This is a genomic window from Olivibacter ginsenosidimutans (assembly GCF_039542865.1).
In the GTDB taxonomy this organism is placed as follows: domain Bacteria; phylum Bacteroidota; class Bacteroidia; order Sphingobacteriales; family Sphingobacteriaceae; genus Olivibacter; species Olivibacter ginsenosidimutans.
The window spans coordinates 1-57,671 of the sequence record NZ_BAABIQ010000003.1 but is presented as its reverse complement, the minus strand read 5'-3'; the positions used below and the strand labels follow the sequence as shown (position 1 = coordinate 57,671).

The window sequence follows — 57,671 nt, the reverse complement described above, 5'->3', positions numbered from 1 at the left end:
ATTTCGAGGCCCTTGTTAAACAAATCGATCTTCACGTTCCAAAAATACCTATTGTATCTACCGTCACTGGTTTATGGCTAAGCGATGAAGAAGCGACTTCTCCTAGCTATTGGTCGAACCATATGCGGGCGACCGTCCAATTTTCCAAGGCAGTCGTTTTTTTAGAGGATGCATTGAATCCTGTTTGGTTGGAAGTAGGACCGGGAAATATTGCCAGTACCCTTATACAGCAACATGGCGCAGCATGCACCTTTCCGGCGATATCCAGCTTACCGATGCCCACGTCAGCGAATCAGCACACGAGTATACAGCAAGCCATCGGAAAGTTGTGGCAGGTAGGTTTACCTATAGATTGGAGCGCTTATTTTGGCGATTCAGCATACCAGCTCTTACTTGATTTACCAACCTATGCTTATGATAAGAAAAGGCATTGGTTAGGCAAGGATAACCGACCTACAGCTTTCAAAAACGATATTCATCCCATCATGACGAGGAAAGAACATATTATTGGTACCATACGTACCCTATTAGAGGATGCTTCTGGCATTGATTTAAGTCAGGCAAAAAACAACGATAGCTTTTTGGAAATAGGCCTAGACTCCTTATTGCTTACTCAAATTGCTAGCAATTTAAAGCGGGAATTCAACGTACCGATTACTTTCCGACAGTTAAATGAGCATTTATACAGCCTTGAACTTCTAGGAGAGTATCTGGATGGACAGTTACCGCCAGATCGCTTTCAGCCACAACAGGTGCAACAGCCACAGCAAATACAGCAGGCGCAGCAGCCTCAACAGGTAGTATCAACGGTTACCCCGGTACCTCCGCTCACTATACCGCAACAGCCTATCGATTTTAATACGACGGCAGTAAACCAAACGGCGCTAGGTTTGATTGCCCAACAGCTGAATTTATTGTCACAACAAATCCAGTTGCTTCAAGGGCAAGGAGCAGTAAGCGTAGCACCTACTACAAAGGCGAATACAGCGAATACAATTGCTAATCATGCTGCACCTGCAGCAAAAGCAGAAACACCTTCAACTGAACTTACAGCGGAAGAGCTGATCAATTTGAAGAAACCATTCGGAGCAACGGCAAAGATTGAAAAACAAGCTACAGCACTTCGGGAAGAACAACTGCATTTTCTGCAAGACTTTATTCATCGTTATAACGAAAAAACGAAACAGAGTAAGGCTTACTGTCAACAGCACCGTTCGTATATGGCTGATCCGCGCATTGTTTCCGGGTTTAAACCGTATACCAAAGAGATGACTTACTCCTTAGTGGTCAATCGTTCTTCCGGTAGCTATCTATGGGACATTGATGGCAACCAATATGTTGATGCCTTAAATGGCTTTGGATCTAATTTCTTAGGTTATCAAGCCCCTGTATTGAAAGAAGCGTTACTGAATCAAATTGAAAAAGGCTACGAAATAGGCCCCCAACATGAGCTGGCGGGAGAAGTATGTAAGCTCCTTTGCACGTTTACCCAAGCGGATCGTGCTGCACTATGCAATACGGGTTCTGAAGCCGTACTTGGCGCGATCCGGATCGCGCGCACGGTTACCGGTAAAAAGTTTATCGTATCCTTTAACGGTTCTTATCACGGCATCAATGATGAAGTATTGGTAAGGGGAACCAAAAAGCTCAAATCTTTCCCTGCTGCCGCCGGTATTATGCCTGAATTTGTTCAGGATATCCTTGTATTGGACTATGGGACAGAGGAGGCGCTGCGCATCATTGAAGAGCGTGCAGACGATCTGGCAGCGGTATTGGTAGAACCTGTGCAAAGTAGGCGGCCAGAATTCCAGCCGGTAGATTTTTTAAAGAAACTGCGTCAATTAACCACGGAAAAAAATGTCCTGTTAATTTTCGACGAGGTTATTACCGGTTTTAGGATGCATCCCGGTGGCGCTCAGGCTTTATTTAATATAAAAGCTGATATCGCAACCTACGGTAAAGTTATTGGTGGCGGCTTATCCATTGGTGCCATTACAGGAAAAACTTTTTGTATGGATGCCCTTGATGGCGGTTTTTGGCAATATGGAGACGCATCGGTTCCAGAGATAGGTGTAACCTACTTTGCTGGTACTTTCGTGCGTCACCCATTGGTATTGGCTACTGCCCATGCTTCCCTAAATTATATGAAATCACAAGGTCCGGCGCTTCAGGAAGGCTTAAACAAACGTACACACCATTTAGCGGAAGCATTAAATGCTTACTGCACGCAATATCAAGTCCCTATTTACATTGCTCACTTCGGCTCGCTCTGGAAAATTAAATTCCATGAAGAATACCCATACTATGAATTGTTATTTGCCTGGTTACGTTTTAAAGGCATCCACATATGGGATGGTTTTCCTTGCTTTTTAAGTGCAGCCCATAGCGATAAAGACGTTGAAAAAATCATTCAGGCTTTTGGAGAAAGTTTAGCCGAATTAACCGCAGCAGGGTTTATTCCCACAGGTGCGGTCTCTTCAGCGGTAAACGGAACCACAGCAAGTACACTGCCATTTGATAAACCACCTGTACCAGGGGCTAAATTAGGAAAAGACGAATCGGGTAATCCAGCTTGGTTTATAGCGCATGAAGGCAATGGTCAATACGCTATGGTAAAGCCCAAATAAGCAAAGCAGTAATGGAGGAAAACTACATTTTAGAACCCATCACGTATAATCCCTTTTCAACAGGAGAAATCTATCGTGTTGTACCGACAACCGATCCTCAAAAAGAAATCTGGATTTCCTGTTCGTTAGGAGAAAAAGACGCTAATCTAGCTTATAACGAATCCATATCATTACGTCTTAACGGCTCTTTACAGGTAGATGCTTTTACAAAAGCGCTCTACAGGTTAGTTGACCGGCATGAGTCGCTCAGAACGACATTTAGCGCCAATGGGGATTGGCTCTTTATCCATACGACTTTTCCGTTTCAGGTCCATCGGGTGGATTTATCACCTAAAGCAGGTCATCAGGAGGCTACGCTCAACGCATTTCTACAGCAGGAAGTGGCTACTCCTTTTGATCTATTTACAGGTCCGCTTTTTCGTTTCACCTTACATCAACTATCCAATAATGAATATATATTTACTCTGACGGCTCATCATATTATCTGTGATGGTTGGTCTTTGGGCATTCTGCTTGAGGATATTAGTAAACTTTATGATGCCCAGCTGCATCCGGACACCAAAAATCTTCCCGAGCCTTCCAGCTTCGCGACATATGCTGTTCAGCAATATCATTATACTAAAAGTGAGGCTTATGCTGAAACGCTGGCGTATTGGGTAAACAAAATTAAAAAAGATCCTGCCGCAGTTATACTTCCGCTCGATTTTGAACGCCCTTCTATACGCACGTATAGCAGCAAACGTCTAGACTATACCCTAGACCGATCACTCGTTCAGGCATTAAAGAAGTTAGCCACCACAAGCGGCTGCAGTTTCGTTACCACGCTATTTGCGTCTTTTGAATTATTTTTGTATCAATTAACCGGTCAACGCACGCTCATGATTGGTCTGCCCACTGCCGGACAAGCAACAGACGGTAACTTCTTTTTAACCGGACATTGTGTTAACCTGTTGCCCATACAATGCCATATTGATCCACAACAATCGTTTACGAGCTATTTAAAACGCAGAAAGAGCCAATTACTGGATGATCTAGATCATCAGCAGCTCTCTTTCGGTAAGTTAGTGCAAAATCTCCATCTCCCTCGAGATCCTGCTCGCATTCCGTTGGTTCCCATAACATTTAATGTGGATCTCGGAATGGATGCTAATGTTCGTTTTGAGGGTATTAAACATCATTTGCTATACAATCCTCGGATTTGTGAAACCTTTGAAGTATTCTTAAATATTGCCGACTACGGAGATGAACTCGAATTACAATGGTCTTATAATACCGATCTTTTCAAAGCCAGCTCGATACAACAGTGGGCAGCAGCGTATAAGGAATTACTGATTCAATTGACGCAACATCCTGAAATTCCCATCTCGACACTTCTTCAATCGCCGATCAACGATTTACCGGTGGACTTAACAGGCAAAACACTGGACGTTCCTAAACACCGAAGTGTTGCCGCAGCCCTATCCGAAAGCTGTATGCAATTTCGGGATCAACCCGCTATCTCATTTTATGGAGACACCATCACGTATGCTGCATTAGAAGAAAGAGCCAATCAGCTCGCCAATTATCTCGTTCAGCAAGGCGTTAAAACCGGCGTTAAAATTGCCTTATTACTCCCCCGTACACCACAGCTCATTATAAGCTTGTACGCCATCATGAAAACCGGTGCGACCTACGTGGCACTTGATGTGGAACTACCGCAAGAACGAATGCGCTTTATGCTGGAAGATAGCGACAGCAGCTACTTACTTACCCTTGATGCATACGGAAAAGCTTTCGCAACGACGGTTTCCATTATCTCCTTAACGGCTATTGAGCCAATTATAGCAGCACAAGCGACCAGTTTTGCTCAACCCACCTTCGATGCACAGGACATCTTATATGTGTTATATACCTCGGGTTCTACCGGAAAGCCGAAAGGTGTGCAAATCACCCAATCAAATTTATTGAATCTATTGTATGGGGTACAGTCGATTTTGCCCATCACGCAAAAAGATCGGGTGTTGGCCATCACCACAATCTCATTCGATATTTCCATCATTGAACTTTTCTTACCACTATTATGTGGCAGCACGATTGTGTTAGCTGATGGAGAAACAGTAAAAGATCAAGGAAGGCTGCTACAACTTATCCAGAAAGAGCAGGTTAGCTTGGTGCAAGCCACCCCTTCACGATGGCAATTACTGCTTCAAAGTACTTCCGAGCAACATTGGTCCTTTACAGCGATTGCCACTGGTGAACCGCTTCCCAAACAGCTTGCTGAAGCACTGGTGACCCAATGCGATGCCCTTTGGAATGGATACGGCCCGACAGAAACGACGGTGTGGTCTACATTGAAAAAAATAACAGCAGATGAGCAGACCATTAGCATTGGTACTCCCCTTCCCAATACCGTTATTTATGTATTAAATGAACAGCAGCAACCGGTAAACAAAGGTGTTAAGGGAGAAATCTATATTGCTGGGGATGGTGTGTCTGCCGGCTATTTTAATAGACCGGAAATAACCTCGGCGTCATTTTTACCTATTCCTTTTGCGAGCCCTTTCCAAACGATGTACCGTACCGGAGATTTGGGACGCATTAATGAGCGCAATGAACTCGAATGTTTTGGCCGTATTGATCATCAGGTCAAACTGCGCGGTTACCGCATTGAACTGGACGAAATAGCCTATCACCTGACCAAAATCGAGGCGATCGAAGAGGCGATTGTGGTATTGAGAGAAGACCGTCCAGGTGATCAACGATTAGTAGCTTATTTAAAAACACCCTCGCTACTTTCTACAGATACCGTTAGTGCACAGGCAGCAAAAGAGCATGTCCGTCTATGGCGTGATCAACTTATGGCCTACTTGCCGGCGTATATGCTACCCAATGATTGGATCTGTATGCGCGAATTTCCATTAACTTCCAATCAGAAGATCGATAAACAACGTTTGCCTGCACCGCATGTATTTCAATTGGCAACAGCATCAAGGGTTTCGCTTTCCCCTGAGCAAAAGTTGATCAAAGAAGTATGGAAAGAAGCACTAGGCCTCCAGCATATCGGTCTGGATGATAACTTTTTTGAACTGGGGGGGCACTCCTTAATCGCTGTACAGGTTATGCTTCGATTAGAGAAGGAAACTGGTAAACGTTTTCCTTTGGCGTCACTCTTTGAATACCCCACCATCAATGCCTTAGCAAACTTATTCCAAAGCGACGTGGAAATATTGCAACTACACTCCTTAGTGGCGATCAAACCCACTGGAACAAAACCACCGATTTATCTGGTCCATGGGGGAGGATTGAATGTCTTGATTTATCAGCCCCTGGGTAACCACGTTAGCCAAGATCAACCCTTATACGCACTTCAAGCTATCGGCCTAAGCGGTAAGAAGGAAATCCCAAGTACCATAGCGGAAATCGCCCGCATTTATTTGGCAGAAGTTCTGCGGCACAACCCGAATGGCCCATACGCCTTAGCTGGATACTCTTTGGGCGGTATTATTGCGTATGAAATGGCTAAACAGCTGTTAGCCATGGGGAGACAAGTATTGCTATTGGGAATTATGGATACGAATGCCGACGGCCGTGATTGGCAACTTCCAATGGTTAAACGCCTACTGAAAAAAACGGTGCGGCAGTTTAAGAAGATAAAACATTTTGTTCAATCGTATAAACATTATCCAAGTGATACCATCAATTATCAACTGCAGGCATTAAAACGATTGAAATTCTTCCAAACGGTGGAAGAACCAATCGACGAAGACCTATTCAGTAATGAGCCTCAAGTGGCTCAAGCCTATGATGATGCGTACAACAAGTATGTCTTTCAGCCATTGGCCATTAAAATACACCTTTTCAGAGTTAGCAAGCGTATTTATTATGTAGACGACCCCGTGTACCTGGGGTGGAAAGCTTATGCATTGAAAGGCGTAGAGATTTGCCCAATTCCTGGTGACCATAAGACCTTCTTATATCCACCAAATAATCAGGTTTTCGCACACACTTTAGAAAATAAATTGCAAGAAATCATCGAAGAGCAACCGCTGCAAGAAACCACCCATGCCCAATGATCACCAATCAGTTGCTTGTGCCTCCCGTTTGGCCTCCCATTAATTTGCAACAAATAAGGGATAAAATGGCTGTGGGTACATTGATCTTGCGCTTGTCGATCCAAGACAACCGGCAATATTTATCCACAGCAAAACAGTTACTTCCTGAAACGGAGCAGCTTCGCGCCAATCGTTTTATACAACAGGACGATCAGTTACGATTTGTTTTGGGGAGGCGTTTGCTACGCGAAATCTTAGGCCTGCATATCCAGTGTAGCGCAGTGGCAGTACCGCTGGTTTATAATGCTTACGGAAAACCAGCATTACCTACTCATAACCCTGTAAAAGTACACTTCAATATTTCCCATTCAGGAGATTATGTACTGATCGCTTTAAGCGACACCCCTGTTGGCATAGATACGGAACACATGAAGGCAGGGTTTGCCTATCAGGATTTTGCGTCAACTGTTTTTTCGACGGCAGAAACAAACGCGATAAAGCAATCACCCATTCCTTATGAGACATTTTATTTATTCTGGACAAGAAAAGAAGCATTTCTTAAAAACAAGGGTTGTGGTTTAGCTTTATCACCGCAAGAAATTCCCGCATTAGATGGTCAACATCTTTTGCCCGTCAAAACGCCAACAGCTTATGCGATTCACAGCTTTTCCTATGCCCGTGATTACATTGGGAGTATTTGCTTGAAACAAACAGCCATGACCAACATCCACTTTTATACCGTTGGGTTAGGATAAGGTTACCTTACGTTTTGATTTCTCCCATGCCGCACTCTGTTTACCGCGCAAAAACCGAAAAATACCGGCAATAACGGCATAGTTCATTAAACAAAAATAATACGGAATAAAGAATGCCTTTATGCTTACCTGACGTTTTTCCAGATATAGTCCCATCAGGGCCAATAAGTAAAATACGATCTGGGCTCCTAGCAAGAATGGGTATAGGGCACCTTCCCCCGATGTCACCAGGGCGATATTTAAAAAAAAGATCAACACCAATAAAAAAGGTACAATGGTCCATCGCAATACCCGATGGCTAATGTATTGAAACGTTAACAATGGATAATAGAAAGGATTAGCTGCCTTAGGAAGGCGTAAGATGGATTGCAAGCCACCTGCAGCAATACGGATTTTCCGTTTTAACTCCTCTTTCGAGTTCTCTGAAGCCGTTTCCATAGCATACGCTTTCGGTTCATATGCGATAATAAATCCGTTTTCCGCAATCCGCATGGCGATCATGTGATCATCAATAATGGTATCCGCCTCTACAGGTGGGTAATAGTCTGTCCGTATACTGAAGAGTTCGCCTGCAGCCCCCACATTAGAATAAAACGCATAATCCAATTGTTTCAATTTAGATTCATATTTCCAATAGAACCCTTCTCCTGCCGCACTGGCATCTGCGTGTTCATCCAACATAATTCGCTTTTCTCCGGCAACAGCACCCACTTTCGGATTTTGATAATGTTTTACCAATTGTTTCAGGGCTTCCCTATTCAGAAAGGTATTGCCATCGGTAAAGACCGTAATTTCGCCTGTTACATGAGGCATAGCCCGTTTAATGGCGGCCATCTTCCCAGCTCGTCTTGCTTCATGAAGCAAGAGAATCCGTGGATATTTTGCAATCAATTCTGGTGTCCGATCCGTTGAGCCATCCGTGATAAAGAGGATCTGAAAGCACGTTTCCGGATAATCCAGCGCTAGGGTATTCTTAATTTTTGCTTCAATGATTTCCTCTTCGTTATACGCGGCAACCAATAGCGTCAGTTTGGGATATTGCTGCTGTTCTTCCGTAAATCTATAGGGTTTCACAAATAAACTTTTGATAGCAACTAAGGCATAAAGCACCACACCATAGCCAACGAACGTATAAACCACTACGGCAATGGAAAACCAAAAAAGAAAAATCATGTTATTTATTTTTAACTCAAAACGTTGTCCTTAATTCAGCTATAGGCAATAGGCCGTATGCTTTAAGCGATTTGCATAGCCTGCAAGTTTTATTATTAATTACGCAAAAGCTTATTGCTTAAAGCCATAACCTTACACCCTATACCTCATACCGTACACCTTTATACCTTATAACTTACAACTTATACCCTAAACTACCATCATCCTTACGATGCGTAAAATTCCACCATATGCCCCTATAATGCCATTTTAGCAAATTTAGTTTTCCTTGAGACAAATAGCGAATTGCCTGCTTGGTAGAAGCTACCAACACAAAAAAACATCCAAAACAGAAGGTAGTGGGCCAGCTGGTGTTTTTACGAATGAACAGCATTCTATTTCGCGCCATAAAATAAGTTTTCAACGCACTTTCTTTTCCGACACTCATCGATTCTTTATGGTATATTCTTGCGGCACCACAGAACCAGCTTTTAAAGCCGGCCCGTTTAAATTTTTCACACCAATCCAGCTCTTCATAGTATAAAAAATAGCGTTCATCCATTAAACCTACCTTTTCCAGATCACGCTTTCTACACATCATTGCCGCGCCATGGCAATAGCCTGTTTCTTCACTTACCGCATCATATTGGCCTGTATCCAACTCCATCGTGCCCCGGCCTCTATTCCTACCCGTAATATAATTCATCTTGGAATATCCAGCGTACTGTATACACCGCTTATCTTCAAAATAAAGCAATAAAGGAGAAACCAGTCCGACTTCAGGACGGACATCCAATTCGTGCTTCAGCCGAACCAGTAAATCGTCCGTAATCTCGGTATCATTGTTTAATAACAATAAATACTCGCCCTTGGCTTGTTTGATCCCCAGGTTATTTCCTCCAGCAAAACCAAGATTTTTTTGAGATCGGATATAAACCACTTCAGGCATAACCGCACGATAGTAGGCCTCATGATCTTCCTCATTACCATTATCCACAAGGATAACTTCAATAGGAAAGTTCGGTGCATAATCTCGCACAGACTTTAGAAAATCGAACGTCAGCTGCAATTGCTTATAGTTTACCGTAATGATGGATACTGTTATCATCTATACCCTAATTTTTTGCGGAAAGATTAATTTTACTGTTGTCCCTTCTTCTAATCTTGAACAAAGGAACAATTTCCCTTTAATTTTATTGACAATTTCCGAAGTAAGGTACAGGCCAAGTCCCGACCCTTCCACCTGAGCATAGGCACGGTAAAACATTTCAAATATTTTTTCCTGGTTAGCATTATCGATTCCTATGCCATTATCTTCGATAAGCACATGCGTTTCATCCGATTTATTCTCCAGGGAAATGCGTACAAATTGGTTTTCTTTTAAGGGATCCTGATACTTTATGGCATTAGAGATCAAATTAGAAAAGATAATACGGAGCCTTGATTTATCGGTATACATTACCGTTTCTTGGGGCACATCGCAGAAAACCTGAACCTGTTTATACCAAGCATTGTAGCGTAAACTTTCTAATACTTCCTGTAGGAGTGTCCAAACCTCGACCCGTTCGGTCTTCACCTCTTGTTTGGCATTCTGGGTATACATACCGATTTCGACAATAAACTCATCCAGAATTTTCACATTTTTCTCCATATGCTTCAGGTATCCTCTGAGTTCGTCTATGGAATCAGCGTCCTCAGCAAGGTATAACAGGCCAAGAATGGAATTCAAGGGTGAGCGAAGGTCATGTGAGGTACTGTATACAAAAGAATCCAATTCGCGATTCGTTTCCTGCAATTTGCCAAATTGGTCACTGATTTGCAACTCGTTCATCTTTCTTTCATGAATATCCATGGTCGTACCGATAACGACATCATGAACATGTTGTTCATCTTGTACGGTCATCATCCCTCTATCCAAAAACCACCGATAAGTCCCATCTTTTGTCTTCCGCCGTACTTCCAATTCAAAAGGTTCACTAATATGCGCATATCGTTTGATCGTTGACTTCATCAAGGCTTGGTCATCAGGATGTAGTAAGGCAAGAAAATCTGCACTCGAAGCAATTTGTAAGTCTTTCAAATGATATCCCAATAAGGACAACCATTCTTCACTCACATAAATGCTATCAGCCATTACGCTCCATTCATATATTCCTATCCTACTACCCTTGTTGGCCAGAACTAGCCTTGTTTCGCTCTTTTTTAGTGCCTTTGAAAGCTGATGTAGTTCGTTTTGGTTATCTAGTAGTTTAGATTCTACCTTCGCATTGACTCCCACAACAAATTGCAAAACGGTAATGCTAATCACTAAGGACGCAAAAAAATCAACAAAAAAGGTAATGGGATATTTCAACGCTGTTTCCGTACCATAACTTAAAAGGGGATAATCGATATAATGGGCCAGTACCACCAATGAAGCGGAGAAAGCGCATAACAGGACACGCAATATCAGCAGTTTTCCGTCTATCAGAACCAGTGTGCACAAGACGGCAGGGATGTAAAGCATCAATACCCCATCCATGATCGCTTTATCCGTGGCAAAGACAAAGATAAGCAAGTTCCCTCCGATTAAGCCGATGCACGCTCCTAATGTTTGTTTATTGGCTAAACAACACGCATAGCTCAGCCCACCTACCACTATCAACAGCAAATAATAGCCGTAACTGTTTCTTAATTCACCAAAAATGATGTCGATAAGGGTAAATCCAATAGCTAAACCAATGATGACTAATGCCAAGCGTTTAGTTAGTTCTATCCTTTTAAATCCGCTAAAAGTCACTTTATTTCAGAAGTAGTTAATTCAATTGGCTAATATAGGTCACTATCCAGCCGCTTCTACAAAGATAGGCGTTTCGGTAACTAAAAGTTTTATTCTTCCATTTTGGATTGCTCTTGTTTCTGTTTCCATTACATCAGCTTTAGGCCTTAAGTAATGGATCTTAACCTGTTTTGCTTCTTTTACGTTGAGTGTATAGTTTTCCTTTCTATCTTGCTGATCAGGCACCACTAATACATACATCTTTTTATGATCATTTTGATAAACATCTACAATCGGATCATCCTCCACTGTATGAACATACTGATAGTTCCCCATCAGCTTCCGGAGCTGTACAAAGTAATCTGCCGCAACTCTCCGTTTACCGGGAGCTAAAAGCCCAGATTTTCCGAAAGCCATACCCGATGGTATATTGGAAGCATCATTATCGTATAGCTGATAAAAAAACACCTTATCTACACCATGTCTTCCATAAAGTAAAGCTGTCCGTATGAGCCAATCTGCCTGTACCATTTCGGCCGACTTGGAACCAATAGGAATTGCCCGCTGCAAACTTTTACTATCGAGGTCATATCCAACCTCGGTAGACCACACGGGCATTCCACCCAATTCATTAGATAAATGTACAAAAGAATCGGCCACTTCTCCTAAATTACTGAGTTCGGGTGCTATTCCATGGCTAGCGCTTTTAAATAATTTCGAAAACCAGCTTAAATTATCATTAGAATATAAATGGTAGTTTAGTATATCAAAACATAAATCGACATGACCATCTTTCTTATATCCTCTATGCTCTTTACACCAAGCGATCATATCTTTTATAAAGGCAACATTTGCCCGAGCAAGTCCGCCCATAACGACTTTCATGGTGGGATCAGCACTTTTAACACCAACATCTTTACCCAATGTTCCTTTATGTCCATCGTAAAAAGCAGAAAGATTAGCGGCGTATTGCCGACCATTTTGTTGCACACCATTCCCCTTCCACCATTTGTCCGGTTCATTACCACATTCTACATAATGTACTAAGTCCAGCCCGATTTTTACTTCATTTATTCTATCGGTATTCCACCGGGCCGTATCATTGACATGCACGAGCGAGCGATCCACCTTGCCATTGCTACCATATCGGGCAGCAAATTGAAAGGCAGCTTTTGCCTGCGCCAGATAGGATGCGGGGTTTTCCCTATCTGCACCATAAGGTGCAGGAATATTATCATGACTTCGCTCCTTTTCCGGATAGGTATTATATAGCCAATCAGGGGTCGTTTGAATACAAGTAACTACAAAAATCCCCTCTTCTTTGCAACGCCTATAAATGGTATCGTAATTCCACCCTCCCCGACGAGTTGGATTAAAGGTGTAAGATCCAGGATGATCTTCCAACTTTTCCCAATCGAGGTAATGCCTAACACCTGAAAAAGATTTAATTAACCGCATTTTCGGTTCATAAATATTCAGTCCCGGCTCACTCGGACGATTTGGATCCTGAAGGAAGTCCCATTCAAAAGCATTTATACCTAATAAATCGTTTAGAATAATGGGGTATGTTGGTTTTTCCTTTTTTATTAATGTATTTACCGTGGTATCAGATTGATTATCAAGTGCCGTCTGGCGAACCAATTCATCGACTTTTGATTGATGATGTTCCTGATGTTGATGCTCTCCTCGTTCACTATTACACGATAAAAATACAGACAAAAACCAAATGGACACCCGTAGTAACATGCGATAGTTTAGATTGATTGACCCCATAAGTATTTTATAAACAATATTTACAGACAAATAAGCAATTATGAATGTACACAATAAAAAAATAAAGCCACTATACTTAATCGTCTCCGTTCACAACAAAAACTTTCATCAAAGTTAACATTTTAAGTCTTATATCAATCATTCATAATCTTTAAAAGACGTGTACCCCAACAAAATGAAACGGAAGCCTTCTAAAAATTCCACACCTTAGCAGGCGATTTCTATGAAAATTTTGGTATACTGACCTGACATATAAATGGATTTAATCTTTGATCATCTCATGATGTGCATTTTTCCAAAGGCATGGTATACTCTTTCTTTACCTAAACCGAGTTATGATAATGTTTAAAAAAGCTATCTTTGTCAACGTTCGAAAGCCCATAATCATCAATAATGAAAGACAACTCCCCGAACCATTTCTTAAAGAAAATAGCCAGTTTGCTTGTTCGGATAAAATATGGCAAGCTGCCAGTAGCCTATCGGTATTTTTATAGAAACACCTATTTATGCAAATGGGTACAATGGCGATATATATTCAAGGATTATTTTTTTAAGAAAAAATATAAGCAGATAGCATTTCAAGGTGAGTTTGCACCAGAACTCGAATTCGTACTGCCCTACGCTTATTGGCATTATAAAAATGGTACCTTAAAAGAGACAGCAGGGGCATTATATACGAAAGAGTTTTACTTTTTTTCACCACACCATGAAGAAAAATTTGAGGTGAGAACAGACGAGGGTAATTATAATTTTGATACCCCACGGATACTATACAGCCAAGATTACCATATGAAAAAGTGGCTTCGTGTCCCTTTAAAAGAACATTATCAAAACGAGGTATATGTTTTTGATAAGCCCATCCTGATTTTGGCCAATCGATATAATATGGAATGGAATCGGCCACCGATTAGTTATTATAGCCTAGATCTTTTAGACTATATTATTCAACACCTCAAAGCAACTTATACCATCATATACAATAGGCCCGCGCCCAAAAATATTACGATGGATACAAGCGATATATATGATCTCCATGAGTTTGAATGGTTAAAACAGGAGCATCCGGAAGTATTGTTGTTGGAAGATCTCTATCAAGAAAATAAGATTGGTGCGCGCAATTTCAATCATTTACAATTATGCGTCTATGCCAATGCCTCCCATTTCATCTCGGTACATGGAGGAACAGCGGCTTTAGCTAGTTATTTTGGAGGCATAAACCTTATCCTTTCTAAAGAAGGTCCGGAACACCATTTTCATTGTTTTGAAAAATTGTTCCCTCAACTTTCGGGTGCCAAAATTTTACACGCAAAAACCGATGACGAGGTAAAAAAATACGTCAATGCGCATTATCTAAAACCTTAACCGATAATTAATGAGCACAACAAAAAATTATTGGTTGCATTCGGGAATTATTAATTTGTTACAAAATGCACTTACTGTACTGGTAGGTTTCGCCGGTTTTTATCTATTGGTACGTGTCTTACCGAAGGAAGAATATGGTACATGGATTCTTTACTTAAGTGTGGTAGGCATTCTGGAAATTGCCCGGAATGGCTTGACACAAAATGCCATCATCAAATACTTATCTGCAGCAGAAGGCCTTGAGCAAGGGAAAATCACAACTGCTTCGCTTGTCGTAAATGCTACGTTAACCGTGTTCATTAGCTTCCTAATCATCGCGCTGGCACCCTATTCTGGAACAGTGTGGCATTCGGAGCTGCTTCCCCAAATGTTTTACCTCTATTGTCTGCAATTTTTAATTTCCAGTCTGCTAAACCAGTTCAATTGCATGGAACAGGCCAAACTTAGTTTCACGGGAACCTTTGTATCCAACACGGTAAGGCAAGTATTGTTTCTTGGCTATCTGGTTTACTGCTTCACCTATCGGCAACATGCGAGTCTGTTTACTTTAGTTTACGTACAGCTTATCGCCGTGATTATTGCTACTGGTATTGCTTGGTACTACAGTAGGCGGCATCTGCTATTTTCAAAAAAACTCGATATCAACTGGATGAAAAAGATATTGCATTACGGAAAGTATGCCTTTGGTATTTCTATCAGTTCCATGCTATCCAGTTCTATCGACCAGATGATGTTGGGTTCTATGCTTTCCAAAGCGGCTACTGGTTCATATAATATCGCCGTCCGCATCAGCAATTTAGTAGACATTCCTACCAATGCCATGGCGGCGATTGTGTTTCCGCAGAGCGCTAAACGAGTTGAAGAAGAGGGCATTAGTGCTCTAAAATATCTTTATGAAAAATCGGTAGGAACCATTCTTGGTTTATTGGTACCCGCACTGCTGTTTGTTTTCTTATTTACAGAACCCATCATCACCCTTCTAGTGGGCGAACAATATCACGATGCGATACCTTTATTGCATATTACCTTGGTAACAGCCTTATTTGTTCCTTACGGACGTCAGGTAGGTACTATACTATCTGCTGCCGGCAGAACCCGGTTAAATTTTTTCATTGTTCTCTTCACTGCATTGGTTAATATTCTATTGAATTTTTTCTTTATCAAGCAAATGGGGGTAGTCGGCGCTGCCTATGCTACCCTGATTGCAAATGCTGTCGGTTTTTTGGCAGCACAATTTATTTTGAGAAAAGATTACCACATCAATATGTGGAATCCATGGGCTTATGCATGGCTTTTTTATAAAGAATTGTATCAAAAATTTATTTTAAAAAGCCCTAAATCTGCATAAATTGAACAGCTGTTTGTTGATTAGCGTAAAAAGCAATCCCAAGCGTCAGCTTGCCGAGCTTAGCATTAATTCCCTCTTATAAATGGGACGCCAGAATGGCAGCAAATTGCTTTGTGCGTTCTTGCCAAGTATTCGCCGCGGCAATCATTAAACGTTGTGCAATTTGCTGTTGCGTACTTATTAAATGCTCTTGTAAAGCATGGACAAATTCACCGGCATTAGCTGCGTAAGTTACGCAATCTCCAGTGAAAGATTGTAAATCCGTATTGAAGGTTGTGGCTACAACAGGCTTTCCCATTCCTAAATACTCAAAGAGCTTCAATGGAAAAATGGTTCTGCTAACGGAGTCGGCCTTAAATGGAATTAGACATACATCAAAGGCCGCGAGCACCTGATTAATTTCATCATGACGAATGGGAGGCAAAAGAAATACATTCTGACAATTACGGAATTTTTGCGGCACATGCTCCTCACTGATTGGACCAATAAACACAAAATTAACCGTTGGACATTGGGCTATTACTTGACTCATGAGCTCAAAGTCCATTCGACGCTCAATAGCTCCTAAATATCCAGCTATCGGATGCGTAATGGCCGATAAGCATGTATGAGGCTTGTAGCTCTTTTTTAATACCATCACCGGATCAGCTATTGTTGCCCCATTTGCCACAAAATAGGTATTTGGATTAATTAACTGCTTTTCGTCATATAGCGCCTTGCTGGTGCATATAACGACATCACTTTCCTGTAGTATAATCTTCTCTGAAATTATCCCATGTTTCTTATCGTATTCTATAATCAACGGATCAACACAATGATAGACACTTAATACCGGATTTAATGCTCTCAATATACCAGGGAAATGAAAGTTAAAAGAATTAATATAGATATAGTGTTCAATACCCATTTTCTTAATAAGCTTTCTTATCCGTTTTAAAATGATCGTTTCATTCAAACGAAGAAACCATCGATATAAACCTCCTTCAGGCAGCCAATTAATAGGCAGTACAGGTGGTGTTATCACAACCTTTAAGCGTTCACAATCCGTAGATAATATACCATCCGATCGTTTATTGAACAGGGAGCTACGTATTTTAAATTCCTTTGCAGATTTATCTGCTGTGAGGTAGTCTTTCCATGTATAGGGATGATCGATGTAATAGACATCGTTCCATTGACTTAAATACCGTGCTATGGTAAAATTGGTAGATGCAAGACCATCGAAGCGCATGTATCCCAATATAATGATTGTTTTATCTTGTAGCTGCATATCTAAAGTACGGCAAGATAAGAAATTTGCAGGTAAACATTATTTTAATTAGGTTTGAAAAAAGAAATAATGAAATCTTTAAAAAGCATTTGGCATTTTATAAAAATGCTTTTTTATAGGGCTAGCCTAAGCAGCCTGTTTTTCTTTTTCTGTTGCATTATTTTCTTTTCTATAGCTTGTAGCAAAACAACACCATCTCCAACACAACCTGACACCGAAATTGACAGCATAAGTGAAAGCGGTAAATCACCCATATCAGCCATAAAAGGGCGGTCTTTTTTGGTAGGCAATGGATCCGGTAAACTACTTATTGATGGAAAAAATTTTAACATTAACAAAACCAAAATTACGTTACGCGCACACGATACGATCCGCATAAAAGAAGGTAGTTATCAAGGGATTACCATTCAGAACATTCAACTGCCAAAAGATTCGACCGTCATTATTACGAATAATGGTTTAGTGCAATTAATTGGTACAGGCTTAAACGATGGAGGCAGTGGGGAAAACCATCAAATCAAGCTAGTCAATTTAGCGAATGTGAAAGTACTAGGTAATGGCAACAAAAAATACAGCCATGGTTTTTTACTTCGAGACAATCGCTATCGAGCCATTCAACTGGAAGGAATTTTCAGCAATTTTGAATTATCTTATTTTGATTTCAAAGATCTGGGAGATAATGTTATTGGCTACGACCCCGAAAATGTGATTTATAATGGCTCCAACGGCACCTTTTCAGAGAACATGACATTCACCCATCTTCATGCCGATAATATCGTAGAACTCATCGATTTCAGGGGATGGATCAACAAAGATAACGATCAGGCCATTCGTGGACTCATTAAACATATTGAGGTCGCCTATATTCAGGTAACCAATTCGCCCAACTGTGGCACTGTTATCCACTTACACAATGCCCAAGACTTCGATATCCATCATGTAGTACTCGAAAATATAAATACCGCCAGAACTGACCATGTAGGTATTTTCACCATCAATGGCCCTGGAAAAATACACCATAATCTCATTAATAGCGGATGGGGAAATGCGGTAAGGGCATGGCCAAGCACCTTAGGAAATTCGCCTAAAGAACTGCTTATTTATAACAACATTGTTGTCAATTCGCTGAAATATAGCGCATTCGAAGTACAACCAACCAAAGAAGCATTACTATCAGGACAAACCACTTTTACCAATGTTAAAATCTACAACAATACCTGTGGCACCCTAAGTACAAAAGGCTTGGTCGTTGGTAAAATACTTGATGCATTTGATTTGTTCGGTGGCCGTTACGAAGTGTTCAACAATTTAGCATTTAATTTTCCTTTTGGCGGGAAAGATATCAAAGGCCCATTTGTCAGCTATTTGGGGGTGGACGAACACCTAGTTAAACTCAGCAATAATCTTTACTTCGACACCGCTACCCAGGCAGGAATTATCGACCAAAAGGAATTTAAACTTGCTAATAGCTCTCCAGCAAAAAATGCAGGAAAAACATACACTTCTTTAACTGATGATTATTACGGAATCAGCCGTGGGAATAAACCGTCTATTGGTGCTGTACAATAAAAATGTAATATGAAAACTGTCCGCTTATTCCTTTATTCGATAATCTACACGTTAGTTTGGTCCTTAAACAGTTGCAATATCAATCCTAAAAAACTGCTAACATATGACACTGTAGACTATACGACTTTACCATCGAATAAGGCACCATTTCGTAATTTCCTGGGAATTAACGGTTTTGAATGGGACTTTATTGACTCTACTAATCATGTGTCTGCTAAGAAATATGGACTTATAAAATCATTCGACCGCTTCCGGCATTATTTAGACTGGGAACGCATTGAGCCTCAGGAAGGTATCTTTAGATTTGATCATAGTCCCGATGGCGGTTGGAGTTATGATGAAATTTATAAAAGATGTGCCGAAGATAGTCTAACCATGTTAGTCACCTTACAGATCGCACCCAAATGGCTTATCGATACCTATCCAGAAAGTGAACGTCAGCGCGATGTATCATTACTACCTTATGGAAAATCGCGTTTAGACCCGCTTTCTTATATCGCACAAGCTAAAGCAGCCTTTCAACTCACCGCCCGCTATGGACGAAACAAACGGGTTAATCCTAAATTAATCCATGTAAAAAACAAGCAAAATCGGCCTAGAATCGGATTAGGCTACGTTAAATACGTAGAGTGCGGTAACGAACCAGACAAATGGTGGAAGGGACCATCAGCTCAGCAAAGTGCTGAGGAGTATGCCGCAAACCTCTCTGCCTTTTACGATGGACATAAAGGAACATTAGGTAAAGACGTTGGCGTTAAAACTGCCGACCCCTCCATGCAAGTTGTAATGGGAGGAATGGCCAAGCCTGATGTCGATTTTTTAAAGAAGATAGTAGCATGGTGCCGTAAAAATCGTGGATTCAAACCCGATGGACAAGTAGATCTCTGTTTTGATATTATCAATTATCACAACTACTCCAACAAAAACGAGAAAATAGCCTTAGCTCCCGAATTGTCCAATCTAAAGCATATAGCGATGGACTTCATTGAAACGAGTAAAAACGTTGGGAATAATCTCGATATATGGGTTACCGAAACGGGCTACGATCTCAACCAGGGCAGTTTTCAAGCGGCTTTTCCCATTGGAAATAAGCCAGTTGAAGAAGTACAGGCAGATTGGGCTATCCGCACTTCATTACTTTACAGTCGTCTAGGTATAAAAAGTGTTTTTTTCTATATGCTAAATGATGTAAGTAGAGAGAGCCCTGTACAATATGCCTCTGCAGGTTTTCTAGAAAATGACCAACGCAGACCGGCAGCGAATTATTTCAATCAGGTAAAAGAATTATTAGGCAATTACCATTACATCCAAACCCTCAATAACGATCCACTAGTTGATCTTTATCAAAATGATCAACAGGAAAAAATTTATGTACTGCTATGCCCAAGCCAAACCGGAGCAAAAAAAGATTATATGCTACAACTCGGTACAACAAAGAAGTTCACTCGTTTTACATTACAACCGCACCAAAAACATATGGCCTATGAAACTTCTTCAACAAAAGGACCATCTTTAGCAATAACGGTCACGGAAACACCCATATTCATAAAATTAGATGGCTCTGCTTCTAAAAAATAGTTTTTTTGATCATGTGTTTATATAGACACGAAACGGACCGCTACTGTCATCGAAATAATGTTTTATTAGTAATTTGCTTGAAAAATGCGCGAAAAGGACCACCAAGTTCATCGATTCGTCTAGAAGAGGTGAACACTACTGCGTCTTTAGCTTTGACCAATTTTAACGCACCAAAGCGTTGATCTCTTAGCTTCAAAGCTAGATACCCATCTTCATTGCTTCCTTCAGGATGTTCAAAACCACCTACAGCCAAACCATCCGTTCTCCGAAATCCGGAATTGAACCCATACACAAACATCGCTTTATCTCGTAAAGTGCCTTTTATCCATTTATAGCCATCAGCGAAACACTCATAAAGGTAGTACGCTAGTCTACTGTGATTACGTTCGGGGAAAAAAGCAAATTTACCATAAATACAGCCTACGTTTTTATCCATAAGCTCATTAACCATGACGTCTACCCAATAGGGAGAATAAATAGAATCGGCATCGGCATTTAAAATATATTTACCCTTAGCGATTAACAATCCCCTATTTCTAGCGTATTTGACTCCCTGCATCCCTTCAAATACATATACCGCACCGGCCATTTCAACAAGCTGTTTCGTATTATCATTCGAATTATTATCTACAACAATAATTTCTATTGCATATTTCGATATAATATAAGATAAGGAGGATAAGGTCTTTAAAATTCTAGCCTCTTCATTATAGGCCGGAATTACAATAGAAACTTCAGGTTCACCCCAGTTTAATGCGCTAATTCTTGCATTCATTTCTGTTATCCTATCTATAAACCAATGATTGGCTCTCAATTGTTCACGTACATAAGAAGGCAAGAAAAAAGGTCTCATAAATTCATTTTCCGTTATTAAATATAAACGATTTTATCGTTGTAAAGGATAATTGTTTATAGATATCGATTAAGCTAATCCTTATATAGTATTTTTTCAACGTATGATAACTGATGGCAATTGCCGTTAGTAACGCTAATATCGCACCAAAAACAACACAATAAATCGATTTAAAATAATAAATACATACCACATCAACAACAATATTGATGGCTAACATGCATAACACTTTAAGTAAATTCACCTGCGGTTTGTGAATGACATCTACCATCAAAGCTAAAAATCTATCTAACGGGTATAACAAAGAAAGTATCATAAATAGACGTAATAGATTAGGTGCTTCTGTATAGACATACTTTGAGCCGGCCAATATCCAGACTGCAAGATCTCCAAAAAGAAAACTCAGCACAATCATCGGAATAAATAGTATAGTAACTATTGCAATATATTTTTTAGCCACCTTTACCAATTCTTCTTGATTTCCTTGATTATATAATGTTGATAATGTAGGCATAGCTGTTGATGCAAAACTCAGTAAAGGTATCTCTACCACTTGTAATAAACGGATACCTGTATTGAAGACAGCTAATGCTGTTGGTCCCAACATAAAATTAATAATATAGGTATCAACAGAGCCTAATAATGTAGCGCTTAAATTGGTTCCCACGCTGAATTTTCCAAAACTTATAATTTCTTTAACTACCTTTTTAGATCGAAATTTAAGTTTATACACATCTCCCCATCCCAAAAATAAGCCTACTAAAGAAGCTATTCCATTTGATACTAAATAGGCTAATATTGTCATCTGTAAATCGATCATTTTTAGCCAAACAAACAGCAGAAGGAGTAGAAGAAACGATCCTTGGTTAAATAAGCGTAACAGGAGCAATTGATCAAAACGTTGCTTCGCTTGCAATAGACAGGAAATAACAAAAAATGGTAGTGAAGCCATATAAATTATTCCAAACCATTTCAAAAAATAGGCAAAACCCGCACTATTAATATAGAATGAAACAATATACGATGGGATATTCAGCAGCAGTAGAAACAACGTAATCACGATAGCCAAATACCATGTAGAACCTATAACGGCATTTGCCCTTTGATCTGATGTCCCAGAGAAAAACTTAACAAAAGCCATGGTTATAATCCCCGATCTGATGGTATCGAAAAGCAGTATGGTAGAAAAGAAAACAATCCATGCGCCCATTTCTGCTATTGATAGTACCCTAAATAAAACAATAGAAACCAGCATACCTGTTCCGGCAATTATACCATTTCCCAATAGTGAGTGGATATGTTTATTATGCTTCATAAACGTTTATCCTTCAAACATTGAACAGCATAAGCACATGCCCTGGCAGTCAGTGCCATATACGTTAGCGAAGGATTCTGACAGGCTGAAGATGTCATACAGCTTCCATCCGTAACAAACACATTCTTTACGGCATGCATTTGATTAAATCCATTTAAAACGGAATTCTTTTCGTCAGTACCCATCCTCGCAGTGCCCATTTCATGAATAGTAGCTCCACCAGGTCGGTGATAGTTAAACGATGTGATCTCCTGAAAACCAGCATCAGACAACATGTTTTTGGCAGACTGCTCGATATCCTCCATCATACGCTCCTCATTTGTCTTAAATTCAAAGTTTATCCGTATAAGCGGTTGCCCCCATTGGTCTAATTTATTTTTATCCAAGCCGATTTGATTATCATAATAGGGAAGGCATTCACCAAACCCTGCCATCCAGATCTGCCATGGCCCCGGAGTGGTCAGCTTCGTTTTAAAATCTTTACCAAAGCCCATCTCATTATAGGGCTTATCTTGCCAACTCAAGCGGCTTCCCATCCCTTGAATGTTATACCCTCTCTTAAAATCCCATTGCTCATCTGCGGTAAGATTGCGATATCTTGGTATCAAAAAACCACATGGTCTTCTTCCCTTGTAGTATTGATTGGCATACCCCTGATAAATACCCATGGCACCCGCGGAGGAATGATGATCCATCAAATTATGCCCAAGTTGTCCTGAATCGTTGCCTAATCCATTTGGAAAACGGTTAGAACAAGAATTTAACAATAAAGCGGTAGAGGCAATAGTGGACGCGTTCACAAAAATTATTTTAGCAAAAAATTCCTGATGTTCCTTTGTTAACATATCTATTACACGAACACCCGTTGCACGCTGATGTGCATCGTCGTAAACGATTTCATAAACCAATGAGTAAGGCATTAACGTCAACTTATTGGTAGCCATTGCGACAGGTATAGTAGCGCTATTACTACTAAAATATCCGCCAAAGGGACACCCTCTTGAACAAAGGTTACGACTCAAGCAAGGCCCTCTATCTTTCCAACCACGGGTAAGGTTGGCAATGCGTGCAATAGTCAAAAACCGGTTATCTTTCTTCTTAATCGTTTCGGCGAGATATTGTTCAATACAATTGAGCTCCATTGGTGGCAAAAAATCGCCATCAGGTAAATAAGGTAAGCCTTCTTTCTGACCACTTACGCCTATAAAACGTTCCACATAATCATACCAAGGCGCAATGTCCTTATAGCGAATAGGCCAATCAACAGCTACTCCTTCCTTTAAATTTGCTTCAAAATCAAGATCACTCCAACGATAACATTGCCTTCCCCAAGTAAGGGATCTGCCTCCCACCTGATATCCACGTATCCAATTAAATGGTTTCTCCTGTATATAAGGATGTGTTAGATCATTTACAAAAAAATGTTTGTTATCGTAATCACAATCTTCTAATTGAATGGGTTGTTGTTTCAGATCCTTCTGCGTAAAGTTATTACGATATTTAAACTCCCAAGGGTGAAGATTGGCTGTTGGGTAGTCTTTTATATGGACAACCTGACGCCCCCTTTCTAATAAAATTGTTCGCAATCCTTGTTTACAAAGTTCCATAGCTGCCCATCCTCCACTAATCCCTGAACCAATCACAATGGCATCAAAAACGTTCGACATCGGTTTTTCTATGCTCATAATTATTAACGTGTAGCCCAAGCCTTTTGATCAGGACCTATGGTAATGCAACCCTCATATTTCATTGGAATGGCTTGATAGGCCAATCCCTTTGTTGCTCCCGCTTCAGAAGTACAATATCCCTCAACCACATGCTCTTTTAATAAATCCAGGAAAGATCTGCCCCATAGTTTTCGTTTTATTTTATACAATAATCCTTGATAATGTCCGTCATCATTTTCTAAAATGGTTAACAGCTCTTCACGAATCTTTGCGTCACAGCAAACAAAGGACTGCCCAAATTTTTCCACCGCCATCTTTTCGACAACTGTTAAGCCTTGATAAAATATTCTTTGTTCTTTTATTGTAAAGCAATCATTAATTACGAGCAATAGGTAGTCAGCTACCCCTGCTAATTTAGCACCAGGGGTGTCTGTTTCTGGGATGATGGTTTCTGCCAATTCCGCCAAAAGATCTTTCATATCACTAAAAACACGACTATCCAATGGCAAATTTTTAGTAAACCAAGGTTTAATTGTAGCTCCTAATGTGGCTATGGAAGTTAGTCCGACTCCTATTTTTAGTGCCTTTCTTCTATTCATGCTGAAAGGGGTTAAATCATTTTTTCGTATAGGGCCAATAACTCGCTAGCCGCAGCGCGCCAATTAAACTGGGCAGCACGTTTATGTCCTCTTATGATAAGATCTTTCTTTCGGATGCTGTTGCTTTCTAGATCAATAATTGCCTTAGTGATTTCTTCTGGTACCAATGGATTAATCAAAACAGCAGCATCTCCAGCGACTTCGGGCATAGCGGAAGTATTAGCTGTGATAACAGGTGTTCCGCTAGCCATTGCTTCCAAAATGGGTAAACCAAAACTCTCCCGTAACGAGGGATACAAAAATATTGTCGATGAACTATACATCAGGGGCATTTTCTCCATCGCTACATACCCAGGAAATACAATATGTCTAATGGTAGATTCTTCTCCTAGCTTTTTTAAGGTTTCCAATACCAAATCCCGACTGTAATCTAAAATTACCAATGGTACGATGTCAGAAACCTGCTTACAGTACATCGCGTAAGATTTCAATACATTCTCGGTGTTTTTTTTAGGTGCAGTATTTCCTAAAAAAAGTAAAAACCGATCCGGTAGACCATGGGATCTTCTAAAATCGGCTAATTCGCTAGTCGTGAACGACCGATTAAAATTCTCACTAACTGCATTATAAATAACTTTTATTTTATCTGCCGCCCAAGGAAATCTATTGGCAATAATTTGCTTTTCATATTGAGAAACGGTGACAATATATTTGCTATGTTTAATCGCATGTGGAACTATCATTCGCCTGTAAACATTACCAAAGTTTTGATACGCAGTACCTCCGAAGTCTAATTTTTCTAAATAAATAATATCATGCAATGTCAGCAATAAAGGTTTTGACATAAAATAGGCCGCCGTATTACAGGTTGCGTGTAAAAAGTCAATGTTGCTATGTTTGACAGCAGTTGGTAAATGTAATTGTTCCCAATCCATGTATGTAAACCCTTTCACCAACTGTATATTGAAACGTTCCGAAGCTCGTAAACAATTTATATCCTGATCTTTCTTTGCAAATAATATATATTCATTAATATGATCTAATTGCTGTAACGCTCGTAACAATTCGAGCGCAACTACTTCCATACCATGCTTTTTGGGTCTAAAAATACGTTGAACTTCTACACCAATTTTTAATCTTTTTGCCATAAGATACGCTTAAACGCTAACGATTAAAATCTTTTTGTTGTTGAAAATGCCGTGTGGCAACAGAGAGCTTATTGGCTTTCTTTACTTTAAATAGAGCCATAAATTGAATAAAAACAAACTTGGGAGCACTTAATAGTGCCCGATAAATGGATCGATTTGCCTTAAAATGAACTAGTGCAACATAAAAATTGATAATGAATAAAATCAGGGCGGCTACGTATATTAAGGAAGCTGATGGTAGAAAAAACCAAGTTACCGAAAAGCCGATAAAAACTAAAGCAAGTAAAATAAATAAAGGTGGACGAACTAGAGCTATAGCAAATAAAACCATATTCCATCTCCAGGTTATAATACCTTTTAGTAATAGCTTGATGCCCAATAGGTAAAAGGTAAACCAGGTATTTAACCAGCGGGCACGTTGTTTGACCAGTTGATCTGGTTTTGCGGTCTTCTCATCATAAACAATGGCAGCCTCGGTAAATGCTATCCGCTTATTCTGAGATAGTATTTTATATTGCAGCAACTTATCAAATCCAGCTCCTGCTAACTTCATTTGCTTTAAACATGTCTGGTAACAATCTACCGTAAAAGCCATACCTGATCCGGATAAGGCTGCCGAAGAGCCCGCCCCAAACAACCATTTTCGGTCTACCAACCTATAATACATATCTCCAGCCTCATCTAAACAAGCGTAAATACCGTTCAAATTTTTTGCACAACGCACGCCCTGTACCGCTTCGAAACCGGCATCGAAAGTTTTGTCCAATTCCTTCAGATAATCGGGATGCACTAAATTGTCGCTGTCTATAATGGTTAATCGTTCGTGATTTCGCTTAAAATGTGTTATTGCGTAATGATGTGATTTTACATTACTAGCAAGAACTGCTGCTGGGCGGAGTAGTATTACCCTTTCATCCATAAAATGTAGGGTGCTTATATCGCAGTTATCCGCAACAATATAGATAAGATAACCATCTCGATTATAATTTAGCTCTAGTAAAGACTTAACAACCGATGGAAGCAAATCTGTTTGCTCATACGCTGTAACAATAATAGCATAATCGGCTGTTTTGGCCGGTTTAGCTGGTCTATTTTTTACACTGATTTTTCTCAAATAGGTAAACAGACTACAAATCCACGGAAACCAAAAATGGAGGCAGATTAAAGACGCTAATGCGTACCAGACAAAGGTAAAATTAGTAACAAAAAGGATCATAACCTTTCCCAAATATTTAAGGTCGAATTAAATTTCTTTAAAATCCGTGCAGGATTACCGCCTACTACACTATATGCGGGAACATCTTTCGTAACTACGCTACCTGCGGCTACCACACAATGTTTTCCTAGTCTTACTCCAGCTGTAATAACGCTATTTGCACCAATCCAAACCTCATCTTCTATAATAATTAGCTTACAATTATCGCCTTGCAAGCGCGGAGGTACATGAATATTCTCATATCCATGATTTAAACCAGCTATGGCAACATGTTGGGCTAGTAATACATTATTCCCAATATCAACTGGACCAATCACTACACTTCCTATACCAATGATAGTATGGTTACCGATACAAACATCGCCAACACCATTATTTATCGTAGTGAAATCCTCAATAAGCGAATAGTCTCCCAGAACAAAGCGTTTAGAAGGAAATACGTCCAAACGTGCGCTTTTTCTAATCTTACTGGCTTTACCACGGGTATGGTAGAAGGGGGTTACTAGATACCTTATCCACCATCTTGGTCTATGGTCATTTGTAGGTTTAAGCAACCACAAACCCCATTTTCTTAAGAGCGGATCTGATTTAATTTTTTCCAAAATAGTCATTAGTGAAAACTATTAATTATCTCTGCCCTTTTCTAGCACATTAGAGCGGCATTGTTGATAATATTTCTTTCCTTTAAAAAAACCGATCACAAAAAATAGTAATCCAGGTAACATAAAAACAGCAAAAGGCATATTAGCTTTAATTAAAATTATCTTCCTTATTCATGTGTCAGGATTCTCTAACCATGGCATTTTAAACACTACTGCCCAGGAAACACATAATATGATCGCTGAAGGCATCGCATTCATCACTTCATTCCCGTAACTACAAAATAAAATCCCTGCGGTACCCGCAGTTAAAGCAATAGACTTTATCCGTAAATCATAGTCTTTAATCATCCAAACAATCCCACAACATTTTCCTAAGATATACATCATGATACTGAACCAAATCGTCAATCCAACAATACCATACATGGCCCAAACTTTTACCCAATAACTATCCGGCTCTACAGTTGATAAAAACTTGTCAGCATTATATTCCTTTCCCCAAGTACCGATTACACCCAAACCATCACCGAATGGTTTAGATTTCAGGTAATCCCGAAGAATCGCCTGATTTTGAATGCGTATATTCAATGATGCGTCTTGAGGATCGACTGCCGTCCGCAATCTATAAATTTGATAATTACTGTTACCTAAATAAGTAAATTTCAACATTCCCACAAAACCTAATACCAATATTCCTCCGACTAACAATATTTTGTAATTTTTACTTAACAATAAGGCAAAAAAAGCGGCTACCAATAAAGCAAACAAGGCACCTCGGGTTCCAGAGATAAGCATTCCGTAAAAGAGCAGTGCGGCACATAAAAGCAATAGAACTTTTTTCCACCATTTAGTCCGACAAAAAGCAAGCACTACACATAGCATACATATATGTGCTTGTGAGGCACCGAATTGGCCTGCATCAGTGTAAAATGAAAACACACGCAATTGTCCAAACAAAACATGCGTAAGCGCTCCGCCTTCATCCAAAAAACGTTGTTCACCGGCAGATGGTCCAATATACAATTGTTTTATACCATTCAGTGACGCTAAGGTGGACATACCGATGACGAAAAAAAGTGCCCAATTCACTTTTTCTTTATTATCAATTAACAGTAAAGCTAAAGGAACTATTAGTAAAGGATATAATGCTGTACTTCTCACTTCCTGTACCCATCCCATAATACTGGCGCCAGAAGGATTCGCAATCTCCAGAACACTGATTATAAACCAAACAGCCAACAACCATACTAAATCTAGTTTGATGAGCGGCCAATTAATTTTAGCATAAAATAATGTTGCCAACCAAGTTAACAACAATAAAATCTCCACACCTATACCGTATTGAATTCCACCTATTTCTCTACTTAATAATGCAAGTAGAAAACAGTATACCATAGTAAGGTAGAGGCCAAAGACCGGATACTTAAATATAAGAATCAAGTAGACAGCTGTCAGCACCAATAGAAATGGTAGAAAAGCAAGTACTAAATTTTCACTTTTGATAAAAAAACCGAAAGAAACGGCCATTAAAATACCTAAAGCTATAATAGCTACTTTTATTAGATTATTTCCAAACCAATGTTTTATTGGCACATTAGGCATGTGTACTCCTGCTATTTGTTACATACTGATATAAGTCTCCTTTTAATATCCAAATACCCTTGGAATCTGGTACTTCTTGCGATAACTTTCTGTCCGTTGTAGTGACGTCAAAAGTTGGAGATAAGTAAACGAGCACACAGGATAACCAAGTAATCGCAGACGAAGGGAAAGCGTTCATCACTTCATTGCCATAGCTACAAAAAATAATACCTGCAATACCCGAAGTTAATGCGATGACTTTTATCCGAAGATTTCTGTCTTTTATTCGCAAACAAATACCGCAACATTGGCCTAATAGAAACATCATAAAAGCAAACCAGCATATTAATCCAACTATGCCGTAAGACGCCCAGATCTTAACCCACAAACTATCTGGCTCAATTGTTGACAAGAATTTATCTGGATTGTATTCTTTACCCCATTTCCCAATAGTACCTAATCCATCACCAAAAGGCTTATCTTGTAAATAATTTGCTAACAGCTGTTGGTTTTGTAACCTAACATTTAAGGAAGCATCGTGTGTGTCTAAGGCAGAACGTAGACGATAAATTTGATAATTACTACTCCCAATATGGGTAAATTTTAAAAATGCGATAAACAATACAACTAAACAGCCGCCTACCAATATAACACTTATCCTTTTGCTTAGTAAAAGTGCAAAGAATCCACCTGAAAGCAACACAAATAAAGCTCCTCTCGTCCCTGAAATTAACATTCCATAAAACAAAATTCCGGCGAGCATTATCAAAAGAATTCTTTTCCACCAAGACATTTTACCAAAAGCTAAAATCAAACACATTAGTGAAAGATGAGCTTGAGAAGCACCAAATTGTCCTGCATCTGAATAAAACGAAAAGACCCTTAGTTGCCCCCATATGAGATGAGTCACACTCCCCCCCGCATCTAAAAAACGTTGTTCCCCAGCAGAAGGCCCAATATATAATTGCTTAATACCATTTATAGCTGCAAGCATTGAAAACGCAATAATGATCAATAGAAATCTATCCAGATCCTTACGCTTGGTCAATAACACCATCCCCAGTACTGAAATAATCAATGGAAATAAGGCCATGCTTCTGATCTCCTGTATCCATCCCCTCAGGCTAGCTCCATAAGGATTAAAAATTTCTGCTATGCTCAAAAAAAGCCAAAAAAAACCGATATAAACTAATGGGTGACGAAGTTTTTTCCATTCCTGCCTATGGAAGATTGTTGCCATAAAAGTAAGCAACAATATTATTTCAACACCTATTCCAAATGGATAGTCTCCGACTTCCCAGATTAGTGCTACTAGCACAAAACTGTAGGCTAGCAAGCTATATAAACCTAACTTGGGGTATCGAAATAGTATTACTATAAAAAAGAAGGCCACACTCATTAAAAGTGGAAGGCAGGCAAACTGGATATCAACTTTCGTCAGAACGATCCCTAAAGATAATGCCGTAATAATACCACATGTGATAATAAACGCACTACTTCGTTTTTCTCCCGAGAATACAGATATCCTATCCATTTGTTAACCCGTTGTAACCGTGTAGTCGCCTTTTACTTGGTTAAAAACCCAACCAATAAAACTTTTGTGCTGACTAAATACTGCCATTTGCTCTTTTTCTTCTTCATTTACCTTTTGTCCGCTTTTAAATACTGCGATACTTTTATCGGCAAACATCAGCCACTCTTTAACTTTATTGGATTGTTTTATAGGATCAATATCCATTATAATCAAATCGAAGGTATCTTTCAAAATATTGAAACCAACGAATAAACTCTGTGCGTCTCGCATTTCTAACAAGGAGTTATTATTCGGATTACGGTTAAGCACCGTTATACGATCTGCAACTTGTATTTCTTTTTTTACTAAAAAAGATTCGAATTTTTGATGGGCTGTTTTCTGATTTGCATTTTGAATAATTTCTGTCAACCCCGGTGAATTTTCACAAATAAGCAACACTTTTTTGCCCATCATGGCAAAGGCATAGGCCAAACTTGATGCTAAAAAGGATTTTCCATGTCCTTTATCAAGACTCGTAATTGCTAACACATTTTCCTTGTCATCCACTTGTTGATTAAGTTCAAATCGTAAAGAACGCAATAAATCCTTGTAAATAGAATAGTCCTTAACGTTGTCTTCATCTTCCCAGATATCGCGAAGATCTTTATTATCTTCATCGATAAAGTTCAATAAACCTAATACTTTACTATTAGTAATGGTCTCTAATTGTTTAGGGCTTTTAATAGAACGATCCAATAAAAAGGCCAATGTAATAGCTAGGAGGCACACAAAGAAACTGGAAATGCCGGAAAGCGCTACATATAAAATTCCCTTGGAACGTTCCGGCGTACCCAAAAGTCCAACCTGTGCAATGCTTAATCGCAAACTGGTTGTGCTTTGTAGGCTTGATTGATTATAATTATTCAACGCATCCATATACTCTTTTGTCGCTACGTCGGCGTCCCGCTCCAAGTTTTGAACATTAGCATCTGTTGGCACCAGTACACTGTACTTTGATCTTAGTATACGCAATTCAGCATCAAGAGATGAAATTCCATTTTTTGCCATTGACAAATCGGTCTCCAATTTCAATTTCTGATCCAGTAAATTTTGTTTAACACTAGCCGGATCTCCTATTGAGCCCTCGGCAACTGCGGCTAATTTGGCCGTGCGAAGCCTACTTAAGGAATCGACTGCCCGTTTATCTTCCGGTCTGAAATTATTATTGATATACCGCTGATTGGCTAATTGCAGTTGGTTTTCTAGGTTTACAATTTCGTTATTAGCCACTACATGATTGCCGCCTACATAAGACCCCTCACCTTTGGAAAGTTTCCGGTTAATATCTGCCAAGGCCCCCTGTAGCGATTGTATTTGATTAACAGACTGAGCCCTTCTCGCCTCATATTCTGAAATCTGCTGATAAATCATACTTGATTGCTTATCCAAATTCAGTACACCGCTACCAATTTTGTAATTCTTTAATGCAGCATTCTTCTGATTCATCATAGCTTCCTTAACCTTTAATACGGAATCTAGCAAAGTCAACGAAGCTCGTTGGTTCAATGAAGAACTGCTCATATAGTATACTATAAAATCATTACTAAGTGTATTCGCCACATAAGCAGAAAGATCTGGATTAGTCGAGGTGAAAGAAACATTGATAAAATCACTCTCACCGCTTCTATTAATCTCTAAATTTTTTAAGAGACTTTCCTCATCATAGCCCATCGAAACAGTAAGATTATACAAAGGAAGCTCCTTATTGTCAGCAGCACTCAACACCCCATTTTTACTCAAGATATCTTGATATTTAACCAATGCCTCTTTACGTTGTGCATCGGTGAGCTCACTAATAATATCGCTCCAAGGATGGAAAGCGGTAGCTTTATCCGTTAGATCATGAATCATCAACTTAGTCGACAAACCACTAATTACCCTTTTCATCTTCATCATTTCCATGATATTGCCAAACTGCTGGCTTACTTTAAAGTAATCCATATTCTGGCCAGGGTTCACTGTTTGCTTAGACTCATCGGTTAAGCCCGTCGAGAGCTGGGCGGTCGACTTATATTTCTGCGGCATATCCTTAACAAAATATGCTGTTATTAACACACTAACAATAGGAACCAATCCCAATACCCACTTAAATCGCAGCAGATACTTCAAATAAGCTTTAACGTCAATCATATATTATTCTCCCGCATTACCAGCTTCTTGTAAGCTCTCTAGTTTTACACCAATAATTTCCTCTAATGTATCTTTTGCTTTCAAGAAGTTCACTTCAGCTTCTATTTTCGCAGAGTTTGCTTCAGCATAGGTATTTCTTGCCATACTATAGCTTTCGTGTGTGATTTGGCCTCTCTCAAATTTTGTTTTTAAATCGTCATATAGACTTTTTGTATCCTGAGAAGCTTGTGTTTTTATTTTTAGTTCACTTTTGGCTCGGATATATTCGTAATAGCGGCTTTTGACCTCGGTAGCCAACATCATATTATATTCCTGATTTTCCAATTTAGCAATTTCATAATCGGCTTTGGCTTGTTTAATCTGGAATGGTTTCTGTAAAAAAGTGCCTAAATTCAAATTAACACCAAACTGAAATCCGTTATAAAGATAAGGGTTATTCACATCAATAGCTGATTTATCTTCTGGACGATAGATATAGGAGGCATTCAACGGCTCTAAAAGCGATACTTGTGCTGAAGGAACACCGCTCTTAGCCTTGCCCTCCTGTGCCTCATATATTTTTTTTCTTGGATAATTTGTTTTAGCCAATTCAATAAACTGTTGCAATTGATTGTAATTGACATCTTGAATAATGGACTCTTGAGCCTTTGCCCCCGTAAAAACTCCAACCAATAGGAAGAGTACAAGTATAATTTTCATTTTCATAGTACGTTAATCTATTTTTTAATAGCTTACATATAGACAGCTATTTGTTATTCATCAATTTATTGGTCAATTACACTTTTTCCTTTTGCAAAAGCGCAGGGAAAGTTTTTAAAATAATTTTCAAATCCATTAAAAAAGAACTGTTCTTTGCGTAAAAATTATCCAAGCCTTTCCGCTCTTCGTCAGACATTTCACTTTTACCTCTTTTACTGATCTGCCAAAGCCCTGTAATTCCAGCAGGACCTAAAAAACGCATTGACCATAGATTAGAGGTGAGCAACTCTGCTTCATAAAGTGGTAAAGGTCTATTACCAACGATAGACATATCGCCTTTTAATACGTTAAAAAGTTGTGGTAATTCATCTATACTCGTATTTCTGATAAAGGCTCCAACTCGTGTAACGCGAGGGTCATTCTTGATTTTAACGAAGGCCAAAGGTTCCTTGCTTGTGGCACTACTTTCCGCATATTGATTAGCGACCTTAGAAAGCTCTTTCAACTTCTGATCTGCATCAACAACCATGGACCTGAATTTATAAAAATCAAAAATCTTGTAACCAGTTCCTGCCCTTTTACTTCTGTAAATGATCGGACCCCTTGATTCTATTTTTATCCAAAGGGCAATGATTAAAAATAGCGGTGAAAGGAATAAGATAGCAAGGGAAGCAAAACAAATATCAAACAACCGCTTTCCAAGAGGCATCCGATACTCTTGAACGGTATTTGGGATGAGCTTCTTAATGTCTGGCTTGATCAACTTAAATTTAATCAGGAATTTAAGTCTTTCCAGTAACTCATCAATATCAAATGGATAAATATAGAAGTCGCTAACTTTTTCTTTTAACGCTTTACTTTTCAGTCCTTCTTTTTGCCTCTCTGCAAGTAAAATAATAATAGCACCTGCTGTTAATGGATTTGCCCGAATGTCTTTTACCAATTGAAAGACCTCTTTTTCCTGATCAACCTCCATGATAAAAACCTCTGGACTGGTGATAATGGAACACTCGGCTAGGTGTTGTTTAAGCTCATGAAGGGAAGATAAGTGATCAACATCAAAATCTTCGGATAGCACCTCCCCCAGTTGATCGTAAAAAAATTGCCCACTATACGCCACATTAGGCACAAAGGACCTACGGAAAACCGTTTCTGTACTAAGATCGTTCATAAGATTGTGCAGTTAAAAGATTATGAACAACACCCTTTAAAAATATCGGGTCAAACGGTTTTTTAATGAAACGATGTACCTGATATGGTGTACGCCTAGCTAATGAATCCAAATCCTCTGTAACCGATAAAATGATGACAGGAATATCCCGGAACAGTCCGCTAATTTTTATCGATTTCAAAAACTCCGGCCCATTAAAATATGGCATCTCCACATCCAGTATAATAAGATCCGGATGATTAGCTTCTTCTAACCAAAGCATAGCATCATAGCCATTGCTTTTCAAGACAACGTCGTAATCTTTAGAAAGAATAAACTTTAATAGTTGCAAAATGGACGGCTCATCGTCTACTACTAGTATTTGTTTTTTCATTCGAACGAATTATTTGATTTTTAATGGCAATGAAACTTGCATGAGTTAATTATATCTTGGACACAAAGCTCGCAAATTCAGGTGAGGATTAGATTGGCAATAGATTAGATAGTTGTACTTCCCAATAAATTGCAACATTATATTTGCTGTCCCCGGAAAAAACAACCGATTGATAAATAACGTAATACGTGTCGACTATTTTTCAAGTGCACGACGAATTTGCGTTCATACGTTTCTCGTCATGTATTTTTCATTCGTGTTTGTTGTCCATCGTATTGTCCATGAGTGTTAACTGTCTATGGCATCCATGAGCTTATTGCACTCGATTCACAAGCTTCGGCAAACGAACACACTACGGCTCGTTTGCTGTCATGTTGTTCCTCGTAATGACACGTTTTTTAAAAAATAGATTTTTGTCATACATCCTATTTTTTATGTCAATTAATTTTCGGAATTTAGGAAATTAGAATGGATACGCTAAAGCGACAAAACAACCCAGTCATGGCAGAAAAAATAGTGGTATTGTATATTGATGATGAAGAGAACAATTTACGGTCTTTTAAGGCTGCTTTTCGCAGGAAATATAGTGTTCATACGGCGCTCTCCGGAGAAGAAGGATTAGCCATTCTTCAAGATCATCAAGTTCATGTAATTATTACAGATCAACGTATGCCTAATATGACCGGTGTTGAGCTGTTGGAAAAAGTGAAAATCAATTATCCTGATCCTATTCGAATCTTGCTGACGGGCTATACCGACATGAGCGCCGTTGTTGATGCGATCAATAAAGGTAAAATCTATCATTACCTTACTAAACCATGGAAAGAATCGGAATTGGAACACGTCATCAATAAGGCTTATGATATATATACAGAACGTCTACAACTCATGGCATCCAATGAACAATTAACGATTAATAATGACCAGCTTGAATTTTTGCTGAGGCAAAAATTATTATCTTAGCTTCAGCGGGCTACATATTCCGAACATTTGTTTGCATGACAGACTGTAATACAGGCAACCTTAAAACAAATTCGGCTCCTTCACCGATATTCGTTAACAAACCAATACTTCCATAATGCTTTTTAATAATTTGTAGCACGATAGAAAGTCCTAAACCAGTACCTTCACCAACATCTTTTGTTGTAAAAAAAGGTTCAAAGATTTTATCCTGAATGTCTTCGCTAATACCTAGACCATTGTCTTTAAAGCGCAGTACAATTTCCTCTTTATCGTAATAGCTGCTTATGGTAATTTTGCCTCCTTCTTTTTCACCAAACTTTTCCCGAATGGAGTAAATGGAATTGGTCAATAAATTCAAAAAGACTTGGTTCAGTTTACCGGGATAACATTCGATCATGGGCAGTTCGCCAAACTGTTTTTCGACTATTATTCGATCTTTAATCGTACTATTGAGAATAACTAAGGTTGATTCTATTCCTTGATTAAGGTCCGCCAGTTTAATATCATCTTCATCCACACGGGAAAATACACGCAAGCTTTTTACGATTTCGGTTGTGCGAATAGCACCATCCTCTATACCTGTTAAAAGAAAACCAATTTCTTCCATGAGGTAATCATAATCTAAATCTTCTTTGAGTGCATGAATGCGGGCCTTTTTCTCCGCTGTACTTGCCTGATCATCCAATACAATGGCCTCTACCGCCTCTAAAAGTGCTAAAATTTCATCTATATCCCTTTTCAGCGGACCGACGTTTGCGGTGACAAAATTAATCGGATTATTGATTTCGTGTGCGATTCCAGCCGTTAACATACCTAGGGAAGCCATTTTTTCAGCCTCAACCAATTGAGTTTGCGCTTGTTTTAATTCATGAAAAGCGTTATGTAAATCGGTATTGGCCAATTGAAGATCAGCAGTGCGTTTACTGACTTCCAATTCGAGCCGTTGATTTTGTTCGCTGACAATGCGTGCATTCTCCCTTGAAATCCGTAAGGCTTCCGCCTGCGACTCTTCCTTTTCTTTTCTATATGTATTGATCCGATCGGCCAATGCAAATGAAAGCAATAAGATCTGTGCAACGGAACCAAACTCAAGCACATTGCCAGTAAAGAAATTGGTATGGATTATCCCAAAATTAGTCAATACAAAAATGATGATACTAAAAATAAAGGAAACAAAGGCCAGCAAAAAATAAAAAGCTGGGCGATAGCCTGATCTGCGGATATAGTTGGCAAGGTATAATAAATAGATAACACCAACAAAGGCCATAAACTGTAACAACTGTACGCCTAGGGCACGAAAACCAAGAAGCCCTAAAATGGCAGCGCATATACAGGAGACACTGTAGACGATAACACCTTTTCCTAACCGAGGCGCATACACTTTGATCATGAGAAACTCCCACACAAAAACTGCGGTAGAAAGGGCAGATAAAAGTGGAACGAGATAGGCGCTATTAATAGCTAACCATGGCCAATTTGGCCATAAATATTTAAAGGCATATCCTTTAAAATTCAACTGCGTTAATCCAACAAAAAAAATAAATAGGATATAGTAGATATAATTGATATCCCTAACAGAGAAATAGAGAAACAGATTGTACGCTATCATAATTAATACGATTCCAGCGTACATTCCTATGAATACACTTCTGTTAACTTCCAGCTCCATAAGGTTTTCCTGTGAGCCCACATAAAGGGGAAATTGTATTTGATCTGTAGAAGAGACGCAAAGATAGATATGCTTGATGCTGTCTTTGGGTAGGACTATTGGAAAAACATAATTGGGATTATTTACCGGTCTTTCCGAAAATTTTTTGTGTTCGCCTAATTCAACACTGGCCCACTTTCCATTGCCCTCACTCTCATAAAAAACCACCCGATCAATGATTGGTTGAGCAACCATCAATTGCAGAAAAGCGTTATCCGATTCATTCTGTAGCGAAAAGCGTATCCAAATTTTTGTTTCGGTAATACCAAAATTTAATACGTTTTCCTCTACTGGCCAAAATTGCTGGTGAAGTACCGTTTGAAATGGTAATAGCCCTGTAGAATCTTTAAATACTTCCACTTGTCTTACCTGCAGCACATCCGCTCCGTCTCTAAAAATGTTAACGGGCGGGTTTGCTTTTACCGTAAAAAACGTCATACAGCAAAAGAAAAGCCATCCAAGTATTTGCTTTAACAGCAATTTCATCCGTTCCGTATTTTTCTTCTTTTAATAATTGAAGGTTCCTATAGCAAAAAAGAACCTCAGGATGTATAAAAAACGGTAATTACTTATCCGTGTTTTTTATCGTAAATTAGGCACCTTCAAGTTATAGGAAACCATCAAAGAGCCTTTTGGCCCTTTCTCTTCCATAATCTGATAGGGTTCTTCCCGAAGAGCGAGTATTTTTTCACGCTCATGTTCATCAGCGGTGCTTAAATCATAGATATTTCGCAAACGCATTGCAGTCGCGACTAAGTCGTCTTTCGGATAATAAAAAAGGCCTTGGTTACCCAACGTTGCCTCCACAACCGCACCTACTCTCCTCCCCATTTTAACCGTTATAGGCGCGCAAAGTACAAAAATACTTTGCACAGGTAGTTGAGCAGCTACAACGGCTCCCACTCGGGCTAAAATATAGCTACCTACTCCAAAACCAGCAATTTCTCTTGAGTTCCACAGTCCGCAAAGCTCACAAGTTCCGCCATTTAAATGGTCGTTATTTACCATGGTAAAAATTCCCTCATCGTAACGGCCAAGGGCAATTTCAATTGGAAGTTTATATTTTCCAGAAACGATCTGTAAACGTGCCCCCCCATATACATTCTTTGTTTCACTATCTTCAACGACGATAACGATGGTTTTTTCATCGTCAACCCAGTCTTGCCTATTGGATGTTATTTTAGTTATACCAAATATTTCCAACAGCTTTCTATGGCCTTCGATAAATTTACCACAAGTCTCCGGTTCATCAGGAGCGACAAAAGTCCTTATCTGGATCATCGTTAATTAAATCAGCAAACTCCACAAAAAACCTCCCTGAAGATTGCAATTGTCCTAATAAAACTCTGCGAGCAACATCCGTAATCATCGCACCACCTAGCATGACCGAAGAAGCTAACTGCGGCCACCCCACAATAGTTTTATTCATTTCTGGGAGGGAACGTTTCATTGCATCGGAAACATTTTCTATACCTATCATCTCAGAGAGGTACTTTATTTTCTCCGGAAAACTTAAGTTTCTGAGCTGTTCAGCTATGGCTATACTAGACAAGCCTTCTAGTACTTTCAACCGGCCATGCAGTATCGGGCGATCAGGTTCCAAATCAAATCGCTCCATGTCCAACATTCCGCTATCATTCGTATCCATCAACACAGGAATCTGAAATTCTTTTGCCTTTAATCTAGACAAAATTTTCATATTAATACCATCGCATTCCTCTACCAATAAATCTAATTTTCCTCCTACTAATAGCAAGTCATCCAGATTATCTTCGGTTGCCCCATCCGTATAACAGCGCACCTTGATATATGGATCCAATTCGGCAATTTGACGAGCAGCTAATATCGCCTTATTGATGCCTAAGTCGGTTATACTACAACGTAATCGATTCATATTACTCAGCTCAACGTGGTCGAAATCAGCTAATCTAATTTCTCCACAGGTTCTCTCCATAGCCAAGGTGAGCGCAACGCTTTGTCCAACAGATAAACCAAGTACACCAATCTTTTTCTTTCCTAACGTTGCAATTTCCTTTTGATCGATTTTATACATATTCCTGCTGGTACGAACACGGATAAAATCTTCTTCATTTAAGAGGTGTACGATTTTTTCTAGCCAAGGATAATACACCCAAGTACCATAAGTTGCTAAATCGACATTTTGTAGATACACCTCCACACGTTGTTTTAGATTTTCCTCGCCGATGGTTTCAGAGGGAAATAATACCCGAACAAGCTCTTGAATTTGTTCTAAAATGTTGTCTATTAATTGAATTGCTGGATTTCTCGCCATCAATTCATTAAGTGCATCCCTTTGCTCACGGCTCGACAGATCGTAAAAGAGTGGTAAATAGGTCAAATTCATGCGTTATCTAAAAATTATAGTCAAAAAATGGTGAGCTGTTATTCTCTTAATACTCCGGCTAATGTCGAATTTAATTTCTCAATCGTAATGGGCTTTTCGATAATAGCTTCTACGATCGAATATCCTTGAAGACGTTTAATGGTATAAGGATGATTTGACAAGGAGAGAATAATGATTTTAAAATGATGTTGCACTGTTTCTGGTAAAGTTAAAAACTGTTCCAAAAATTCAAAACCATCCATTATAGGCATCATGATATCCAACGTAATTATAGTCAACGGTGGTAATTGATTAATAGCCAGAGCCCGGATATGTTCTAACGCCTTGTTGGCATCATTAAAAACAACAATATCAGCGCTCTTCCCGCTAAACGAGATGATTTTCTTTACTATAAGACAGTCTAAAGGACTATCATCAATGACGATAAAAGGATACATCATATTTTTTAAATTACATTTGGACTCGCGTTCTTGTGAACAAATTGCAAAACCTGGCCCATTTTTTCTTTTTTTATTATTTGCTGGGAAGTTCCACTTTAAAAATTGATCCCACGCCGTATTCAGACTCAACAGAAATGCTTCCTCCGAGCTTATTTACCATGCTTTTAACGTTATAAAGCCCTAAGCCACTGCCAGGTTCATCCAAAGAAGCCCTAAAGAAAATGTTAAATATTTCGCTAAAATAATGTTCTTTAATCCCAATTCCAGTATCTTTTACCAAAAAAGTTGCAATTCCTTTATTTACTTCTATAACCACTTCTACCAAACGTTCATCACTCTTTTTTTTCTGGTATTTAAAAGCATTCGAAATTAAATTGGTAAGAATCAGCCGGAGACCTGTTTCATCACTTGTAAAAATTTCTTTAATATTTAGTTTGATCACAAATTGAACTTCTCTTGAACTGGCAGATGCTTCGTACATTTCGAGCAGATCATTACTTAAGGCACCGAAATCGATTTCCGAAATGGAAAACTCACCTCTTCTTACACTATAGTAATCATGAACGTTCAAAATGTATCTATCCAAACGTTCTGCAGAATGGCCAATGATCGTCAATATCTCTCGAATTTCATCTGGATTGTCAATATCCTTAGCCAATTGTGCGGCCGACATAATACCCGCTAAAGGTCCCCGAATATCGTGGCTGACACTATGGGCAAATTTATCCAATTCGACATAGGCCCTTTCTAGTTCACGGTTCTTTTCTGCCAATAAAGAAGAGGCTAAATAATGCTGATTGGCCTCTGCGATTATACGTAATAGGACCTCTGTTTTCCACGGTTTTTTCATATACCGAAAAACGTTACCCCTATTAATCGCTTCTACAACGGCATCTAAATCCCCTGTATAACCGGTTACTAAAATACGAATGGCATTTGGAAATTCTTTTCTTAAGGTTTCGAAAAACGCAGTACCGGATTCTTCCGGCATATGCTGATCAGAAAATACCATCCGCATATCCGGATGCTTACGCAAAATATCATATGCATGCCCTACGTTTTCTGCTAAGAATATCTTATATTTATTCCGCAGGCTCGCCTTAAAGCTTATCAAGTTGTTTAACTCATCATCTACATAAAGAATTTTGATATCTTCTTTCATCTAGCCAAGAATTTATAATATAGTAGAAAGCCCGTCGCCATTGGAGCCATTTTAATCACCTATTTCGGCCCAAACTAACACTTTAAATTTTATATGGACAGTTCAGATCCTTAGAAAGACGTCTATCCCAATAAATTGAAACAGTCCCGTTTGAAAAATTTTGCACCTTCGTTGACCGTTTATATTCACTTCTGCACATTTTGTGTAACCTAAAAAATTAAGCAATGGACTTGATATTTGACCATTTAATTACAGGCATTCCTTACGAAAGGCAGCAAAGTTTAAAAAAATTGGCTAATGGGCTGATTAGCTATATTCCAGATACGCCCGATGGATTTGAGGTTACCTTAACTCCTCATCCTACACATTACACCTTAATGATTAATAAATGGTTTCAATTAAATTGCATGATATATGAAGCAAAAAACTATTTAGCATGGTGCCTCTCTCCCTATTGTCAAATTACCATCGTTTCCAAAGATGAAAGTTGTTTTCAGACCCTTCAGTATTTCACCGGTAACGCTTGGCAAGACAAAGAACGTATAAAAATTTTAGATTTTGGTGTTACCCAAAAAACCAATGGCGTCTTATCCAATCACCTATTAACACCTGATCCGACAATTATTCAGCATATCTTTTCCACAACCTATACTATCGCTTAGTTTTTACATGTAATTGCTTTTTATATGCAGATGGACTAACGCCAACTAATTGCTTAAAATGCCGATTAAAGGATACCTTGGAATTAAACCCGCACTCATATGCCAAATTTTCTATATTCATCTTTTCATCCGTTTTCTGAAGCAGCGCTAACGCATAGTTTATACGTAATTCTCCCAAAAAGCTCGTAAATCCCTTATGAAATCTTAGACTAAACACTTGCGATAAATGGTGCTTAGGTATATGTAAGGATTCTGCTAATTTATCAAGATTAAACAATGGATCTAAAAAAAGTTGTTCTTCCAACATAATAGCCTTAATTTGCTCTTCATATAAGGCCAATTTCTCTTCATTGATAGCAGATTTACCATAGATTAGTGTTGGCTTACCCTTATCATTAATCAAGGGGGCCTCCTCTTTCTCAACCTCTTGCGGAACATAGGGCTCAATATATTTTACAATAAAGAGCTTATGCCTAAACAGCATAACCGTCAGCACAAGCATCATCAGATAAATCATCAATCGTGGGAGGTATCGATCTGGACTAGATTGACTTGCGACGACCATACCTGCTGCCAAATACAATAGGCCAAGCAAAATCAACATAATGACCGCTGTATTTAATAATCGTTTTAAGGCCAACGAAGGAATCTCCCTAGGAAAAAACCAAGTCCATAAACCATAAATAAGAAAGGAAAACAGCATAAAATTATATAATACCTCCCTATAGGATACAAAAAACGGTGCATCTTTATCAATCCCCTTAGCAATTAAATAGCAGTACATCATATATGCTATCATAAATGGCAAACAATGTAAGCAAACGGTAAATTTACGCACATGCCGATTAGTAGCTGCTGATCGTACTGTAAAATATAACAAGGGACAATACAGTAGTCCGTAAGGTGCAGCCCAATCCAATTCCCTTCTATCTGGGAAAAACGAAACGCAGCATAATACGTGGGCGGCATGTACAACTAACAAACAGATACCAACAGTAATCACTCGTTCATAGGGTGGCAATTTCATTTTTGGTTTAGCAGCCCGCAACGCCAAAAGCCCTACAATAACTACCGCTAATAAAACCCATGAAATTAGCAAATTAAATAATCCATACATAGCGCTCGCAAAAATGCTAATCAGTAAATTTAATGTCTTTTCTTTTGATATTCTGAAGGTACACAGCCTTTATAGGCTTTGAAGTAACGATTAAAAGAAGTTTTGGAACTAAACCCTGAAGCATGTGCCAACCATTCAATCGTGTAACGCTTACTCTCATCGCTTTCCATCAGTTTAATGGCGTGTTCTATCCTGTATTCCGCAATTAATTGGTAAAAACTTTTACCAATCTCCTCATTAAGGAGTTTGCTACAAATATATTTAGGAAGATCTACTCGTTCCGCTAATATTTCCAATGAAATATTGGGTTTAAGGTAAAGCTGTTCGTCTTGTAAGCAATCATAAATTTTTTGCGCTTCTACGCTAGAAGAAATTCCTTTAAACTCATCGGAAAGCTCCATAGCGTTTGGCGTTTCCACTAATTGTCCAATCACCTCCGGAAATTTTTGCTTTAATATTTTGGTTACAAACAAATAATACGCCATAAGGAATAGGGCAAAAAGTAAAATACCATAGATCATGATGTCCAATCGAAATCCCCAATTCCTTTCGCCAAGCGAATTTAGGCTAAAAAGACCTAACGGAAATGATACTGCCAAACACAAAAAAACCAGCATATCCAGTAAGCGATCTTCCAGCTCATACAATTCAAATTTCTCCTTAAACCTGACGAAAAGAATGCTCAACGGATAAAAGAATAGCGATAAGGTCATTGCCCACCAATAGCCCATGTAATAAAAAGGAACCATCACGGTATAAGTATCCCAATTGGCAATATTAAAAAGACATAAGCCTGTATACAGCAATGAGAAAAAATAAAAGGGAATAAGGTGGATATTGGTCAACTTACTATTGATCTTACTTTCAAGTCCATTCCGTTTAAAATAAGCTTTACGTACTAAAGGCCCATAAAGTAATCCAAACGGAATGCCTATATTTAAAACAATAGCTAATAAATGTAACGATACACATTCCAGTAATAATAAAATTATACGCTTTACATCAGAAGATTTATTATGCTGCTTAATAATTAAAGATATCACCCAAAGCTGACCCAATAAAGCAATCCAGTAGGAAATCACCATGTAAATACGTATTTGTTGTTTAATAAATCAGGTTTTCTTCTATCAATTAGGGCTCTAAATTTTAATATAAAATAATCTCTATAGTTGATCTGCGTCTATTATTGATTGATTTATTACGGTAAAAATAACAAAGCTACTGTTTTTACACAACGAAAATCGAATAAAATGAATACAAACCGGAATACTTGTAAAAAAAAACTAGTTTACCTAATTTTGCAAAAAATTTGAGGGGATTAAATTACAGGATGCATCACATGCTGTAACGCAGAAAAAATGAGCGGAACGAATAACAGAAAAACTTCTTCTATATTATTAGTAGAAGACAATCCAACTAATTTATTTTATTTAGAAACCATCATAAAAAAATACTTTCCAGCCCTGGCATTATTCATTGCCCGCAACGGAAAGGAAGCAGTGAATGCTTATAAAGAATTCTTTCCAGAAATTATTCTGATTGATCTTCATATGCCTATTATGAATGGAGATATAGCAGCCAAAGAAATTAGGGCTTGTGCTAAAGGTACACCACACAGTCCCATTATCATTGGTTTAACAGCGTCCTTGCCTACCTTATCAAGCAATACATTTCAACAGTACCTAGACAAGTATTTGGTAAAACCCATTACTAAAGAACAACTTCATTTAGTGTTAAATGAACAGCTTGCAATCATCGATCAGCAGCGACAACATGATCTAAGCATGATGCCGCACCATGATTTTGAAGAATTGAGCGTATCGCTGGGTCATGACGATGCATTGATTGCCGAAGTGCTGTCCTATGCAGCTAATTATTTGCAGGATTTCCCTATAAAAATGGCTCTTTTAATTGAACAAGAAAGTTGGCCTGAACTGGTTAAATTAGCCCATGAATTAAGGGGCGCTGCGCTTAATGCCCGTTTGCCTTTACTAGCCAATTTAGCTTACTTGGTAGAGCATCAGGTTCATTTTGATAAGACAGCTGTTCTCCAACAACTTGAGCAAATCAAACATGAAATACAGACCTTAATTCCGTTAATCACCCCATATACTGCTTAAAAACCTGTTTAAATTCATCTTATCATCTTTTCTGACTTCTTTTAGCTACTATAGCAATATCGTTATCTAATTTTTTTTACCATATAAAAACGACTATCGGGCAAATGACCAAGGGGGCTTAAACACTTTATTTCGATCGGAATGAAATGGAGTAGATGCGGTCTTCTCAACCGCAGTAGAGATCCTATACCAAACAAATCCTTCGGCTATGCTCGGTATGACGAACAAAAGAGCTACGCTTCAATCGATATGACGAGCCGTGTTATCGTTTTTAGGCAAAATCCAGATAGCTATATAAATTTTAAGGAATACTAAGATTTATACGGAATTGTAAAAACGAATAAACTTCCTTTCTGTTCCCCTTCGCTATAAACTTGTATGCCTCCACCTTGAAGCTGAATCAATTGTTTACAGATATATAGCCCTAATCCAGACCCCCCTTTCTCGCGCGAGTTATTCGCTTGGAAATATTTGGAAAAAAGACTATGCTGTATTTCCTTTTTTATCCCAACTCCAGTATCTTGTACTTCAACCGTTAATAAAAATTCCCCTCGTGTCTGTGCAATTAATTTCGCACGGACGTTCACTTCCCCCTCGTCGGTAAATTTTATCGCATTGTTGAGTAAATTGAGGAGCACTTGCTTTAATCTAAATGAATCACCCTTCACAATTTTATCTTCTGCTCCACTAAATTCGAAACGAAGTGCAATTTTCTTCTTCACTGCAATAAAACGCATGGTATCAACCACCCCTAAGATTTCACGAAAAGGTACAAAAGGCCTAATTTCAATCATCTTGGTGGTATCATGTTGGAATTTGGTAATATCTAAAATATCATTTACGGTATTCACGAGCATTTCTGATGCCACTTGGATGCTGTCAATCATCTTGCGATGTTTTTCTTCCAGTTCATCTTCGTGCATCAGATCGATAAATCCTGTGATGGCCATTAATGGGTTACGAATTTCGTGACTCATCCTTGCCAACATTTCGGAACGTTCTTCTGCAAGCTGAACGGCACGCATATTCTCTAATTTATAGCGCTTCTCTGTGTTATCAACCTTCTTAATATAATAAAATAACAAGATCAAAAACAATATAATCAAACATAGGATAAACATATTAAAGTGATCAAGCATGCGTGTAGTGCTCGCATGCTCTTTGAGATATTCCTTCTGTCTAGCCTGCCAATTAGCGCTGTAATAAGCACGAATGTTGGTGATGACTTCTCGTAGCTCTCGAACAAGTTTTAGATTAGATAAGACCAACTCTTGCTGATAAACAGATAAATTGATGTGTTCTAGTTTCAATCGGTCCAGTACTGCCGGTGTCAGTATATCTTTTGGTTTATTTTCTTCAGCTAAATTTAAAAGTTGTTCTTTTTGTTTGATAATAATTGTGGCCGCTACCGAATCTTTATGCGACTTATTCAATACAGCATCTTTCAACCTACTAAACAGGCCTCTTTTTTTATGTTCTTTCGCAGCGCTTGTATTGAAAATAGTATCCGTTATAACAATGGTTCTATTCGGAACTTGCCTTATCGTGTGACGCTGACTCCTTTGTTGGATTTGTTTAAAATTTTGTTCGGTATTCAGTAACAAGGAATCAAAATCTTTCTTCATCTGAAAAACTTTTGACGAAAGATCAATTTTTCCGGCTAACATCCTTTTTAATAACTCTCCCTGTGGAGATAAAGTCGTATCTGTTTCCTCATTGTTCACAACAATCGTTAATCGATCAAAGATATCATCTAAACTCGAGCGATAAACTGCAAATTTTGAACTATCTCCATCAATTATAGCTTCCTGATAGTTATTATCAGCCCTATTTAAATCCAATAGCATGATCGTAATCACATCATATTCTGGAGAAACCGCTAATTTTTCACTTAGGGTATCAAGTTTACTGGAAATACTATATCTCAAGTAAAAGGCCCCCAGCATTAAAAAGCAAACCATCACCAGAAAAACAACTACAATCTTAGTTAAGTTATTGAACATCCTTTAAAAATTAGTTAAACCCACAGTAAATCAAGATCGTCTGTTCAACGAAATGGCTTCAGATAGAAAAAAACGCCGCAAAGGTACAAAGTAGCCTAACAAAATCCATAAGCGAAAATGCACAAGAATGTACAATTAACGTATTAATTAATTGGGAAGTACAACTTTATTTAATTGATAAGGTTAATCTTATTCCCTAAGCGGTAAATTTGCGCCATCTTACTATTATCAGTCAACAATTAGATCCTCATGGCAAAAAAAAGAATACTCATTACTGGAGCTGCTGGATTTTTAGGTTCTCATTTATGCGATCGCTTTATTAAGGAAGATTTTCATGTAATCGGTATGGATAATCTGATTACAGGAGAATTGCGCAATATAGAGCACCTATTTCATTTAGAGAATTTTGAATTTTATCATCACGATGTATCCAAGTTTGTCCATATCCCCGGCAAACTAGATTACATTTTGCATTTTGCTTCTCCAGCTAGTCCGATAGATTACCTGAAAATTCCGATACAAACACTCAAGGTAGGTTCGCTAGGTACGCATAATTTATTGGGCTTGGCCAAAGCAAAGCACGCACGGATATTAGTAGCTTCCACATCTGAGGTATATGGAGATCCCATCGTTAGTCCACAATCAGAAGAATATTGGGGCAATGTTAATCCCATTGGACCACGCGGCGTATATGATGAGGCTAAGCGATTTCAGGAAGCTATGACCATGGCTTACCATACTTTTCATAAATTAGAAACCCGTATTGTACGTATCTTTAACACGTACGGTCCGCGAATGCGACTAAATGATGGCCGTGTCCTACCTGCCTTTATCGGACAGGCTTTACGAGGTGAAGATTTAACTGTTTTTGGCGATGGTTCGCAAACACGTTCCTTCTGTTATGTGGATGATCAGGTAGATGGGATTTACCGCTTATTGTTCAGCGATTATACACAACCGGTCAATATCGGCAATCCAGACGAAATTACTATCAAGCAATTTGGCGAAGAGATTATAAAGCTCACCGGTACTAAACAAAAGCTTGTTTATCATGATTTACCTGTTGATGATCCCAAGCAACGCCGACCAGATATCAGCAAAGCACGCGCGATCTTAGGATGGGAACCGAAGGTCAATCGGACAGAAGGACTAAAGATTACTTATGCGTATTTTAACTCGCTTCCTGAAAAGGAAATCTTACATAAAGATTTTACCTATTTCAATAAGCATTAATGACTCTAAGACCAACCAACATATAACCTAACCATTCAATGAAAGCCCCTGAAATCAGGGGTTTTTGCTAATTAACACCACTATTATTGTACGGCCGTTAGAGAATCAATACTTTTGAACGCCGTTGTTATAGACGAAGATCAGCATCATGTCATGAATAAAACTTGGTTTATACGATATTGCAATGGATTACTTCTATTGCTACTTTTTGCTTCCCCTAGTTATGCACAATATAGTTTACCCGAAGTTCCTAATCCGAAAATCGACGGACAAGATTTTTATGTAAGCAACCCTGATGATATTATCTCCACATGGGCGGTCGATTCAATGAATAAAATCGCTTCGGAGATCGATAAAAAAGCTACCGTGGAAATGGCTATCATCATATTGGATGATTTTCAGGGAGAAGATGATTTCGAATTTGCGCTAAACTTATTTAATACATGGGGTATCGGTAAAAAAGATCGCAATAACGGATTGTTGTTATTTATTAGTAAAGATCGCAGAGCTTATCGTTTTATCTCGGGTTATGGTCTTGATTCACTTTTGCCGGATATCACCTTAAAAAGAATTGGTGAACATTACCTCGTACCTTATTTTAAGGCGGATCATTATGACAAAGGTTTACTCATGACCATGCAGGTACTTAAACGAGTATTACTTGCTCCAGATAGCGTTGCTGAATTAAATAACGTGCTAAAAAAACCGTCTTTCTGGAGTAGAAATCGTGCTTTATTTCGTAATACATTAATCGTTTGCATCTTGTTTTTCGTGGCTTTTAATTGGTCATCTTATGTTATCGATAGGAAGATACTGCCTAAGAAAACAAGGAGAAAAACGGTTAAGCCTGATTATTATCCACTTTTAAGTGGTTGTTTCATTACCTTTTTTCTATTCTTCGCCTCTATTTTTATCTGTCTGGTTTTTGCTGACAATCCTTTTATGTTACTCCGGTTTTCTTATATACCTTGGTATATAGCTATTGTAGCAAGTTTGGTTTTAACAACACAATACTATGACACCATTAAACTAATCAAAGATGCGCATGAGGATGAAGTAAATCTTACTAAGACACTTACTGCTTATACTGCCTATATGGCTATCCCTATCTTACTCGCACCCTTAACCCTGTTTTCGATAGTTAGTATTTTCCGTCGAAGAAAAAAACTAAAGCAACGACTGATACCTCCTGATACTAACCATCAATGGGTGCGTTTAAATCGCGATGATCTCAAAAAGCGGACACCATACCTCAATGCAGGGCAGGCTATGGAAGAGCATTTACAGGCAAAAAGTTATGAAATCTGGCAAGAAGAAAAAACTGGAATGATCAAGGTTACTGCATGGATGGGGAATAAGGCTAAAGACTATCGGCTATGCCCTTCTTGCGGCTACCAAACCTTAGAACCTCCCTATGTCAAAACGCTCAAAGCAGCAACATATACAACTGCAGGTGAAGGAGAAAAAATAGAGCGATGCGCCAATTGCAATTATCAGCATTCGCTAGGCTTACTCGCCTTAGCTAAAAAGGTAATGGCCTCCACCTCCAGTCATTCAGATACTGCCAATAGTAGTAGTAGCAGTAGCGACAGCAGTGGCAGCTGGGGAGGTGGAAGCAGCGGTGGCGGAGGTGCAGGAGGGCATTGGTAAAACGATCCGATATAGGTGTCAAAACATTTTTAATTAAACGTATACCTCAGGGTTAAGCCAAATGTTCTGGGATCACCCAATACGGCTGCGTAATGACCAGCATTACCTGCCGCTGGCAACAACTGCTCGAAATAATCTTTATCGAGCAGATTTCGGCTCCACACGAAAAATGCTATGTTTTGAGGTGTTTGAAAACCTATACGTGCATTCAATAATAGATAACCATCAACATTCAAATATGTAGAGGGTGAGGGGCTCGAAGAAAATGAAGAGCGATAAAACCCATCTACAGCAATGAAATATTTTCCACTTAAGCTAATTAATTTGCCTGAAACGCCCGTTTCACCTCCCAAAGATCCTGCCCATTTGGAAATCCCAGGTAATTCTCCTCCCGAAATATCTTTATATGCCGATTTTCCACCGGTTTCCTCTAAAGGAACGGGAGCATTTTTAAACGACACATATTTGCCATCGGTATAAGCCAACGATCCATAAAACGATAAAAGTGGATTTACCTGTATACTTCCATCAAACTCCGCTCCGCGAACACGTACTTTATCTGCATTAGCTAAGTAGCCACGATTAACGCCTACCTCCGCTGTCTGTACCTGTGTCTGGAAATCTTTAATATCCGTATTGTAAATAGTTACATTGACAATTGATCCTGCACTTGGTCTTGTTTTTATACCTATTTCGTAATGTTGTACATACTCTGGTTTTATTTTCGCTAATTCCAGCATGGGTTCTCCATTACTAGTAGGTAAACCACCGAGATTTAATCCCACGGGTTTATAATTCGTCGAAAACGTAGCATAAGCATTTAGTTGCTCATTGGCTTGATAAGCTAATGTTAATTGACCAGATAAATTGGTGTTATCGGTATTTACATTAAAAGCCTGATCACTATATACTTCTTTTTTAATAGCCAATAAATCAGGGTCATCCGTATCTAAACCTCCGTATGTTTGCCTCTTAAAGTCAACTTTTTTCTCGTCGTAGTTAAACCGAAGTCCAGGCAGTAAATGTAATTTTTCGGTAATAGACCAATCTAATTGACCAAATACCGCTCCGCTGAAAGAAGTAAGCTTGGAACGCGTATGAATGCCATATCCATCTAATAAACCTGGAGTTGTCCATAAAGGACTGGTTGAACTCTGCGAAAAACGCCATTGCGCAGCTCCAGATTCCTCCGTATGGTAAGGATCGGTCTTTAAGTTTTGGCCAATAGCATAAACACCAAAAACACCACTTAAACGAGATGAAAAATCACCTGCATAACGAATTTCTTGCGACCATTGCTGATGTTTGGAGGGAGCTTGCGAGAGGGTGAGTACAGGCAGACCTGTAAAATCCCGGTCATTAGACGGTCCCCATTTCCAATACCGCCAAGCGGAAGTAGCGGTTAGGGTGCCGGATCCTAACTGTACATCTACATTAAGAGATACACCTCCTAGATCATTATTCGATTGCCAAGGCGTATCATGATCAATTTTACGATCAAAAGGATTCCGGCTAGGTAAGTCATATCCTAAATCGGCGATAATATTTTCAAACTGTCTATAGTCTGCTCGTTGGGTTGGCACCACTCCGGCAATTACCTGCGCATAACCAACCGGTCGCTGTCTGGAAATATCCGCAGCAAGTGTCAAACTGGTTTTGCTCGATGGCTCATATAATAACTGTCCTCTAGCGCCCAAATTATTGAGATCATTGACATGCTGCTGCGTGGCTACATTATATAGCATCCCGTCCCGTTGCGTACCGGAAAAAGAGATTCTCCCAGCCAATTTGCTACTTAATGGTCCGCTCACCGACGTTTTCGCCTGAATATAGCCATAGTTACCATAACTAGCTTCAAAGATAGCTTCTGGTGTAAAACGGGGTTTACGAGTAGTGATATTAAACGCTCCGGCAGTGGTATTTTTTCCAAAAAGTGTCCCTTGTGGCCCTCGCAGTACTTCAATACGCTCTACATCAATAAAATCAAGCGTAGTTGCCGCGGGCCTGGCATAATAGACCCCATCAACATAAAAACCAACACCGGGATCAATCCCATCATTAGTAAGGCCAAATGTCGAACCCAGTCCCCTAATATTTAATGTTGTATTCCGTGGATTGGAAGAATACAATTGTACCGATGGAATCAATTCTTTCAATCGGTTCACATTAAAAGCACCTGTATTTTCTACCTTAGCACCGCCAATAACCGAAATAGGAATAGGTATATTTTGAGCACGCTCCACCCGCCTTCTAGCCGTTACCGCAACCTCAGACAATACTTGATCGTCTAGAGCAAGTGCAATAGTTAATGGTGTATTTTGCGCCGTCGCAAGCACTTCTTGGGTTTTATATCCAATATAACTGACCGTTATGGTAAACGGAAACCGTTGTGCCGTATATAATGTAAACCCACCTTCATCATCTGTAGTCGTACCATTTGTAATACCTTTGATCTGAACAGATACACCTTTTAACGCAGCCTTAGATTGTGCATCAACAATTTTACCTTTTAATACCGTATTGATTACCGGATTGTTTTGACCACTTGCCGTGGTGTAGATCATGGATAGCACTGTAACGATTAGCGCGATTGGCAGGTGGCTATAAAATAAGTGTACAAAAGTCTGATGGACTTTTTCGCTAAATTGCATAATTTTGTAAGGGTTTAATTGAATCGTTTGAGATAGGTCGCAACGCCAATTGAGTGCCTATTTCTTAATTTTAATCCCAAGAAGCCGCTCACGCGGCTTCTCTTATTTATCACTAAAGTATCGCTGTATTCATGAACACATATGACTCCTTTCTTTTCTGTATTTCTGCCATTCCCTTCCATGGCGCCTGTTTCGGACACAAAAGTAGAAGAATATTTTTTTAAAACAAATATAATCTATAGAATTTATAGATTATAGTAATCTAAACGATTATCGATCATCATTTCATCTACTTTTCAAGCTATTGAACAGCTCTTGAATAATTCGATTTTGTTTTAATTTTTGGACGCATCCTAAATCACTAAAAAAGCAAAAGCCCTGCATTTGGGATACAGGACTCTTGCATATAATCAACCTAAACCTTATTAAATAAACAAGGTCCTTCAAAAAAAGTTTTTCTGTTTTTTGATTTTTTACTCTTTAGGTCCTGTACGTTGCGCCAAACCAGCAACTGATCAGAAGATTATTATTTCCCTGATGGGCAATAACTTCCTAACAGTTTTTCCCCTTAAATTGACACGGGTGATTTAAGATTAACAAAACCATCTTAAATACGCTTTCAAGTGATAGTATCTTTATCAAGCGCTCTTTTTACGCCATCAATAATCAATACACCAAGCAGGCCACCTATTGTATTGAAGATGATATCATCGATATCTGCAAAACCTATATTGGTTACATATTGAATCGTCTCGATAACAGTACTAAAAAGAAATGCTGAACTTAAAAGTTTCCAATAATTACGAACGCCAAATACAATAAAAAGAAAAAGTGGCAATGGTGTAAACATGATAATATTACCTAGAATATCAAGATAAATACCACTTACTTCGTATCCCTGTGTATAGAGATGCCATTTCGTTTCAAATGGGATCCAACGAAAGTGCCACTGCCTTGGATTCCATGTAGGATACGGACGGCGTCTTGCAAAAAAAACGACATAGAGAAGAATAACAAAATAAAGCAGGCTCCAGAGTTTCCAGAGCCTGTTCATCCATGACTTTTTCACTTGTTAAATATAATGTTCACCAAACTGTTTGGCAGCATCAGCTACCACTTGCTTCACTTCCTGTTCGCTATTAATCGGACAAATCAATAGCGTATCGTTTGCCTCCACCACAATATAATTATGCATATTTTTTAACACTACTTTTTTATGCCCGGGCACATTCACCATACAATTGCTGCTATCATATAAAATCACGTTATCGGCATTTGGGATTAGCACATTGCCGGCTTCATCTTGCTGGCTCAAACCATACACGGACGTCCATGTGCCCAAGTCGGACCAACCAAAATCAACAGGCAAAACGTAAACATTCCTACTCTTTTCCATAATAGCATAATCGATGGAAATATTCTCACAGGAAGGATAGTATTCTCTAATAAAGTTATTTTCATCGGATGTATTATAAAATTCCTTTCCACGTAAAAACAGTTGATGTAAGTCCGATGCGTGTAATTTCAATTCTTGTAACATTGTTTTGCTCTGCCATATGAAAATGCCGGCATTCCACAAGTAATGACCACTCGCCACATATTCTTTCGCCTTACTCATGTCTGGCTTCTCCTTAAAGGCACTAACACGATAAAATTCAGGATACATGGCCAAGGATTCATTAGCAATTTGTATATAACCATAACCTGTATCCGGTCGAGATGGTTTTATTCCTAAGGTTACTAGCATATCGTGGGAAGCCGCCGCATCTAATGCCAATTTAATATCTTCTAGAAAGCGTTCCGTATCCTGAATAAGGTGATCAGATGGAGCAATAACCACAGTCGCCTCTGGATCTAAAGCGGATATTTTATGACTTGCATAAGCAATACATGGAGCAGTGTTACGCATGACGGGCTCACCAATAATTTGAGTATGGCTAATCCCCAATTGTTCGTGAACTAAATCCACATATTTGTGGTTAGTTAGTATAAAAATATTCTGTTCTGGAATAATTCGTTTAAAACGATCATATGTATTTTGGATGAGTGTTTTTCCTGTTCCCAACACGTCAATAAACTGTTTGGGAAGGCTAGTTCTGCTTATCGGCCAAAAGCGGCTACCCACCCCTCCTGCCATAATTATTGCATAATGGTTTTTATTCATATACTCATTGTATATTATACGGTGCTTACCGTTTTCCACAAGTTATTTGGATAAGCTCCATCGACTATTAATTGGGCCAAAGCTTCTTTAACCAACGGTTTATCTTCCTGATAAGTTACGCCGAAACAAGGTGTATTGACCGGCAATACTTTAAAAGCTGCTTTCCCTTGTTGTAACAATTGTTGGGCAGCTTCAGGAATCAAGAATTCAGCTTTTGGATGATGTTTATTAGCACTTATAAAGGTTTTAAATAATGGTTCTAACAAATCAAAGATAGCGGGAGTGAATCCCCAAAAATTCATTGAAACCAAATCGTCATCATTTAAATGCCCTGGTTCTCCATCAATTTTTTCAAAAACAATATGCCGATCCTGATCTCGATAAACTTTAGCCCGTTCGTCTAAACGTTCTAAAAGTCCGCCATCGCCTACTTTACAAACACCGCGTGTAACAGGCCCGCTATCGGATAAGGTTTGGCTAATAGTATAGCCTAACAACGCAAAAGTGTCATCAGTAGCCTCATTTAACAAAAAATTAAACATCTGTTGATAGGCAACCTTTCCATAAAAATCATCAGCATTAATTACGCAGAAGTTTTCCTGAACAATTTTTCGTGCGGCCAGTAAGGCATGCCCCGTACCCCAAGGTTTTTCACGAGGGATTATTTCATTAAAGCCATATTCTTCCACCTGTGGCTCTTGAAAAGCATAGGCTACTTCTGTGAGGCCCGATAACCGTTTTCCGAACCGTTCCTCGAAAATCTCCTGATGTTCTTTTCTAATAATGAAGCAAACCTTTCCGTAACCACACCGAATAGCATCGTAAATTGAATATTCCAAGATCGTCTCATTATTCGGTCCAAAACCATCAATCTGTTTGTTTCCGCCATAGCGGCTGGCCATACCAGCTGCCAAAATTACTAAAGTGGGTTTTCTCATGGTACTGCTTTTTGAATTTGAATAGGAGTAATTTAATTTCTTTTCACATCGTCGAGAAAATAATTGTACATGAAATGAACCTGTTTAGGTATTACTGCACGCTATTCCTCTTTCTACAATTAACGTCCTCATTTAAGCAAAAAACGAGCCAATAATCCAATTTAAAGCATCTGCACAGAGACTTTACTTTTTGATAATGATGTATAAATAATACGACAAGCAGTTGAAGCAACATGAGATCAATGACTTTGGTTACAGTATCCATTCGATCGGCTAATATTACTCGCAAACAGTTAAAATGCATACAAAATTGGCTCAAAAAAACAGTTTTATTTTCATTCGACTAGCCCCATTTTTGCTTTTATAATTAAATTCTTGTAATAGTTTTTTTTGGTACGGCTATTGTAGAAAATTATGAAACGATTATCTATTAATATATTACTCTATGGAAATTACTACAACAACCATTCACGACCTTCATTGGGATTTCCCCAATTCGCAAGAGTTCAGTGCCGAAATTACCAACGGAAAAATCACTAAACTTTCTTTTAACGATGTGGGGGAACTTACCCAATCGCCCTTAGAATCTATTAACGAAAAATATTTGCGTAATATTCATCGAGCATTAAGCGGTTTATTTCAGCACCTTGATCAAATTAGAGGTGTAGGAAATTTAACAGCTGCAGAAGAAGAAAATACTGTTGACTATGATGAACGAAATAGAAGATTACGGCTATTGCAGAAAGATGAAAAAGAAATGGATGAATATAAAGAACGTGTGTTAAACTCTATTAATAAAGTATAATCCATTTTTGTTTTTTAATAGATTCACTCTTTTTAAGAACCTTTCTGAGAATAGTAAAAAGCCCCATATTTTGAGGCTTCTTACTACTATAATGTAATATATTATTAGGGGTAATTGTTAACATCCTACCGCACTCACCTTAAAGCCGATGGCTTCCAGTTTAGCNAGATCCGCTGCCAGTCATACCCCTTGAACTCGTCCCATTCCGTCAGTACCGCTATCGCATGCGCATCCCGGCAAGCCTCGTACGCATCTTCCTCCACCTTTACGTACTTCGCGTTATCTTCCTCTGAACGCGTGCCCAGGTAATCTAGGTCCGCATACACCTGCCCCGAGGGAACCTTCGGGTCGTAAACCGACAGCTGCGCCTGCTCGTACAGCAGGTGGTCAGCCACATAGATTGCTGCCGACTCACGCGTGTCGTTCGTGTCCTTTTTGAACGCCCAGCCCAAAAACGCAATCTTCTTCCCGTTAACCGTATTGTACAGCTTCCGGATGATCTTGTTCGCAAAGCGACGCTTCTGGTGGTCGTTCATCACA

44 protein-coding genes (1 of these 44 running past the window's edge) are annotated in these 57,671 nt (G+C 38.9%); 13 read left to right on the top strand and 31 right to left on the bottom strand.

Annotated elements, in window-relative coordinates:
- The 3 genes in view from ABD930_RS01695 to ABD930_RS01685 are tightly spaced (at most 11 nt apart) and all read left to right on the top strand, a layout consistent with a single transcriptional unit that may run on beyond the window.
- Positions 1–2,627 carry the end of an amino acid adenylation domain-containing protein gene (locus ABD930_RS01695; RefSeq protein WP_345229950.1) on the top strand. 3,991 nt of this gene lie to the left of the window's left edge, so only the last 2,627 of its 6,618 coding nucleotides appear in the window; the start codon falls outside the window, past its left edge; it ends in the stop codon at positions 2,625–2,627.
- An 11-nt stretch (positions 2,628–2,638) separates the two neighbouring features.
- On the top strand, positions 2,639–6,679 hold the full coding sequence (locus ABD930_RS01690; RefSeq protein ID WP_345229949.1) for an amino acid adenylation domain-containing protein: 4,041 nt from the start codon (positions 2,639–2,641) through the stop codon (positions 6,677–6,679).
- The gene (locus tag ABD930_RS01685; RefSeq protein WP_345229948.1) at positions 6,676–7,413 is read left to right on the top strand and encodes a 4'-phosphopantetheinyl transferase family protein; all 738 of its coding nucleotides are present in this window, start codon (positions 6,676–6,678) and stop codon (positions 7,411–7,413) included. Before ABD930_RS01690 ends, ABD930_RS01685 begins: the two co-directional genes overlap by 4 nt.
- Here the strand turns inward: ABD930_RS01685 and ABD930_RS01680 are convergent.
- From ABD930_RS01680 to ABD930_RS01665, 4 genes are all read right to left on the bottom strand, one after another.
- Positions 7,405–8,586, bottom strand: a complete 1,182-nt coding sequence (locus ABD930_RS01680) for a glycosyltransferase family 2 protein (RefSeq protein WP_345229947.1) — start codon at positions 8,584–8,586, stop codon at positions 7,405–7,407. The genes ABD930_RS01685 and ABD930_RS01680 overlap by 9 nt on opposite strands.
- Positions 8,587–8,761: 175 nt before the next feature.
- Positions 8,762–9,673 carry a glycosyltransferase family 2 protein gene (locus ABD930_RS01675; RefSeq protein WP_345229946.1) on the bottom strand — a complete coding sequence of 304 codons (912 nt, stop codon included), beginning with the start codon at positions 9,671–9,673 and terminating at the stop codon, positions 8,762–8,764.
- Complete coding sequence (locus tag ABD930_RS01670) at positions 9,674–11,302, bottom strand: sensor histidine kinase (RefSeq protein WP_345229945.1); 1,629 nt, start codon at positions 11,300–11,302, stop codon at positions 9,674–9,676. It lies immediately after the preceding gene.
- Positions 11,303–11,386: 84 nt separating this feature from the next.
- A complete protein-coding gene (locus ABD930_RS01665) occupies positions 11,387–13,096 on the bottom strand; it encodes a hypothetical protein (protein ID WP_345229944.1) in 1,710 nt (569 codons plus the stop codon).
- A gap of 393 nt (positions 13,097–13,489) precedes the next feature.
- Here ABD930_RS01665 and ABD930_RS01660 point away from each other — a divergent pair, with 393 nt between their 5' ends.
- Complete coding sequence (locus ABD930_RS01660; protein ID WP_345229943.1) at positions 13,490–14,458, top strand: hypothetical protein; 969 nt, start codon at positions 13,490–13,492, stop codon at positions 14,456–14,458.
- 10 nt (positions 14,459–14,468) lie between these two features.
- On the top strand, positions 14,469–15,806 hold the full coding sequence (locus tag ABD930_RS01655; protein ID WP_345229942.1) for a flippase: 1,338 nt from the start codon (positions 14,469–14,471) through the stop codon (positions 15,804–15,806).
- Positions 15,807–15,882: 76 nt separating this feature from the next.
- On the opposite strand, the gene ABD930_RS01650 is transcribed toward ABD930_RS01655, so the two are convergent.
- The gene (locus ABD930_RS01650) at positions 15,883–17,076 is read right to left on the bottom strand and encodes a glycosyltransferase (protein ID WP_345229941.1); all 1,194 of its coding nucleotides are present in this window, start codon (positions 17,074–17,076) and stop codon (positions 15,883–15,885) included.
- A gap of 69 nt (positions 17,077–17,145) precedes the next feature.
- On the opposite strand from ABD930_RS01650, the gene ABD930_RS01645 reads away from it, so the two are divergent.
- Positions 17,146–18,645 (top strand): glycosyl hydrolase family 28-related protein, encoded by a 1,500-nt coding sequence (locus ABD930_RS01645; protein WP_345229940.1) that lies wholly within the window; start codon positions 17,146–17,148, stop codon positions 18,643–18,645.
- 9 nt (positions 18,646–18,654) lie between these two features.
- Positions 18,655–20,223 carry a hypothetical protein gene (locus tag ABD930_RS01640; protein WP_345229939.1) on the top strand — a complete coding sequence of 523 codons (1,569 nt, stop codon included), beginning with the start codon at positions 18,655–18,657 and terminating at the stop codon, positions 20,221–20,223.
- A 46-nt stretch (positions 20,224–20,269) separates the two neighbouring features.
- On the opposite strand, the gene ABD930_RS01635 is transcribed toward ABD930_RS01640, so the two are convergent.
- The 13 genes from ABD930_RS01635 to ABD930_RS01575 form a co-directional block, all read right to left on the bottom strand.
- Entirely contained in the window at positions 20,270–21,076 is an 807-nt protein-coding gene (locus ABD930_RS01635) for a glycosyltransferase family 2 protein (protein WP_345229938.1), read from the bottom strand.
- 4 nt (positions 21,077–21,080) lie between these two features.
- Positions 21,081–22,391, bottom strand: coding sequence for an oligosaccharide flippase family protein (locus ABD930_RS01630; protein WP_345229937.1), 1,311 nt, complete (start codon positions 22,389–22,391; stop codon positions 21,081–21,083).
- Entirely contained in the window at positions 22,388–24,076 is a 1,689-nt protein-coding gene (locus ABD930_RS01625) for a GMC oxidoreductase (RefSeq protein WP_345229936.1), read from the bottom strand. The genes ABD930_RS01630 and ABD930_RS01625 overlap by 4 nt, the downstream gene beginning before the upstream one ends.
- A 5-nt stretch (positions 24,077–24,081) precedes the next feature.
- Entirely contained in the window at positions 24,082–24,657 is a 576-nt protein-coding gene (locus tag ABD930_RS01620; RefSeq protein ID WP_345229935.1) for a gluconate 2-dehydrogenase subunit 3 family protein, read from the bottom strand.
- An 11-nt stretch (positions 24,658–24,668) separates the two neighbouring features.
- A complete protein-coding gene (locus ABD930_RS01615; RefSeq protein WP_345229934.1) occupies positions 24,669–25,805 on the bottom strand; it encodes a glycosyltransferase family 4 protein in 1,137 nt (378 codons plus the stop codon).
- Positions 25,806–25,821: 16 nt separating this feature from the next.
- Entirely contained in the window at positions 25,822–26,919 is a 1,098-nt protein-coding gene (locus tag ABD930_RS01610) for a glycosyltransferase (RefSeq protein ID WP_345229933.1), read from the bottom strand.
- Positions 26,920–27,017: 98 nt separating this feature from the next.
- Positions 27,018–27,632 carry an acyltransferase gene (locus ABD930_RS01605; RefSeq protein WP_345229932.1) on the bottom strand — a complete coding sequence of 205 codons (615 nt, stop codon included), beginning with the start codon at positions 27,630–27,632 and terminating at the stop codon, positions 27,018–27,020.
- 162 nt (positions 27,633–27,794) lie between these two features.
- On the bottom strand, positions 27,795–29,216 hold the full coding sequence (locus tag ABD930_RS01600) for an O-antigen ligase family protein (RefSeq protein ID WP_345229931.1): 1,422 nt from the start codon (positions 29,214–29,216) through the stop codon (positions 27,795–27,797).
- A gap of 1 nt (position 29,217) precedes the next feature.
- Entirely contained in the window at positions 29,218–30,738 is a 1,521-nt protein-coding gene (locus ABD930_RS01595) for an O-antigen ligase family protein (RefSeq protein ID WP_345229930.1), read from the bottom strand.
- Positions 30,739–30,741: 3 nt separating this feature from the next.
- Positions 30,742–32,907 (bottom strand): GumC family protein, encoded by a 2,166-nt coding sequence (locus tag ABD930_RS01590; RefSeq protein ID WP_345229929.1) that lies wholly within the window; start codon positions 32,905–32,907, stop codon positions 30,742–30,744.
- 3 nt (positions 32,908–32,910) lie between these two features.
- Positions 32,911–33,606, bottom strand: coding sequence for a TolC family protein (locus ABD930_RS01585; RefSeq protein WP_345229928.1), 696 nt, complete (start codon positions 33,604–33,606; stop codon positions 32,911–32,913).
- Positions 33,607–33,682: 76 nt separating this feature from the next.
- Complete coding sequence (locus ABD930_RS01580) at positions 33,683–34,777, bottom strand: sugar transferase (protein WP_345229927.1); 1,095 nt, start codon at positions 34,775–34,777, stop codon at positions 33,683–33,685.
- Positions 34,764–35,150, bottom strand: coding sequence for a response regulator (locus ABD930_RS01575; protein ID WP_345229926.1), 387 nt, complete (start codon positions 35,148–35,150; stop codon positions 34,764–34,766). The genes ABD930_RS01580 and ABD930_RS01575 overlap by 14 nt, the downstream gene beginning before the upstream one ends.
- Positions 35,151–35,651: 501 nt before the next feature.
- On the opposite strand from ABD930_RS01575, the gene ABD930_RS01570 reads away from it, so the two are divergent.
- Positions 35,652–36,113 (top strand): response regulator, encoded by a 462-nt coding sequence (locus tag ABD930_RS01570; RefSeq protein WP_345229925.1) that lies wholly within the window; start codon positions 35,652–35,654, stop codon positions 36,111–36,113.
- 10 nt (positions 36,114–36,123) lie between these two features.
- Here ABD930_RS01570 and ABD930_RS01565 read toward each other — a convergent pair whose 3' ends face one another.
- From ABD930_RS01565 to ABD930_RS01545, 5 genes are all read right to left on the bottom strand, one after another.
- Positions 36,124–38,307: a sensor histidine kinase gene (locus ABD930_RS01565; protein WP_345229924.1), complete on the bottom strand. Its 2,184-nt coding sequence runs from the start codon at positions 38,305–38,307 to the stop codon at positions 36,124–36,126.
- A gap of 96 nt (positions 38,308–38,403) precedes the next feature.
- Positions 38,404–39,102 carry a hypothetical protein gene (locus ABD930_RS01560; protein WP_345229923.1) on the bottom strand — a complete coding sequence of 233 codons (699 nt, stop codon included), beginning with the start codon at positions 39,100–39,102 and terminating at the stop codon, positions 38,404–38,406.
- Positions 39,071–40,186, bottom strand: coding sequence for a ThiF family adenylyltransferase (locus ABD930_RS01555; RefSeq protein WP_345229922.1), 1,116 nt, complete (start codon positions 40,184–40,186; stop codon positions 39,071–39,073). The genes ABD930_RS01560 and ABD930_RS01555 overlap by 32 nt, the downstream gene beginning before the upstream one ends.
- A 38-nt stretch (positions 40,187–40,224) precedes the next feature.
- Complete coding sequence (locus ABD930_RS01550; RefSeq protein ID WP_345229921.1) at positions 40,225–40,626, bottom strand: response regulator; 402 nt, start codon at positions 40,624–40,626, stop codon at positions 40,225–40,227.
- A gap of 73 nt (positions 40,627–40,699) precedes the next feature.
- Positions 40,700–41,788, bottom strand: coding sequence for an ATP-binding protein (locus ABD930_RS01545; RefSeq protein WP_345229920.1), 1,089 nt, complete (start codon positions 41,786–41,788; stop codon positions 40,700–40,702).
- Positions 41,789–42,012: 224 nt separating this feature from the next.
- Here ABD930_RS01545 and ABD930_RS01540 point away from each other — a divergent pair, with 224 nt between their 5' ends.
- Positions 42,013–42,450 carry a hypothetical protein gene (locus ABD930_RS01540; protein ID WP_345229919.1) on the top strand — a complete coding sequence of 146 codons (438 nt, stop codon included), beginning with the start codon at positions 42,013–42,015 and terminating at the stop codon, positions 42,448–42,450.
- Here ABD930_RS01540 and ABD930_RS01535 read toward each other — a convergent pair.
- Positions 42,440–43,477 carry a helix-turn-helix domain-containing protein gene (locus ABD930_RS01535; RefSeq protein WP_345229918.1) on the bottom strand — a complete coding sequence of 346 codons (1,038 nt, stop codon included), beginning with the start codon at positions 43,475–43,477 and terminating at the stop codon, positions 42,440–42,442. The genes ABD930_RS01540 and ABD930_RS01535 overlap by 11 nt on opposite strands.
- 119 nt (positions 43,478–43,596) lie before the next feature.
- Complete coding sequence (locus ABD930_RS01530) at positions 43,597–44,652, bottom strand: helix-turn-helix domain-containing protein (RefSeq protein ID WP_345229917.1); 1,056 nt, start codon at positions 44,650–44,652, stop codon at positions 43,597–43,599.
- A gap of 273 nt (positions 44,653–44,925) precedes the next feature.
- Here ABD930_RS01530 and ABD930_RS01525 point away from each other — a divergent pair, with 273 nt between their 5' ends.
- Entirely contained in the window at positions 44,926–45,687 is a 762-nt protein-coding gene (locus ABD930_RS01525; RefSeq protein WP_345229916.1) for a response regulator, read from the top strand.
- A gap of 311 nt (positions 45,688–45,998) precedes the next feature.
- Here the strand turns inward: ABD930_RS01525 and ABD930_RS01520 are convergent, their stop codons facing one another.
- Positions 45,999–47,690 (bottom strand): sensor histidine kinase, encoded by a 1,692-nt coding sequence (locus tag ABD930_RS01520; protein WP_345229915.1) that lies wholly within the window; start codon positions 47,688–47,690, stop codon positions 45,999–46,001.
- Positions 47,691–47,939: 249 nt separating this feature from the next.
- Between ABD930_RS01520 and ABD930_RS01515 the strand changes: the two genes are divergently transcribed.
- Positions 47,940–48,923, top strand: coding sequence for a UDP-glucuronic acid decarboxylase family protein (locus ABD930_RS01515; RefSeq protein ID WP_345229914.1), 984 nt, complete (start codon positions 47,940–47,942; stop codon positions 48,921–48,923).
- A gap of 114 nt (positions 48,924–49,037) precedes the next feature.
- A complete protein-coding gene (locus tag ABD930_RS01510; RefSeq protein ID WP_345229913.1) occupies positions 49,038–50,573 on the top strand; it encodes a TPM domain-containing protein in 1,536 nt (511 codons plus the stop codon).
- Positions 50,574–50,602: 29 nt separating this feature from the next.
- Here ABD930_RS01510 and ABD930_RS01505 read toward each other — a convergent pair whose 3' ends face one another.
- From ABD930_RS01505 to ABD930_RS01490, 4 genes are all read right to left on the bottom strand, one after another.
- Positions 50,603–53,224, bottom strand: coding sequence for a TonB-dependent receptor (locus tag ABD930_RS01505; protein ID WP_345229912.1), 2,622 nt, complete (start codon positions 53,222–53,224; stop codon positions 50,603–50,605).
- 619 nt (positions 53,225–53,843) lie between these two features.
- On the bottom strand, positions 53,844–54,278 hold the full coding sequence (locus tag ABD930_RS01500) for a VanZ family protein (RefSeq protein WP_345229911.1): 435 nt from the start codon (positions 54,276–54,278) through the stop codon (positions 53,844–53,846).
- 18 nt (positions 54,279–54,296) lie between these two features.
- A complete protein-coding gene (locus tag ABD930_RS01495) occupies positions 54,297–55,388 on the bottom strand; it encodes a mannose-1-phosphate guanylyltransferase (protein ID WP_345229910.1) in 1,092 nt (363 codons plus the stop codon).
- Between the two features lie 14 nt (positions 55,389–55,402).
- Positions 55,403–56,326 carry a nucleotidyltransferase family protein gene (locus tag ABD930_RS01490; protein ID WP_345229909.1) on the bottom strand — a complete coding sequence of 308 codons (924 nt, stop codon included), beginning with the start codon at positions 56,324–56,326 and terminating at the stop codon, positions 55,403–55,405.
- A 445-nt stretch (positions 56,327–56,771) separates the two neighbouring features.
- Here ABD930_RS01490 and ABD930_RS01485 point away from each other — a divergent pair, with 445 nt between their 5' ends.
- The gene (locus ABD930_RS01485) at positions 56,772–57,131 is read left to right on the top strand and encodes a hypothetical protein (protein WP_345229908.1); all 360 of its coding nucleotides are present in this window, start codon (positions 56,772–56,774) and stop codon (positions 57,129–57,131) included.
- Positions 57,132–57,265: 134 nt separating this feature from the next.
- On the opposite strand, the gene ABD930_RS01480 is transcribed toward ABD930_RS01485, so the two are convergent.
- Entirely contained in the window at positions 57,266–57,667 is a 402-nt protein-coding gene (locus ABD930_RS01480; RefSeq protein WP_425571092.1) for a UDP binding domain-containing protein, read from the bottom strand.
- Positions 57,668–57,671 lie beyond the last annotated feature (4 nt).

Coding starts and splice junctions, on each gene's coding strand:
- ABD930_RS01495 (WP_345229910.1), bottom strand. CDS start 55,388: ATGAATAAAAACCATTATGCAATAATTATGGCAGGAGGGGTGGGTAGC.
- ABD930_RS01525 (WP_345229916.1), top strand. CDS start 44,926: ATGAGCGGAACGAATAACAGAAAAACTTCTTCTATATTATTAGTAGAA.
- ABD930_RS01660 (WP_345229943.1), top strand. CDS start 13,490: ATGAAAGACAACTCCCCGAACCATTTCTTAAAGAAAATAGCCAGTTTG.
- ABD930_RS01500 (WP_345229911.1), bottom strand. CDS start 54,278: ATGAACAGGCTCTGGAAACTCTGGAGCCTGCTTTATTTTGTTATTCTT.
- ABD930_RS01490 (WP_345229909.1), bottom strand. CDS start 56,326: ATGAGAAAACCCACTTTAGTAATTTTGGCAGCTGGTATGGCCAGCCGC.
- ABD930_RS01520 (WP_345229915.1), bottom strand. CDS start 47,690: ATGTTCAATAACTTAACTAAGATTGTAGTTGTTTTTCTGGTGATGGTT.
- ABD930_RS01585 (WP_345229928.1), bottom strand. CDS start 33,606: ATGAAAATTATACTTGTACTCTTCCTATTGGTTGGAGTTTTTACGGGG.
- ABD930_RS01645 (WP_345229940.1), top strand. CDS start 17,146: ATGAAATCTTTAAAAAGCATTTGGCATTTTATAAAAATGCTTTTTTAT.
- ABD930_RS01675 (WP_345229946.1), bottom strand. CDS start 9,673: ATGATAACAGTATCCATCATTACGGTAAACTATAAGCAATTGCAGCTG.
- ABD930_RS01650 (WP_345229941.1), bottom strand. CDS start 17,076: ATGCAGCTACAAGATAAAACAATCATTATATTGGGATACATGCGCTTC.
- ABD930_RS01560 (WP_345229923.1), bottom strand. CDS start 39,102: ATGATCCAGATAAGGACTTTTGTCGCTCCTGATGAACCGGAGACTTGT.
- ABD930_RS01505 (WP_345229912.1), bottom strand. CDS start 53,224: ATGCAATTTAGCGAAAAAGTCCATCAGACTTTTGTACACTTATTTTAT.
- ABD930_RS01595 (WP_345229930.1), bottom strand. CDS start 30,738: ATGGATAGGATATCTGTATTCTCGGGAGAAAAACGAAGTAGTGCGTTT.
- ABD930_RS01630 (WP_345229937.1), bottom strand. CDS start 22,391: ATGAAGCATAATAAACATATCCACTCACTATTGGGAAATGGTATAATT.
- ABD930_RS01635 (WP_345229938.1), bottom strand. CDS start 21,076: ATGAGACCTTTTTTCTTGCCTTCTTATGTACGTGAACAATTGAGAGCC.
- ABD930_RS01665 (WP_345229944.1), bottom strand. CDS start 13,096: ATGGGGTCAATCAATCTAAACTATCGCATGTTACTACGGGTGTCCATT.
- ABD930_RS01515 (WP_345229914.1), top strand. CDS start 47,940: ATGGCAAAAAAAAGAATACTCATTACTGGAGCTGCTGGATTTTTAGGT.
- ABD930_RS01540 (WP_345229919.1), top strand. CDS start 42,013: ATGGACTTGATATTTGACCATTTAATTACAGGCATTCCTTACGAAAGG.
- ABD930_RS01615 (WP_345229934.1), bottom strand. CDS start 25,805: ATGGCAAAAAGATTAAAAATTGGTGTAGAAGTTCAACGTATTTTTAGA.
- ABD930_RS01530 (WP_345229917.1), bottom strand. CDS start 44,652: ATGGTGATTTCCTACTGGATTGCTTTATTGGGTCAGCTTTGGGTGATA.
- ABD930_RS01625 (WP_345229936.1), bottom strand. CDS start 24,076: ATGAGCATAGAAAAACCGATGTCGAACGTTTTTGATGCCATTGTGATT.
- ABD930_RS01575 (WP_345229926.1), bottom strand. CDS start 35,150: ATGAAAAAACAAATACTAGTAGTAGACGATGAGCCGTCCATTTTGCAA.
- ABD930_RS01655 (WP_345229942.1), top strand. CDS start 14,469: ATGAGCACAACAAAAAATTATTGGTTGCATTCGGGAATTATTAATTTG.
- ABD930_RS01535 (WP_345229918.1), bottom strand. CDS start 43,477: ATGAAATTGCCACCCTATGAACGAGTGATTACTGTTGGTATCTGTTTG.
- ABD930_RS01605 (WP_345229932.1), bottom strand. CDS start 27,632: ATGACTATTTTGGAAAAAATTAAATCAGATCCGCTCTTAAGAAAATGG.
- ABD930_RS01485 (WP_345229908.1), top strand. CDS start 56,772: ATGGAAATTACTACAACAACCATTCACGACCTTCATTGGGATTTCCCC.
- ABD930_RS01680 (WP_345229947.1), bottom strand. CDS start 8,586: ATGATTTTTCTTTTTTGGTTTTCCATTGCCGTAGTGGTTTATACGTTC.
- ABD930_RS01570 (WP_345229925.1), top strand. CDS start 35,652: ATGGCAGAAAAAATAGTGGTATTGTATATTGATGATGAAGAGAACAAT.
- ABD930_RS01565 (WP_345229924.1), bottom strand. CDS start 38,307: ATGAAATTGCTGTTAAAGCAAATACTTGGATGGCTTTTCTTTTGCTGT.
- ABD930_RS01590 (WP_345229929.1), bottom strand. CDS start 32,907: ATGATTGACGTTAAAGCTTATTTGAAGTATCTGCTGCGATTTAAGTGG.
- ABD930_RS01620 (WP_345229935.1), bottom strand. CDS start 24,657: ATGAATAGAAGAAAGGCACTAAAAATAGGAGTCGGACTAACTTCCATA.
- ABD930_RS01580 (WP_345229927.1), bottom strand. CDS start 34,777: ATGAACGATCTTAGTACAGAAACGGTTTTCCGTAGGTCCTTTGTGCCT.
- ABD930_RS01550 (WP_345229921.1), bottom strand. CDS start 40,626: ATGATGTATCCTTTTATCGTCATTGATGATAGTCCTTTAGACTGTCTT.
- ABD930_RS01545 (WP_345229920.1), bottom strand. CDS start 41,788: ATGAAAGAAGATATCAAAATTCTTTATGTAGATGATGAGTTAAACAAC.
- ABD930_RS01640 (WP_345229939.1), top strand. CDS start 18,655: ATGAAAACTGTCCGCTTATTCCTTTATTCGATAATCTACACGTTAGTT.
- ABD930_RS01690 (WP_345229949.1), top strand. CDS start 2,639: ATGGAGGAAAACTACATTTTAGAACCCATCACGTATAATCCCTTTTCA.
- ABD930_RS01685 (WP_345229948.1), top strand. CDS start 6,676: ATGATCACCAATCAGTTGCTTGTGCCTCCCGTTTGGCCTCCCATTAAT.
- ABD930_RS01555 (WP_345229922.1), bottom strand. CDS start 40,186: ATGAATTTGACCTATTTACCACTCTTTTACGATCTGTCGAGCCGTGAG.